Genomic DNA, 41,710 nt, shown 5'->3' on the forward strand with positions numbered 1-41,710 from the left:
CAGTTCAGCAGGAAATTGCTGCAGATGTAGCGGTAGAAGAAGAGATTTCAGCAGGTCGTTACTTAATTTATGATGAATACGATATTACCGTGCTGCAGCAGTCGAAAGAACAAGGATTCAACGCTTATGAAATTACCGTTTCCCTTCGACAGGACTGTCTACTAAAAGCGGCTCGCGTATATATGGTATTCCAAGTATTAGAAAAATGCGGTGAAGTCATAAAATCTTTCCCAACGGTTGAGAATTTGGAAGAAGAACAATTTGATCAAAATTTCCAAGTGGCATTTATTTCGAAAGATTCTGCAGAAGAAATTCAAAAGAAAGTCAGCAAAGTTTCAGAAATTGAAAATGTTGTTGTAGTTCCATTAACAGATGAAATGGTAAGAAAAGCAAGCAAGGAAGAAATTGCAACAAAAGAACGGCAACAGCAAGATTTAGAGAAATCAAACCAAGCTCCAACTAAGCAAAAAGAAGAACCAGCAAAGAAAGAAACAAATGCTTCTAAACAAAGCGCCCACTCTAAAACAATTCGTGTAAGCATTGAACGACTCGACATTCTAATGAACTTATTTGAAGAATTAGTAATTGACCGAGGACGTTTGCAATCCATCGCAAACGATGTAAAACATTCGGAGTTAACAGAAACTGTTGAGCGTATGAGCCGTACAATGGGCGATCTTCAAAACATTGTGCTCACAATGCGCATGATTCCGATTGAAACGGTATTCAATCGATTCCCTAAAATGGTTCGCTCACTTTCCCGTGAATTGAATAAAAAAATCAATTTGGAAATTATCGGTGCCGAAACGGAACTTGACCGTACAGTGATCGATGAAATTGGAGATCCTTTAGTTCACTTAATCCGAAACTCTGTCGATCATGGCATCGAAAGCCCGGATGTGAGAAAATCAAAAGGAAAACCGGAAGAAGGGACAGTCACTTTAAGAGCGTACCACAGCGGAAATTATGTATTTATTGAAATTGAAGACGATGGAGCTGGAATTAATAAAGATAAAGTATTGAAAAAAGCCATTGAACGGGGCATTGTGACAAAAGAATCAGCTCTTTCCCTTACAGATAAACAAATTAATGAATTGATTTTTGAATCAGGTTTCTCAACTGCTGAAAAAATTACGGACGTTTCTGGACGCGGTGTAGGATTAGATGTTGTAAAAACGACAATTCAATCCCTCGGCGGCAGCATTTCCATCGAATCACAAGAAGATGTTGGTTCAAAATTCTCAATTCAATTGCCTTTAACATTATCAATCATTTCTGTCATGTTAGTAGAAATTGAGAAAGAAATTTATGCAATACCGTTATCATCCATCATCGAAACCTCCATTATTAAAAAATCAGAAATCTTAAATGCCCATAATCAAAAAGTGATTGATTTCCGTGGAAAAGTTGTTCCGCTCATTTTCTTGGATGAAGTATTTGAAGTACCGCGCAGCGAAGCCTTTGATGATGAATATCAATCTGTTGTCATCGTGCGCAAAGGCGATAAATTAGCAGGTTTAGTGGTAGATTCATTTATTGGGCAACAGGAAATAGTGTTAAAATCTTTAGGCAACTATTTGAAAAATATTTTTGCCATCTCTGGTGCAACTATCTTAGGAAATGGTCAAGTAGCTTTAATTATTGATATTAATGCGTTAATGAAATAATGAAATGAGGTGCTGAAAATGGTAACTGTAGCGGAGCAAGAAAGTATAAAAGTCATTGTTTTCAAATTAATGGATAAAGAATATGCAATACCTGTCAGCCATGTGCAAGGTATTGAAAAAATGATGCACATCACTCGTGTGCCAAGAACTGAGAAATTTGTAAAAGGTGTCATCAACTTGCGCGGAGTTGTAACGCCGATTATCAACTTAAGAGAACGTTTTGGACTTCCTCCTGCTGAAAATACAGAATCAGTACGTATTATTATTGTTCAATTGGATGATGTTGAAGTAGGATTTGTCGTGGATTCCGCGAATGATGTCATCGATATTCCAGTAAAATCCATCGAACCTCAACCGGAAGTAGTTGGAGTAAAAGAAGAAGCCTTTATTTCAGGAGTGTCAAAAATCGGAAATCGTTTGTTGATTTTGCTACATCTGGATAAAGTCTTGAATTTATCGGAATAGATTATCATATAAAGTAGGGGTTTACTATGAGGCATCCTGACATTAACTCATTGCACTTAGACATTTTGAAGGAAATCGGAAATATCGGCGCCGCTCATGCAGCTACAGCTCTTTCCAATTTGTTAAATAAAAAAATTGAAATGCGTGTTCCAAAAGCAGAAATGATTACATTTAATGAAATGGTAGAAATGATGGGCGGAGCCGAGCGAGTTGTCGTTGGCATTTACTTGCGGATCGAAGGTGATTTAGAGGGCAGCATGTTCTTTATACTGCCTATTGAACAGGCAAACCGTTTTATTCAGCATCTTATTCACGAAGAACATTTTGATTTTCGCACCAATGCTTCCGATTTAGGAATGTCTGCTATGCAAGAGATGGGGAATATTTTATCTGGTTCTTATTTATCAGCTATGTCTGACTTTTTGAATTTAAATATATATCCTACAGTGCCTGGTTTAAGCATCGATATGTTCGGGGCGATTATTAGTATTGGTCTTATTGAGATTTCTCAAGTAAGCGATTATGTAATTATGATTGACACATCCATTTTAGAAGAGGGGCTAGAAAATACGGAAATGAAAGGACATTTTCTGCTATTACCTTCTCCCGAGTCTTTTGATGTAATTTTTAAGGCGTTAGGGGTTGTATAATATGTTTACTCCAAAGTCAGGGAAGATTGTTAAAGTGGGTATTGCCCAAATGGATGTGGCCAAATCTCCCGATACAATACGGACATCAGGTTTAGGTTCATGTGTAGGAGTCGTTTTATATGACGAGACAAAAAAAATTGCAGGACTTGTTCATGTTATGTTGCCGGATTCTTCCTTGAGCCGAACCGAGACAATCAATACCGCAAAATTTGCTGATACTGGCGTCAAGGCGCTTTTGGATAAATTGTTGATAGAAGGTGCCCAAAAATATCGCCTGAAAGCGAAAATTGCGGGTGGGGCGCAGATGTTCCAATTTTCTTCTGCGAAAGAAATGATGAGAATAGGTCCTCGTAATGTTGAGGCTGTGAAAAAAGTATTAAATGAATTAGGGATTCCTCTTATTGCAGAAGATACGGGAGGAAATTCCGGAAGAACCATTGAATTTGATCCGGCAACGAGTAAATTAATGATTCGTACAGTGAATCAAGGGGTGAGCGAAATTTAATGTATGGTTCCATTCTCATAAATTGTTGGGGTAGTTTAATCGCTTTTACAATTACATTTATCTGGATGTACCAAAATTCCATTTTCCCTTCTCGCATTTTAATCGTATCATTTATCGTTGCATTCGCCGCCTTTCTTTTATTTTTTGCTGTGCGATATTTAATCGCTTATATTACATATACTCCAAATGATGAATTATTTGAAAAGTTTATTGAGGAAGCAAAATTAAAAGAAAAAGATGATGAAGAAGAGGAAATAGAAGAAGGCAGAAATCCATCGAAAGTTGACTTACAAGATGACGATCCTGAAGAAATCGCCAAAATTGTAAGGACAATGCTGCACGACTAAGATGCTTAAGTACTATTTTCCTGTTTTTTATACAAGTTGAATCCATTTTTTAGTCTCTTTTCCATAAACGTTAAGAAAAATACTCACCAATAACCGGATGATTTAGTCCTATTGAAACCGATGTTTTTTGTTTCTATCTTTGGTATAATTATCAGTAATAAAAGGCGTTTCGTAAAGAAAGGTGGGTTCGATGGTAAGTAAGCTGGATGAGCAAGAATTATGGAATAGCTGGATAAATGATCGAGATCCGCATGCTGGAAATTTATTAATTAAAAAATATCAACCCCTTGTTTCTTATCATGTGCAAAGAATTGGATCTGGACTTCCTAAAAATGTCTCTCGAGATGACTTGACTAGTTTGGGAATGATGGGACTTTTTGACGCCTTAAATAAATTTGATATTAATCGAGACTTAAAGTTTGATACATATGCATCGTTTCGAGTCCGAGGAGCTATTATTGACGGGCTTCGGAAGGAGGATTGGCTGCCGCGTTCTGCTCGGGAAAAAGCAAAAAAAATGGAAGCTATGATTGAACAATTAGAGCAGAAATTGATGCGCCACGCTACCCCTGAAGAATTGGCTGAACATATGAATATGCCAGTTGAAGAAGTTTACCAGACGGTGCAAGAACATTTCTTTTCAAATGTTTTATCTCTCAATGAAACGCAGCCGGATCAAGACGATGCTGATGGAAAGACATTTGTGATTCGAGACGAAAATATTCGAACACCTGAACAAGAAACGATACATAAAGAACTTGTAGAAGAACTTGCAGAAAACATAAAAAAATTAAGTGAAAAAGAACAACTTGTATTAAGTCTTTTTTATTCTGAAGAAATGACTTTAACAGAAATAGGAGAAGTATTGAATCTATCAACTTCGCGAATTTCACAAATTCATTCAAAAGCGTTGTTGAAATTGAGAAAGCTGCTCTCAAACGAGGTGAACTCTTAAAGTAGGAGCGAGGCGAATGAGTTTAAAAGGTGTTGAATTGCAAATCGCTATTCCGAAAACGGTAGATGCCGGAAAAATGGCTGAACAACATCAACAGAATGTTGTTCAGCAACAATTTCACGCAAACGAAGCATTAAAAAGAGATATTGAAAAAAAGCAACTTACCGTGAACGACACCGAAAAAATTTCTGGCGTATCCGAACGGGATAAGGAAAAAGAAGGCTCTGGAAAAGAATCAAACCACAACCAAAAAGGACGCAAAAAACATCAAGAACAAGTGGAAGCAAAACATCCATATAAAGGGAATTTCATTGATTTTAGCGGATAGGGGATTATATGGCTGCAGTATTTATCATTTTACTCATCATTTCTCAACTAATTTGTTTTTTTCTAATATTTATTTTAAATTCTAAAATTTCAAAGTATAAAGATTTGGAATTACGTCAAGATAAGCTAATGGATGAAATCGAAAATGCCATTAGCGTTTATTTGTTGGAGTTTAAAGAAGAAAATGATCGATTTATTAAGGAGTTATCAAACATTAAACCCTCTCAACAGACCGTTCAACCTTCTAAAGAATCAAAACCTGTATTAGAAGTTATTAATAAAAACAGCTCAGAAAAAAACGGAATGGATATTGAAAAAATTCCCGTTGTCCCTAAAACGGTTGCTAAAAATGCTTACATTAAGCAAAAAAAGAACGCAACTACAGAACAAGAAAAAATGCCTGAAACAGCAGGAAATGAAAATGGACAGAATCCAAAAGGTGAAATGAATCAGAAGGAAATGTCCTTTAAAGAAAAAGTAATCGCTCTTCATCAAGAAGGGAAATCAATCGAAGAAATTGCAAAAATTACGCAAAAAGGAAAAACGGAAATTGAACTATTGTTAAAGTTCCAAGCATAAACTTCTTGCACAGTAAAAGGCTTTGTGTTATATTACCAATTGGTGTGATAATTACACACGCATTTTGATGGGTAAGTGGTGCTTAAAAGTAATCTTTTAAGTTGCTTATTCCATATGAAAAATGCGGAGGAATAAAACCAATAGTAGGAGGAAAATTCATGTCAGTAATTTCAATGAAACAATTATTAGAAGCAGGTGTACATTTCGGTCACCAAACTCGCCGTTGGAATCCAAAAATGAAAAAATACATTTTTGTTGAACGTAACGGCATTTACATTATCGACTTGCAAAAAACTGTAAAAAAATTAGAAGAAGCTTACGAGTTCATGCGTCAAGTTGGTGCAAACGGCGGTAAAGTTCTTTTTGTTGGTACGAAAAAACAAGCACAAGACGCTATTAAAGAAGAAGCTGAACGTTCTGGCAACTTCTACATTAACCAACGCTGGTTAGGTGGAACATTAACAAACTTCGACACAATTAAAAAACGTGTTGCACGTATGAAAGAAATCGAAAAAATGGAAGAAGAAGGAATTTTTGATGTTCTTCCTAAAAAAGAAGTTATGAAATTGAAAAAAGAACATGAACGTTTAGTGAAATTCCTTGGCGGTATCCGCGACATGAACGAATTACCTGATGTACTATTCGTAGTTGACCCACGCAAAGAACGCATCGCTGTAGCTGAAGCTCGTAAATTAAATATTCCGATTGTAGGAATTGTTGATACAAACTGCGATCCAGATGAAATCGACTACGTAATTCCTGCAAACGATGATGCGATTCGTGCTGTGAAATTATTAACAGCTAAAATTGCAGATGCTCTTATCGAGTCTAAACAAGGTGAATCAGAAGCTCCAGCTGAAGAAGTAGTTGCTGAGTAATTCGCTGCTACAAGGGTGATAAGTGACTGTTTCACTTATCACCTTTTTTTAAGAAACAATGGTTTCGGATAAGCAAAATGGCTAAAACTTAATAGTAAACAATCATGATTCAAGGAGGAACTTTCAATGGCAATTACTGCACAATTAGTAAAAGAACTTCGTGAAAAAACGGGCGCAGGTATGATGGATTGTAAAAAAGCCCTTGTAGAAACAAACGGCGACATCGAAGCTGCCATCGATTACCTACGTGAAAAAGGTTTAGCTTCTGCAAGCAAAAAAGCTGACCGCATCGCAGCTGAAGGTACAACTTACATTTTAACAGAAGGAAACGAGGCAGTAATTTTAGAAGTAAACGCTGAAACAGACTTCGTTGCGAAAAACAACCAATTCCAAGAATTAGTAAAAAGCTTAGCGGCACAATTATTAAAAGCAAAACCTGAATCTTTAGAAGCAGCTTTAGAAGTGAAAAATGAAGAGGGAGCAACAATTGCAGAACAAATTTCATCTGCGGTTGCAACTATTGGTGAAAAAATCACTCTTCGTCGTTTCGAAATTAAAACGAAAACAGACGCTGATTCATTCGGTTCTTACCTACACATGGGAGGCCGCATCGGTGTATTAGTAGTTCTTGAAGGTTCAACAGATGCTGATGCAGCAAAAGATATCGCAATGCACATTGCAGCAATCAATCCAAAATACATCTCTCGTGATGAAGTACCTGCGGAAGAAGTTGAACGTGAACGCAAAGTATTAACAGAACAAGCATTAAACGAAGGTAAACCAGAAAACATTGTGGCAAAAATGGTTGAAGGACGTCTTGGAAAATTCTTCGAGCAAGTTTGCTTACTTGAACAAGCATTTGTTAAAGATTCTGATCAAAAAGTTCGCGATTTCGTGAAATCTAAAGGCGGTAACGTAACTGCATTCGTACGCTACGAAGTTGGAGAAGGCATTGAAAAACGCGAAGATAACTTTGCAGAAGAAGTAATGAGCCAAGTGAAAGGCAATAAATAATAAAAGCATAAATACACAAACTTTATGGGGAGCACTCTAAGTGTTCCCTATTTTTCAGAATAAAAATTTGTATAAACGGGTAATGGAGGTTTACTATGAGTGGTGTGCCGCAATATAAACGAGTTGTAATCAAAATTAGTGGTGAAGCATTAGCAGGGGAAGCAGGATTTGGCATTTCGCCAAAAATTATCAAATCTGTTGCTGAAGATATTAAAGAAGTTGTCGATCTTGGTGTAGAAGTTGCAGTTGTAGTTGGCGGAGGAAACATTTGGCGTGGTAAAATAGGTAGTGAAATGGGAATGGATCGTGCTTCTGCCGATTATATGGGCATGCTTGCAACTGTCATGAACTCTCTTGCATTGCAAGATGCATTAGAAAAGTTAGAAGTGGAAACTCGTGTACAATCTTCTATTGTAATGACCCAAGTGGCGGAGCCTTACATACGTCGAAAAGCTGTGCGTCATCTTGAAAAAGGACGTGTCGTGATTTTCGCTGCTGGAACTGGAAATCCATTTTTCTCCACTGATACAACGGCTGCTTTAAGAGCTGCTGAAATTGATGCAGATGCTATTTTAATGGCGAAAAACAATGTGGACGGCGTTTATTCAGCAGATCCGAAAATTCATCGTGATGCGGTTAAATACGATACACTCACTTATTTAGACGTCATTCAACAAGGTTTACAAGTAATGGATTCCACAGCTTCCACATTGTGTATGGACAACGACATCCCATTAATAGTATTCTCTATAATGGAAAAAGGTAACATTAAACGCGCTGTATTAGGCGACAAAATTGGGACAGTTGTTAGGAGGAATGCATAATGAATAGTGTGTATGAACAAGCGAAGGAAAAAATGAACAAATCCATCACTGCTTTTACGCGGGAACTTTCATCAATCCGTGCGGGCCGTGCGAACGCAAAGTTGCTTGATCGGATTACTGTAGAATATTATGGAGTGCCAACACCAGTGAATCAACTTGCGGGTATCACAACCCCAGAAGCACGTCTTCTTGTCATTACACCTTATGATAAATCCATTTTAGGCGAAATTGAAAAGGCGATTTTAAAATCTGACATCGGTATTACACCAACAAACGATGGAAATGTGATTCGTTTGACAATCCCTCCTTTAACGGAAGAACGCCGTAAAGAATTGGTGAAAATCGTAAAAAAAGAGGCGGAAGAAGCTCGGGTTGCAATCCGCAATGTGCGCCGTGACGCTAATGATGAATTGAAAAAAATGGAGAAAAATGGTGAAATTACTGAAGATGAATTGCGCGGTCATGTCAATGATATTCAAAAATTAACGGATGAATACATCGCAAAAGTTGACAGCTTAGCAAAAGAAAAAGAAGATGAAATCCTTTCAATATAAAGGTTTAGTCAACAAGAACTTTCTATAGATTGTGACGTCCTCTTCTCTAGGACGTCTTTTTCATTTCTAATTATGTAGGGGATTGTAGGAATAAATAATAATAAATTTCCCATAAAGTAATATAAGTTCCTAAAAGAAAAAGAAAAATGCAAATAATTATCGCGGAAATAAAAGACACGTATATTGGTTTTTGATATGATTAATAAGAATACGTCCAAAACGTTGTCAGGTGGGGGAATACATGGTATTTTATAATTTTTTTAAGAAAACAAAAAATGATAAAAAAACATCCGATTTGGATGGAAAAATTGAAGTGATCCCTTCCCATATTGCAATCATAATGGACGGCAATGGACGTTGGGCCAAAAAGCGGGCGATGCCACGAATCGCTGGTCATCAAGAAGGGATGAAAACCGTCAGAAAAATTGCTCGCGTGGCAGATGAACTAGGTGTGAAAGTATTGACGCTTTATGCTTTCTCCACAGAAAACTGGAAGCGTCCCAAAACAGAAGTGGATTATTTAATGAGCTTACCTGAAAAATTTCTCAATGATTTTTTACCGGAAATGATGGAACGAAATATTTGTGTTCAAATGATTGGCGAAAAGGATGGTTTGCCGGAGCATACAAAGAGAGCCATAAATAATGCAATGGAAAAAACAAAAAATAATACAGGGCTTATTTTAAATTTTGCGTTAAATTATGGTAGCCGTGCTGAGATTGTCAAAGCGATGAAAAATATAATGGCCGATGTTCAAGAAGGAAAATTGTCCATTGAAGCAATTACGGAAGAAACAGTGAACCAATATTTAATGACGTCTCATTTGCCTGAGCCGGATTTATTGATCCGTACGAGCGGAGAAGTACGTTTGAGCAACTTTATGCTATGGCAATTAGCTTATACTGAATTTTGGTTCACTGATACTCTCTGGCCAGACTTTGATGAAGAAAAATTTCTAGAAGCAATTTACGCTTATCAAAGAAGAAATCGTCGGTATGGTGGATTGAAAGGAGAAGAATTGTATTGAAGCAACGGATTATCACGGGAGTGGTCGCAGCAGCATTTTTTATTCCGTTTGTCGTTTATGGTCAGCTACCATTTACTCTATTAGTTTATGCAATGGCAACAGTCGCAATGTTTGAACTGCTTCGAATGAAGAAAATGTCCATCTTTTCAGTTCCAGGATTCATCGGATTTTTAACTGTATATGTTTTATTAATGCCTGATGATTGGGCAAATAAAGTACACGAAGTCACGTCTTATTCGAAATTGGAATTTCTTGTCATTGCAGCTCTTTTATTATTAATTCATTCGGTGATTGTAAAAAATCATTTTACTTTTGATGAAATTGGATTTGTTCTTCTGTCCGCATTATATGTTGGAATCGGTTTTTATTATTTGATTGAAACAAGATATGCTGGACTCCAGTTTATTATTTTTGCTTTGCTCATTGTTTGGTGCACCGATTCAGGGGCGTATTTCACAGGAAGAAAATTTGGGAAAAACAAATTATGGCCGGAAATTTCCCCTAATAAGACTATTGAAGGTTTCTTTGGAGGGATTTTGACGGCTGTTGTATTTGCTTGCATTATGCAAATAATTTACCCCTTTGAAAAGCCTTGGTTTATACTAGTTCTTGTAACGATTATTAGCTCTATCTTTGGCCAAATGGGCGATTTAGTTGAATCGGCAATCAAAAGACATTATGATGTAAAAGATTCAGGAAAGATCTTACCAGGACATGGAGGAATACTGGATCGATTTGATAGTTTATTATTTGTATTACCATTGCTCAACTTGTTGCATTTTGTCAATTAATGAAGGGAAGGACCCAAATTGAAGAAAATTAGTTTGTTGGGAGCAACAGGTTCGATTGGATGGCAAACTTGCGATATATTAAAAAATCATCCAGAAGAGTTTCAACTTGTTGCTTTTTCTGCGGGAAAAAATATAGAAAAAACTCAAGAAATTATTAGAAACTTACAGCCGGAATTAGTGTCTGTGCAGGAAGAAAAAGATGCACTTGCATTAAAAAATGAGTTTCCTCATATACATTTTACATACGGACAAGAAGGGTTAATTGAAGTGGCTACCCATCCGGAAACAAGCATCGTAGTGAACGCGGTTTTAGGCAGTGTGGGGCTGCCTTCCACATTAGCGGCCATTCGGATGGGAAAAACGATTGCGATTGCAAATAAAGAAACCCTTGTGACGGCCGGACATCTTGTGATGGAAGAAGCGAAAAAACATCGTGTCCCGATTTTGCCGGTTGACAGTGAACATTCCGCCATTTTTCAGTCGCTGAATGGGGAAAATCCGAAACAAATTAAACGGCTCATTTTAACGGCTTCAGGGGGCGCTTTCCGAGATAAGACTCGGGATGAATTGAAACACGTGACGGTTAAAGAGGCGTTAAATCATCCAAATTGGTCAATGGGCGCAAAAATCACTATTGATTCGGCCACAATGATGAATAAAGGCTTGGAAGTCATTGAAGCCCATGTATTATTTGATATTCCTTTTGATCAAATCGATGTGCTTCTTCATAAAGAAAGTATTATTCATTCCATGGTAGAATTTCATGATACAAGCGTCATTGCCCAGTTAGGAACACCGGATATGCGGGTGCCAATTCAATACGCCTTAAGCTACCCGGATCGTTTGCCTTTGATTGGCGGAAAACCGTTAAATTTAGCCGAAATTGGCAGCCTGCATTTCAAAGAAGTAGATTTTGAGCGCTTTAAAGCATTGAAGCTGGCTTATGAAGCAGGAAGAACCGGCGGAACGATATTAACGGCCATGAATGCAGCCAACGAAGCAGCAGTGCAATTGTTTTTACAAGAAAAAATTGCATTTTTGGAAATTGAAGAGATTATCGAGCGGATTATGGACAGCCATAACAATGTATTGCAGCCTGATTTGGAAACTATTTTGCATGTGGACAAGGAAACAAGAAAAAAAGTGCTTCAAATGGTACAATAAAATTCGAGCACGGCTCTAAAGGTGGTATATTATGCAAACAATATTAGCATTTATCCTCGTATTCGGATTAATCGTTTTCTTTCATGAATTCGGGCACTTTATTTTTGCAAAAAGAGCAGGTATTTTAGTGCGGGAATTTGCCATTGGTATGGGGCCTAAAATTTTTGGAATGAAAAAAGGGGAAACCTTATATACCATCCGATTATTGCCATTAGGCGGTTATGTGCGTATGGCTGGCGAAGATTTCGACCAAATCGAGCTTCAGCCAGGGTATCGGGTAGGGCTTATATTAAATGAAGATGAAAAAGTCGAGAAAATTTATTTAAATCAAAATGTTCAACATCCGAACGTATTATTTATGGAAGTTGAACGGGCGGATTTAAATAAAAAAATGTGGATTGAAGGCTACGATGAAGAAGAGCGTTTAGTTCGTTTTGACGTTGCTCGAAATGCCATCATTGTTGAAAACGGAGAAGAAACGTTAATTGCACCATATGAACGGACCTTTGAAGCGAAATCGTTATGGCACCGTACACTTACTATATTTGCAGGACCTTTATTTAATTTTGTTTTAGCCTTTATCCTTTTCCTTTTACTTGGCATCTTGCAAGGCGTACCAACCAATGAACCGATCGTTACGGAAGTTGTGGATGACAGCCCCGCTTCTGAAGCCGGAATGAAAGCAGGGGATTATGTCAAATCCGTCAATGGTCATTCGATTGATAAATGGGATGATTTATCGGAATTTGTAAAAGAAAATCCTGGAAAAGAACTTTCGTTTATTGTTGACCGAGACGGACAGCAAGTGGAGCTTTCCATTGTGCCGGATTCGGTGGAATTAAAAAACGGCGATAAAGTTGGACAAATTGGTGTTATGTATCAAAGCCCGATGGAAAAAAATCCATTGAAAGCAGTAGTTTATGGTGTCCAACAAACTTGGGAATCCACAGTTCTCATACTTCAAGCGCTTGTTTATTTAATTGCTGGTAATTTTACCCTTGATGATTTAGCCGGTCCTGTCGGCATTTATCAATATACTGGAGAAGTGGCAAAACACGGTTTCTTTACCCTCATGTATTGGACAGCAGCCTTGAGCATCAATTTAGGAATTATGAACTTACTTCCACTACCTGCTTTAGATGGCGGCCGATTAATGTTCTTTGGCATTGAAGCATTAAGAGGGAAACCAGTCGACCGCAAAAAAGAAGGCATGGTTCATTTAGTGGGCATTGTGTTATTAATGATTTTAATGATTGCTGTAACGTGGAACGATATTCAACGATTGTTCTTCCAATAAAAAATCGCCATCCGATTGCAGAATCGGAGGCGATTTTTTAATGATTCGTGATTTTTGTCATCTAGTCTTATTCAAAATTTAATTTTAGAATCATCTTTGCAAGAATACATGACAAAGACGATATTCCTTTGCAAAAATATCAAAAAAATGTATATACTCAAGTCTTCAGAGGGTATGCTATTCTATTAAAAAGCAGAAACTAATAAAGGTGGAGCCCTAATGAAACAAAGCCAAACGTTTATCCCAACAATGCGGGAAGTGCCTCAGAATGTTCATACAAATTCTTGCCAAATGTTGCTGCGGTCAGGATTCATTCGGCAATATTCAAATGGAACTTATTCCTATTTGCCTTTAGCGAAACGAGTTTTAAAAAAAATCGAACAAATCGTTCGAGAGGAAATAGAGAAAAGGAATGCCATTGAATTAGAATTGCCATGCATTCAGTCTATTGATTTTTACAAACAATCCGGAAGATTGTTAGAGGATTTAATTCATTTTCAAGATGATTTTGGCAGGGAATTTGTTATTGGTCCGAGCATGGATTTAATGACATCCATTGTCCGGGATGAAATAAAAACTTATAAAAAACTGCCGATTGCACTTTATCAAATGCAAAAAAGGCTTCAGAATATAAAAGAATCGCGGCTTGATTTATTTCATGCAAGAGAGTCTTGCATCTTGAACGCTTACTCTTTCCATGAAAGCGAAGAAAGTTTAAATCAAACCTTTGCAGATATGATTCAAACCTTTGAACGAATTTTTTCCCGATTAGGATTAACTGTGCAAATGGCTGAAACGGATGCGGGACCGTTTGGCAAAGAGTCTTATGAGTTTGTCGTTTTAACAACGATCGGGGATGAAACAATAGCCTTCTCAGATCAATCAAAATATGCGGCAAATGAGGAAATTGCAAAAGTATCCATTGAATATGAACGTTCTAATGAAGAAATGAAACCGCTTAAAAAAATTGAAACGCCAAATGTCCAAACGATACAGGAATTATGCGATGAATTGCATCTTGAACCAACTCAATGCATTAAATCGCTCGTATTAAATATCGATGGGGAAATTGCCGTTGCTTTAGTTCGAGGCGACCACCGATTGAATTTAATAAAAGTGAAAAAAGCTTTAAATGCTTCGGATATTCGATTGGCAAATGAAGGGGAAATCCAAAAACACATTGGCTGCTCCAAAGGTTCCATCGGTCCAATCAAACTGCCTATCGACATTAAAGTCATCGCAGACTATGGCATTCAGTCGATGGTAAATGCTGTTACTGGCGCAAATGAAGATGGCTATCACTATATGAATGTGAATCCAAATCGAGATTTTGCTATTAATTTATATGAGGATATTCGCTATATTGAAGAAGGAGACCCTTCGCCTGATGGCCAAGGAATCCTTTTGTTGAAACAGGGGATTGTTGTTGGGAGGGCGACAAAATTAGCGCCTGAATATGCGGAAAAAATGTCGGCAAATGTTGTGAACAAAGAAGGGACACAAATCCCTCTACAAATCGCAAGTTATGAATTAGAACTCACTCGGCTGTTTGCTATATTAGCAGAGCAATTTCAAGATGATCGTGGATTTACTTGGCCGAAACATCTAGCCCCTTATGATTTGCATTTAATGGCAATCAATGTCAATGATGAAGTTCAATTCAATCTAGTTGAACAGCTTTACAATATTTTAACGGCTTATCGTTATAATGTTTTATATGATAATCGGGATGAGCGTGCCGGCGTAAAATTTGCAGACAGCGATTTGATAGGTTTGCCGATTCGCGTTACAGTCGGCAAAAAAGCAATCGAGGGAATTGTGGAAGTGAAGAATCGCAAAACGGGAGAAACCATTGAATGCATGAAAGAAGAATTGATTGATTATTTAAATGAATTTTATCGAACACATTAAATTCAAACAGTCTCGAAAAAATAGTGTATACTTATATAGTTGATAGTTTGAATAGAATTCGCTCTTCTATAGACAGTCGCAGAAGCGTCTTGCCTGATAGAGTTTCGCGAATTCTTTTCATTTTTTTCCATCAAGGATTTTTATTAAAGGTGGTGAGTTGGATGGAAAACGTCAAAGCTAGAGAGCGGTTGTTCATGCTTTTATCCCAATTAAAATTAACGGAAGATGTCTATATGTCCTTTTTTGAACATGGGGAATTAAACCGTTTAACCGTTCATAAGAAAAAGCGGATTTGGAATTTTTCATTGAAGCTGCGAAATATTTTGCCTTTCCAAGTATATCAACTATTTTCTTCCCGATTGAAGGAAGAATTTAAACATATAGCACAAGTAGAGTTGACAATACAAACAGAAAATCCTGAAGTAACGGAGCATTTGATTTCTGATTATTGGATGAGCGTTGTCGAACGTATTGACGCATCTCCTCCGGTGAAAAAACGGCTTTCTTGCCAATTGCCCGTTTGGACAGGGAGCAAGTTAATACTTTCATGCATTTCCGAAATGGAACATTTGACGTTAAAGTCCAAATACCGTGACATTATTGCAGAAACTTACGCTTGTTTTGGCTTTCCGAACATAGCAGTGGAATTCAAATTAGTGGAAGCATCGGAAGAAGAAAAGGCCGAACAAGAGAGAATGCTTGAACAGCGGAGAATGGAAGAGGAAGAACTGGCAAGACAAGCCATTATCGATTTTCAAAACCGGGAAAAAGAGAAGAAAGAAAAACCTCAAGGGCCAGTTGAAGAAGGACCAATTCAAATTGGCTCCGTTATTCAAGATCCAGAGATTGTGGATATTAAATCGATTGTGGAAGAAGAACGCCGAATCGTCATTGAGGGCCATATCTTCGCCATTGAACTGAAAGAACTAAAAAGCGGACGTTCTCTCTTGGAAATTAAATTAACCGATTATACGGATTCCATCTTAGTAAAAATGTTTTCCCGCAATCATGATGATGTGGAAAAAATGTCCCGTTTGAAAAAAGGCATGTGGGTCAGAGTCCGAGGTTCTGTGCAAAATGATACATTCGTCCGCGAGTTAGTGATGATGGCGAATGATATAAATGAAATTCATAAAGAGACTCGTAAAGATACGGCGCCAGAAGGGGAAAAACGGGTGGAATTGCATTTACATACGCCTATGAGCCAAATGGATGCAGTAACGCCTGTAGAACGCCTTGTGGAACAGGCTGCGAAGTGGGGGCATCCTGCAATCGCCATTACAGACCATGCCGTTGTACAGGCCTATCCGGATGCTTTTGCAGCCGGGAAAAAATATGGCATTAAAATCATTTACGGGCTGGAAGCAAACTTAGTAGACGATGGAGCACCGATTGCTTATGAAGAACAGCATATTAAACTGGAGGATGCCACTTTCGTTGTTTTTGACGTGGAAACAACCGGATTATCTACTGCCTATGATGTCATTATTGAACTGGCGGCAGTCAAAATACGGGATGGCAAAATCATTGATCGATTCGAGCGATTTGCCAATCCGCATCGTGCTCTTTCCGAAAAAATTATTGAATTGACGCATATTACAGATGATATGTTGAAAGATGCACCGGAAGTGGACGATGTTATTCGGGAATACCATGAATTTATCGGAGATGCCATTGTCGTTGCCCACAACGCTTCCTTTGATATGGGCTTTTTATATGCTGCTTATGAAAAAGCGGGCATTACAGGTGTGAAACATCCAGTCATCGATACGTTGGAATTGTCCCGTTTATTAAACCCGTCGCTCAAGAACCACCGTTTAAATACCCTTTGTAAAAAATATGGTATTGAACTTGTGCAGCATCACCGGGCCATTTATGATACGGAAGCAACCGGCCACTTGCTGCTGCATCTTTTAAAACAGGCAAAAGAAGAAAAAGGTATCGAATACCATGATGATTTTAACAAATTCATGGGTGGAGAAGATTCATATAAGCAATCAAGACCTTATCACTGTACGATTTTAGCGGTCGACAATGTGGGATTAAAAAATTTGTTTAAATTAGTATCCATTTCCCATACCCAAACTTTCTATCGGGTTCCGCGCATTCGCCGTTCTGATTTAGTGAAACATCGAGAAGGGCTCATTGTCGGTTCGGGATGTGGAAACGGTGAGCTGTTTGAAACGATGATGAATAAATCCCCAGAAGAAGCGGAAGCAGTGGCGGAATTCTATGATTATATTGAAGTACATCCAAAAGCGGTATACTCTCAACTCATTGACAGCGGCACGATTCATGATGAATGGCATTTGGAAGATATTATCCGCAAGCTTGTGAAGCTGGGCAAAAAAATGGATAAGCCGGTTGTGGCAACAGGGAATGTCCATTATTTGGAGGAACATGATGCTATTTATCGCAAAATATTGATCTCTTCGCAAGGTGGAGCCAATCCGTTGAACCGCTATCCACTTCCAAAAGTGCATTTCCGCACGACTAATGAAATGCTTGAGGAATTTGCCTTTTTAGGAGAGGACGTGGCGAAGGAAATTGTCGTGACCAACTCTCAAAAAATTGCTGACATGATTGGCGATGTAACGCCGATTAAAGATAAATTGTATACGCCAATCATCGAGGGATCCGATGAAGAAATCAAACGCATGACCTATGAAATGGCGCATAAAATCTATGGGGAAAAGCTGCCGGAAATCGTCGAAAAACGTCTTGAAAAAGAGTTGAATTCTATTTTAGGCCATGGGTTTGGAGTGGTTTATTTAATCTCCGCAAAACTTGTGAAAAAGTCTTTAGAGGATGGCTACTTAGTAGGTTCCCGTGGTTCTGTCGGTTCATCCCTTGTTGCAACGATGATGGAAATTACAGAAGTGAACCCATTGCCGCCTCATTATATTTGTCCTAAGTGCCACTATTCCGAATTCTTTACAGATGGTTCCGTTGGTTCGGGATTTGACTTACCGAATAAAGACTGCCCTGAATGCGGCACACCTTTAAACAAAGACGGACAGGATATTCCTTTTGAAACTTTCCTCGGATTTAACGGGGATAAGGTTCCGGATATTGACCTTAACTTCTCGGGGGAATATCAAGCACGCGCCCATAACTATACAAAAGTATTGTTCGGGGAAGATAAAGTGTACCGTGCTGGAACAATCGGTACAGTTGCGGAAAAAACGGCATACGGCTTTGTGAAGGGGTATGCAAACGACAATAATATCAATTTCCGCTCGGCAGAAATTGAACGATTGGTGCAAGGATGCACCGGGGTGAAACGAACAACAGGCCAGCACCCGGGTGGGATTCTTGTTGTTCCGGATTATATGGATATTTACGATTTTACGCCGGTGCAATATCCTGCCGATGCCCAAGATGCTGAATGGCGCACAACCCACTTTGATTTCCATTCCATCCACGATAATATTTTAAAACTGGACATTCTTGGACACGATGATCCGACAATGATTCGGATGCTTCAAGATTTGACAGGTATCGATCCAAAAACAATTCCGCCAGATGATCCAGATGTTATGGCCATCTTTACGGGAACGGAATCTTTGGGCGTGACGCCTGAACAAATTTTATGTAATACGGGAACTTTAGGCATTCCGGAATTCGGAACAAAATTCGTGCGCCAAATGCTTGAAGATACAAAACCAAAAACCTTTTCAGAGCTGTTGAAAATTTCCGGTCTTTCTCACGGTACCGACGTATGGCTTGGAAATGCCAGCGAATTAATTGCCAATAATGTCTGCTCCTTCTCGGAAGTAATCGGTTGCCGTGACGACATTATGGTGTACTTAATTTATAAAGGGCTCGACCCATCCCTTGCTTTCAAAACAATGGAGTCGGTCCGCAAAGGAAAAGGCTTGACGGAAGAAATGGAAATAGCGATGAGGGAACATGATGTGCCTGAATGGTATATTGAATCATGCAAAAAAATTAAATATATGTTCCCGAAAGCCCACGCAGCTGCATATGTATTAATGGCTGTCCGCGTGGCATACTTTAAAGTACATTTCCCGCTCGCCTATTATTGCGCCTATTTCTCTATCCGCGCAGAAGATTTTGATTTGCCGGCAATGATTAAAGGTGCTAAAGCTATTCGTGCAAGAGTCGAAGAAATTAATGCAAAAGGATTGGATGCAACGAAAAAAGAAAAAGATTTATTGACCGTGCTTGAAATTGCCCTTGAAATGTGTGAAAGAGGCATGAGTTTCAAAAATGTGGATTTATACAAATCCAAAGCAACTGAATTCGTTATTGAAGGAAATTCTCTTATCCCACCGTTCAACGCCATTCCAGGATTAGGGGAAAGTGTAGCAAAACAAATTGTGGCGGCAAGGGAAGAAAGGGAATTTTTATCAAAAGAAGATTTGCAGACGCGCGGTCGTGTATCCAAATCGTTGATTGAATACATGGAGCAATTAGGCGTATTGGAAGGGCTGCCTGATGAAAATCAATTATCGCTTTTCTAAATCCTTTTGTAAAAATTCATGGTCGACTTTGTGGAACAGTTTCTCATATTTGCATTTCTTAAGAAATTGTGTTATTGTTAAGTCAATAATTTGTTGATAGTTTTGCAGCAAAAGAGTGGGGTTTCCCGCTCTTTTCTATTGTTTTGTGGCTCTCCACCAGGAGGGTAGCGATTAGATAAGTACACGGAAATGCAAATTTCACCAAAATGGTGGAATTTCTGTTTTTAGCCAAGGAAACGAGACGTTGGGAGGATATTATGAGCAAAATTACTTCAGTCGTTCAACAGCTAGTTACACCGATTTTAGAGGAATTGAATCTTGAATTAGTGGATATTGAGTTTGTTAAAGAGGGACGTGCTTGGTTCCTCCGTGTATACATCGATACTCCTCAAGGTGGAATTGACATAGACCAATGTGCACTTGTAAGCGAGCGATTAAGCGCCCTGCTGGATGAAAAGGATCCGATTGAACAAAACTATTATTTAGAAGTTTCCTCTCCTGGTGCAGAACGTCCATTAAAGAAAGAATCTGATTTTGAGAAAGCTATTGGCAAATATGTTTACATTAAAACATATGAGCCAATTGAAGGCATGAAAGAATTTTACGGATATTTAAAATCCAACAGCGAAGATAGCCTGGAATTGGAAATTCGAATAAAAGCACGTAATGTGTTGATAAAAATTCCAAAAGACAAGATTGCAAGAGCTCGGCTGGCAATCGATTTTTCATAAAATGAATTAGGAGTGAAATGAAAAAATGAGCAGTGAATTACTAGAAGCTTTATATGCTCTAGAACAACAAAAAGGCATTTCAAGGGAAATCTTAGTGGAGGCAATTGAAGCTGCACTAGTTACAGCTTATAAACGCAATTTTAATCAAGCGCAAAATGTACGTGTGGATTTTAATCAAGCCACTGGAGAAATTAAAGTCTTCTCAAGAAAAGAAGTGGTGGAAGAAGTGGAAGATCCGCGCTTGCAAATATCGCTTGAGGATGCAAGAAAAATCAATAGCGTCTATGAACCTGGCGATATTGTGGAACAAGAAGTGACTCCTCGCAACTTTGGCCGCATTGCTGCACAAACTGCCAAACAAGTTGTAACTCAACGCGTACGTGAAGCGGAAAGAAGCATTATTTATGAAGAGTTTGTGGACCGCACAGATGATATTGTCAATGGAATTATTGAACGCAGAGATGCGCGCAATATTTATATCAATCTTGGCAAAGTAGAAGCGGTATTGCCTCTAAATGAACAAATTCCAGGGGAAGAATATAAGCCTCAACAACGCATTCGTGTTTACATTACAAAAGTGGAAAAAACAACGCGTGGACCGCAAATTATTGTTTCCCGCACGCATCCAGGTTTACTTCGCCGACTATTTGAAATGGAAGTGCCTGAAATTTATGACGGCATTGTAGAAATCAAATCTATCGCTCGCGAAGCTGGAGATCGATCAAAAATCTCTGTATATGCCCACGATCCAGAAGTGGATGCAGTTGGTGCTTGTGTAGGGGCAAAAGGAGCCCGCGTACAGGCAATCGTCAACGAATTAAATGGAGAAAAAATTGATGTCGTAGAATGGTCAGAAGATCCCGTTGTCTTCGTTGCCAATGCTTTAAGTCCTTCAAAAGTATTGGATGTTATTGTAAATGAAGAAGAAAAATCAACAACGGTCATCGTTCCAGATTATCAGCTTTCATTAGCGATTGGAAAACGAGGACAAAATGCAAGACTTGCGGCCAAATTAACCGGCTGGAAAATTGATATAAAAAGCGAATCAGATGCCCGTGAACTAGGTATATATCCGAATGAGAATAGCCCTCTTATTGTTGAAAATGACAGTGAAGAAGAGGAATATTCCTTCGACGAGATTGATATTGACTTGTACCAAGATGTAGTTGACGAAGAAGAATAAAAATAAATCACATAAATGGATGCGTTGAGCTGATAGGGAAGGTGATTGACGTGCCAACAAAAAGAAAAGTTCCATTACGCCGCTGCGTCGTGACTGGTGAAATGTTCCCGAAAAAAGAATTGCTTCGCATTGTTCGTTCAAAAGATGGTGAAGTTTCCGTTGATCCGACTGGCAAAAAGTCTGGACGCGGCGCTTACATTTCCAAATCTGAAGAAGCGGTTGAAAAAGCCCGCAGCAAAAAAATATTAGAACGCCATTTAGAAGTAAAAATACCGGATGAGATTTACGATGAGCTAATACGGCTTATCCGCAGGGAGCAGCTTTTCAAAAATGAGTAAAGAAAAGATATTGCAACTCTTAGGTTTGGCGACGAGAGCGAGAAAAGTTATTTCCGGTGAAGAACTGGTGATAAAAGAAATACAAAAAGGCAATGCGAAGTTAGTCATTCTTTCTTCGGATGCAGCCTACAACTCAAGAAAAAAAATTCAAGATAAATGTACGCATTACAATGTTGAGTTTCATACGTTTAGCAATCGTTATGAGCTGGGACATGCGATTGGAAAAGAAGCTCGGGTAGTGATAGCCATTACCGATCAAGGCTTTGCCAATAAGCTGTCCAGTCTGCTCAACGAAATTTAATCGGGGGTGAGCTAATGACCAAAATGAGAGTTCATGAATATGCCAAAAAAGTGAATCGATCAAGCAAAGAAGTCATTGAAGAATTAAAGAAATTAAATATAAATGTAACCAATCATATGTCAACGCTTAACGGAGATGCAGTTGCAAAACTGGATGCAGTTTTTAACCAAAATGTTGATGCGCCTGTGAAAAAGAATGAAGGGCAACATAAACCAAAACAACCGCAAAATCAAAATCATAAAGAAGCAGAAAAACAAGAACACGCGCCAAAACAAAAAGATAGCCAAGAACAAGAAGAAGCGTCCGTTGCTTTTGAAAAAATTAAACGAAACAAAGCTGCAAAAGAAGATATAATCCAACAACCAAAAAATAAAGGAAGCCAAAAGAAAAAGCCTGGCATCCATGGCGGAAAACGCCGTCAGCCAAAACAACAGCAGCCTCAACAGCCTGTACAAAAAGAGCTTCCTGAAAAAATTACTTTCTACGAATCTTTAACAGTAGCGGAACTGGCAAAAAAATTAAACCGCGAACCTTCTGAAATCATTAAAAAGCTCTTTATGCTTGGTGTGATGGCGACAATCAACCAATCCCTAGATAAAGATGCCATCGAATTAGTCTGCGCGGATTATGGTGTGGAAGTAGAAGAAGAAGTACGCATCGATAAAACAGATTTAAATGTTTACTTTGAAGAAGAAGATCCAGAAGAAGCATTAGTAGAACGTCCGCCGGTAGTAACGATCATGGGTCACGTTGACCACGGGAAAACGACAACGCTGGATGCGATCCGTCATACAAGAGTGACTGAAGCAGAAGCAGGCGGTATTACGCAACATATTGGTGCATATCAAGTAGATATTAATGGAAAGAAAATTACGTTCCTTGATACACCTGGACACGAAGCATTCACGACAATGCGCGCAAGAGGAGCTCAAATTACGGATATTGTTGTCATCGTTGTTGCAGCAGATGATGGTGTCATGCCGCAAACGGTGGAAGCCATTAACCATGCCAAAGCAGCCAATGTGCCAATCATTGTAGCAGTTAATAAAATTGATAAACCAACAGCGAATCCAGACCGTGTCATGCAAGAATTAACAGAGTATGGCCTCATTCCGGAAGACTGGGGTGGAGACACAATCTTCGTTCCAATCTCCGCTCTAAAAGGAGAAGGAATTGATCAATTGTTAGAAATGATTTTGCTCGTTGCGGAAGTTTCTGAATTAAAAGCTAATCCAAATCGCCGTGCAATCGGTACTGTGATTGAAGCCCGCCTAGATAAAGGCCGCGGTTCTGTTGCTACATTATTGGTGCAAAACGGTACATTGCGCGTAGGCGACCCAATTGTTGTCGGAAATACATTCGGCCGTGTCCGTGCTATGGTGAACGATTTGGGCCGCCGCGTAAAAGAAGCAACACCAGCAACGCCTGTTGAAATTACAGGATTGCATGAAGTGCCTCAAGCCGGAGATCGCTTCGTCGTATTTGAAGATGAAAAAACAGCCCGTGAAATCGGTGAAGCTCGTGCACAAATGGCATTGCAAGCAAGCCGTGCGCAAAAATCCCGCCTTACTTTGGATAACTTGTTTGAACAAATGTCCCAAGGCGAAATGAAAGAATTGAATTTGATTATTAAAGCAGACGTACAAGGTTCTGTAGAGGCTTTAGCTTCTTCCTTTATGAAAATTGATGTGGAAGGGGTAAAAGTAAAAATTATCCATACTGGTGTAGGAGCAATTACAGAATCTGACATTAGTCTTGCCGCAGCTTCCAACGCCATCGTTATCGGCTTTAACGTGCGTCCAGATGTTAATGCGAAACGCGCTGCAGAACAAGAAGGCGTCGAAATTCGCTTGCACCGCATCATCTATAAAGCCATCGAAGAAATTGAAGCTGCTATGAAAGGTATGCTTGATCCAGAATATGAAGAAAAAATCATCGGTCAAGCAGAAGTGCGTCAAACGATTAAAATTTCCAAAGTGGGTACAATTGCAGGTTCATACGTGACAGATGGTAAAGTGACTCGTGATGCTGGCGTGCGTGTCATCCGAAACGGAATCGTAATTTACGAAGGAGAACTTGCATCATTAAAACGCTTTAAAGATGACGTGAAAGAAGTTGTCAAAGGTTTTGAATGCGGTATGCAAATTAAAAACTTCAACGACATTAAAGAAGGCGACATTATCGAAGCCTTCGTAATGGAAGAAATTGTACGGAAATGATTGTCTATTTAGAAGCGGCATTCATCATTCCGGACGCGCACTCTTTAAAGGAAAAGCGAGCAGTTCTCCAGCGGATGATTACGAGAGCGAAGCAGAAATTTAATGTATCTGTTGCAGAAATTGACCATCAAGATGTGTGGCAGCGAACAAAAATCGCTGTTGTGACAGTTGCTTCTTCCCGTCAAGCAGCTGAGCGGGAAATTGATCAAGTGCTCCATTTTTTACAATCGAATCCATCATGGGAGCTGCTAGAATTTTCTCGAGAGTTTTTGTAATCCTTGAGGATAATTTTTAGGATTCCAACAACAATAACAAGTAAAATGAAAAGAAGTAGGGAGAAGCGCAATTTGTGCTTTTGCTCTACTTTTTATAAAGAGGTGACGATTATGTCTCTACGTGCAAATCGTGTTGCTGAACAAATGAAGAAGGAATTAGGTGACATCATTGGCCGTAAGCTGAAAGATCCGAGAGTTGGTTTTGTTACAGTAACGGCTGTTGAATTGACAGGTGATCTTCAACAAGCGACGATTTATTTTACGACTTTGGGAACGGAAGAAGAAAGAAACGAAACATTGAAAGCTTTGGAAAAGGCGAAAGGATTTATCCGTTCTGAAATTGGGCATCGTATTCGCTTAAGAAGAACGCCTGAAATCACCTTTAAATTTGATACATCGATAGAATACGGCAACAAAATCGAACAATTATTGCGCTCGATTAAAGAAAACGAAGAAGCGTAAAACAAATATTGAAAAAAGCCTGCGACTGCATAAAAAGACCCATGCAGGTAGGCTTTTTTTATTGAACATTTTTGGGGGGATTCTAGTGGATGGTATTTTGCCATTGTGGAAAGAACGAGGTTTAACGAGCCACGACTGTGTTTTTCAACTTCGAAAAATATTGAAAACCAAAAAAATCGGACATACAGGAACTTTAGATCCGGAAGTGGAAGGCGTTTTGCCGATTTGCATTGGACAAGCAACCAAACTCTCTGATTATTTAATGGAGTCGGGCAAAACGTACGAAGCGGAAGTGTTGATTGGCCGTTCCACTACAACGGAAGATGCAGAAGGCGATACGCTAGAAAAAGATGAATCATATAAACAATTCACCCGGGAACAATTGCTTCAAGTTTTGTCTCAACTAACAGGAGAAATTGAACAAATTCCCCCAATGTATTCAGCGGTAAAGGTAAACGGCGTTAAACTTTATGAATATGCAAGGAAAGGCATTGAAGTGGAGCGCCCAAGAAGAAAAGTAACCATTTACGAATTAACATTGCTTGATGAGCGGGACTTGTATGAAGGAAAGGAAATCGCCTTTAAGATTCGAGTGAAGTGCAGCAAAGGCACATATATCCGCACCCTTGCAGTACAAATTGGAGAGTTATTAGGCTATCCTAGCCATATGTCTTCTCTTGTAAGAACTGCTTCTGGGAATTTTTCGAAAGAAGATTGTGTGCCAATCCATGAAGTCAAAAAAGCCGTAGAGGAAGGGACGGTTCACGAGCTTATTTTGCCCATTGAAAAAGCCTTATCTTCTTACCCGTTTATTGAAGTGGATGCAACCAATGAGAAGCAAATTTGTAATGGACAAATTTTAAAAGTCCATTCATTATTAAAACAGAGTGAAAAAATTGTGTTTAGCCGAAATGGGAAGGCAATTGCTGTCTACATCAAGCATCCAACAAAAACTGGGCTGATGAAACCAGACAAGATGTTTCCAAATAATTTCTAGGAGGCCATACAATGAAGGTAATTCATTTAAAATATCCGTACCAATTAGATAAAGTCGATCCTTCCACTTCCTATTCCCTGGCAGTCGGCTTTTTTGATGGCGTACATAGAGGGCATCAAGCGGTGATTCGTGCTGCAATGGAAAAAGCAAAGGAATTAAATATTCATAGTGCTGTGATGACCTTTGATCCCCATCCTTCCATCGTCTTAGGAAACAGCAATGAAAAAATATTTTATATTACTCCCCTTCCTCAAAAATTAGAGATTTTGGAGGAAATGGGAGTTGATACGACATTTGTTGTACAATTTACATCGGATTTTGCAAAGCTTTTGCCGGAAGAGTTCGTGCAATATTTTATCCGCGATTTAAATATAAAGCATGTCACAGCAGGATTCGATTTTTCCTTCGGCGCTTTTGGCAAAGGCAATATGGATTTAATGAAGGATATTTCCAATGGGGATTTCGGTGTAACGGTCGTTGAAAAACAAGAGGAAAATGGGGAAAAGATTTCATCAACCCGCATCCGCAAATGCTTGCAGGAAGGGGATATGGAAACGGTTCATTATTTGCTGGGTCGCCCTTATCAAATTCAAGGGATTGTTGTTCAAGGGGATAAACGGGGCCGTACCATCGGCTTTCCTACAGCCAACATCCAATCGAAGGAAGGCTGCTTTATTCCTAAAAAAGGTGTTTATGCTGTAAAAATACTGGTGCAAAATCAACTATATGACGGAGTATGCAATGTAGGGTATAAACCGACATTTAAAAATCCAGAAGAAAAGCATTTAACTATTGAAGTTCATATTTTAGATTTTCAAAAAAATATTTATGGAGAAGAAGTGAAAGTTTATTGGTATAAACGGCTTCGAGATGAACAAAAATTTGATGGCATTGAAGCATTAAAAGAACAGATCACTCGGGATAAAGAGCAGGCAATCGAATATTTTTCAAATCAATCATTTGCTTAAATTTTTGAACTATGGTATTATACATCAGGTATACAAATTGTATATTCCTTAGCTCGGCGTACCGATGCTCCAACGGTTGGCTGTGCTAGAGGAGTAAATCAAAAATAGGAGGAAAACAAAATGGCAATTTCTAAAGAACGCAAAAACGAAATCATTAAAGAATTCCAACTTCATGAAGGAGATACTGGTTCTCCAGAAGTGCAAATCGCAATCTTAACAGAAGAAATCAACGTATTAAACGATCACTTATCAGTTCATAAAAAAGACTTCCATTCTCAACGTGGACTTCTTAAAAAAGTAGGTCATCGTCGTCACTTATTAAAATATTTGCGTGAAAAAGACGTCCAACGCTACCGTACTTTAATTGAAAAATTAGGTCTTCGTCGTTAATCAGAAAGCGGGATTTTCCCGCTTTTTATTTATTCAAAAAATCCCTTCCAAAGAGTAACAATTACAGTAAAATTTCCATATTTTAAACGAAAATGTTTAGCATAGAAAATGCTTTTTTGATACACTTACTAATGGTATAAAAATAATGGTGGCATACGCCTCATAAAGAAAGGAGATACCATACATGACCGAGAAGAAAGTTTATCGTTACGATTGGGCCGGACGTCCATTAATCATCGAAGTCGGACAATTGGCTAAGCAGGCGAACGGTGCTGTACTTGTGCGCTATGGAGACTCGGCTGTTCTTTGTACCGCAACGATGTCAAAAGAAGCTAAAGCGTTAGACTTCTTCCCTCTGACTGTCAACTACGAAGAGCGTTTATACGCAGCTGGAAAAATTCCTGGAGGGTTCATTAAACGGGAAGGCCGTCCATCAGAACATGCCATTTTAGTTTCCCGCTTGATTGACCGTCCGATTCGTCCAATGTTCCCGGATGGTTTCCGCAATGAAGTACAAGTTGTATCCATGGTTATGTCTTCTGATCCAGATTGCCCGACAGAAATGGCAGCATTAGTTGGATCATCCTTGGCGCTTTCCATTTCGGATATTCCATTCAATGGTCCTATTGCCGGCGTGAATGTTGGCTACGTAGATGGAAAATTTGTCATCAACCCGGATGTGACGCAATCTGAAAAAAGTACAATCCATCTATCCGTAGCAGGAAATAAAGATGCCATCAACATGGTGGAAGCCGGAGCATTGGAAGTGCCGGAAGAAGTGATGCTAGAAGCCATCATGTTTGGACATGAAGAAATTAAAAAATTAATTGAATTCCAAGAACAAATTGTGGCAGAAGTCGGCAAAGAAAAAATTGAAGTTGAATTGTTTGAAGTGGATCAAGAAATTGAAAGAGCGGTAAGAGAAATGTGCGAACAAGATATGATTGCCGCAATTCAAACAGTGGAGAAACTCGCCCGTGATGAGGCAATTGAAGCTGTAAAACAGCGTGTAGTTGCCCATTATGAAGAACAAGAAGCCGATGAAGAAACATTAAAACATGTGCATATAGTGCTTGATAAAATTGTAAAAGAAGAAGTTCGCCGCTTAATTACAGAAGAAAAAGTACGCCCAGATGGACGGAAAGTAGACGAAATCCGCCCGCTTTCATCAGAAGTAGGCTTATTGCAACGGGCTCATGGTTCGGGGTTATTTACCCGCGGTCAAACACAAGTGCTTTCCATCTGTACTTTAGGACCATTAGGCGATGTGCAAATTATTGATGGATTAGGTTTGGAAGAATCAAAACGCTTCATGCACCATTATAACTTCCCTCCTTTCTCAGTAGGGGAAACAGGTCCGATGCGTGGTCCAGGACGTCGCGAAATTGGTCACGGTGCACTAGGTGAAAGAGCATTGCTTGCAGTCATCCCAGATGAAAAAGAATTCCCTTACGCGATTCGCTGCGTATCTGAAGTATTAGAATCAAACGGTTCCACTTCCCAAGCTTCTATTTGCGCATCAACCCTTGCCATGATGGACGCCGGTGTGCCAATTAAAGCACCTGTGGCAGGTATTGCGATGGGACTTGTAAAACAAGGCGACTATTATACGATTTTAACGGATATCCAAGGCATTGAAGACCATCTTGGGGATATGGACTTTAAAGTAGCTGGAACGGAAAAAGGTGTTACGGCGCTGCAAATGGACATTAAAATTGATGGATTATCCCGCGAGATTTTGGAAGAAGCGCTTAAACAAGCAAGAGAAGGACGCATGATTATTTTGGAGCATATGAAACAAACTCTTGCCGAGCCGCGCAAACAACTTTCAAAATATGCGCCTAAAATCATTTCCATCAAAATCAATCCTGAAAAAATTCGTGATGTCATCGGTTCTGGCGGAAAAACAATTAATCGAATCATCGATGAAACAGGTGTTAAAATCGATACAGAACAAGATGGTACAATTTACATTTGTTCCGCTAATGAAGAAATGAACCAACGGGCGAAAGAAATGATTGAAGACATCGTTCGCGAAGCAAAAGTGGGAGAATATTATTTAGCCACTGTAAAACGCATTGAAAAATTCGGCGCATTCTGTGAAATTTTACCAGGAAAAGATGGGTTATTGCACATCTCTGAAATTCAAGAAGAGCGCACACATAAAGTGGAAGATGTGTTAAAAGTCGGCGATAAAATTCTTGTAAAAGTCATCGATATCGATGATCAAGGACGCATCAATCTGTCCAGAAAAGTTGTGTTAAAAGAGGACAGAGAACGGGAAAAACAAAATTCAAATAATTAATAAGAGGAGAGGTTGTAGAAAAGGAGAACAACCTCTTTTTATATTGTCTAAATCAATCAAAAAACTTTTCAACTTATTGATAATTTTGTAAAGTAAAGAGTAGCTTCGATGGAAAAGATTGAATGATGAAATAGAAAGAGGTTGAACATTGGTTAACGTTTATACTTGCCAAAATGGCGTAAGGATCGTATATGAACAAGTTCCATATGTTCGTTCCATTGCAGTTGGAATTTGGGTGGGAGCTGGCTCCCGATTTGAAATGCCTGAAGAAAACGGCATTACCCACTTCATTGAACATATGCTCTTTAAAGGAACAATGACCCGTACAGCGCGACAAATTGCAGAAGAGTTTGACCGCATCGGCGGAGAGCTGAATGCGTTCACAACGAAAGAAAATACTTGTTATTATGCGAAAGTGCTCGATCATCATGGGAAATTAGCCATTAATATTTTAGCGGATATGTTCTTCCATTCGACTTTTGAAAAGAATGAATTGGAAAAAGAACGGCAAGTCGTTTTAGAGGAAATTTTGATGAGCGAAGATGCACCCGATGATGATATCCACGAACGTTTATGGAGGGTCATGTATCCAAAAGACCCATTGGGACTGCCCATTTTAGGAACGAAAGAAACCCTTCAAACTTTTAATCGAGATTTAATCTTAAATTATATGGAAAAATATTATTATCCGAAAAATGTGGTTATTTCCTTAGCGGGGAATATATCGAAGGAATTGCTACTACATATTGAATCGTTGTTCGGAAAATACGAGCCTTCTAAAAAAGCTGTTCCAATCAGTTTATCATATCCGGCTTTCCATTCAGGCCGATTTATTAAGGAAAGGGATGTAGAGCAGTCCCATCTGGCAATGAGTTACCCTGGAATCAACGTAAAAAATGCTAATTATTATAGTTTTATTACCCTTAATAACATTATTGGAGGCAATATGTCTTCACGCTTATTCCAGGAAGTCAGGGAAGAAAAAGGGCTTGCTTATACTATATATTCCTATCCTTCCTGCTATATGGATGTCGGTGCCATGACCATTTATGGAAGCACCAACAATCAACAATTGGCTTTATTGCATGAAACGGTTATAGAAACCATTGAAAAAATAAAAAGGGAAGGCGTTACACCTCAAGAACTTGAGAATGGAAAAGAGCAGCTGAAAGCAAGTTTCCTTCTAAATATGGAAAGTATGACGAACCGCATGAGCCGAAATGGAAAAAATGAGCTGATTTTTGGCAATCATCTAACGGTGGATGAAATTCTTCAAAAAATTGATGCGATTTCTCTAGAATCCATTCAAAAACTTATTGATCAAATTTTTGCTGTTGAACCGGCAGTGGCCATCATCGGGCAGGATATCCAAAATTATCAACGAAAAATGGTAAATGCATGAAGAAAAAACGAGCAAGGGAAAGCGTCCTCTGCTCGTTTTTTTATGTTAAAATTCCTTTTTCTCCAAAATGTAGGTGGAAAGTTTATAAGATAAATAGAAAAGAATGGCAGAAACCGGCAAGGAAAGAAGACTCAATATATCCAAAATTTCAAAAAACCGTACACTCCAATTCCCATTGGATACAATATTTGTAGCGATAATTGGGATGAATATAGCAGCTAGTATCAAAATGCGCCCCTTTTGGATTCCGTATTTAATGGTTGCTGGAATCGTTAGACCCAACATAATCAGCAAGCTGGAGGCGACAATAGATAAAACCTTCAAAAATTCATTCATCTCAATAGCTGCTCCGGACATCTCGTTCGTAATCAGAAATACTGGAAAGATAATCAAGAGCATCAATAAGAGCAAAATTAAGCTCAATATATATTTGCTTTTTACAATATCGGCTTTTTTCACCGGCATCGTATAGACATAACGATACCAATTGCTTGTTTCGTCATAGGCAAGGAGGGTGTTGATTTGTGTAATGCATAAAACGGTTAGAAAAATCATCAACATTCCAGGGTCTCCAAAAAAGAAAGAGGCGAAGAAAAATAACAATGTTAAAGTGACGATTAAGTTCTTTTGATTGAACATCAAATACAAATCTTTCAAAATAAGCGCTTTCATGGACGAACCCCTTTCACAAAAAATAACATAATCTCTTCAATGGACGGCTTATCAAGGGAAAAGGCGCTGCTCACTTCATTGCGTTTCACTAAAATTTCAACGCCAAACGCATTTTTCCGCATGCGCACTTTCGCATGTTCCGAAAGTTCCATCGATTGTTCCATACTGCCTTTCCAAATGCCATAGTCATACAATAGTTCGTCTTTATTTTTGCTGAAGATAATTTCCCCATCATGAATGAACGTAATGTAGTCTGCAATTTTTTCTAAATCTGATGTGATATGGGTGGAGAATAAGATGCTGTTTTCTTCTTCCTGCATAAACTCCATGAAAAGATCTAGGATTTCATCCCGCACAATCGGATCAAGCCCGCTTGTCGGTTCATCTAAAATTAGTAATTTCGGATGATGACTAAGAGCAATCGCAATAGATAGTTTCATCTTCATTCCACGGGACAGCTGCTTAACCGGCTTTTTGAAAGGAATTTTAAATCGTTTTAATAGTTCAACATAGTAAGATTCATCCCAACGGTCGTAGATTTTCTCCAAAATGTTGTTAATATGAGTTGCATGCAATGTGTCCGGAATATAAAGGTCATCAAACACAACGCCAATGTTTTGCTTTATGGATGTTTCGTGTTTTGTGTGGTCAAGGCCAAAAATCTTGATTTCTCCGTTCTCTTTTTTTAATAAATTTAATAGGCATTTAATCGTTGTTGTTTTTCCAGCTCCATTTTCTCCGACAAATCCCATAATGGTGCCAGTTGGCAATTGAAAAGAAACATCTTTTAATTGGAACTGGTGAAATGATTTTTTCAGATTCTCTACTTCAATAGCATTCGTCATTCCAATTCCTCCTCCACTAACAATGACAAAATATCAAGTAATTCTTTTCCCTCGATACCTGCGAGCTTTGCCGTTTGAACTGCTTTCGTTAAATGCTCCTCCACTTGGCGCAGCAATTCTTCCCGCAAAAATTCCTGATTTCGTTCCGCTACAAAACTTCCTTTTCCAGCAAAGGTGACGATAAATCCGTCCCGTTCCAAATCCGCATAAGCTCTCTTTGTTGTCATCACGCTGATTTTCAATTCTTTTGCAAGATTTCTGATGGAGGGAAGGGGGTCTCCAGGCTTTAATTTCCCTGTAATGATTGCTTGTTTCATTTGCTCTGTAATTTGTTCATAGATCGGTTTATCGCTTGCGTTGCTGAGTTTTATTTCCACAAAGTCACCACCATTCTTCAATACAACCGTATATATACAGTATATACAGTTATAACAGAGTGTCAATAGAAAGTTTTACAACTCTGATGGGCACCTAACCGATTTTTCATGCATATAGTACTAATAAGCTCACGGAGGAGGGAATGGATGCTATTATCAGAGCTCGCTGAAAAAGAATTGATTGAGATGGAAAATGGCGTTCGTTATGGCTATTTATCGGAGACGGAATGCATTTTTGATCCGAAAACAGGAAAAATAATAGGTTTTGAATTGATTGAACCATCCCGTCTGCCTTTTCAAAAGAAGAAAACGAATTCTTCATTGTTTATCCCTTGGGAAGAAATTCATTTAATTGGAGAAGATCGGATTTTATTCCGCAAAACAACGAGTGCAAGAAGGTATTATGACAAATGAGAAACGAAAGATGGATGGTAATTGGAACGGATGAACGATTAAAAATTCTTGCCAAAAAGTTAAGCAACCCTGAGCGTACGGTTTACTATAAAAATAAAACGAATTGGGATCATGAATGCAACCAGTTGGCCATTGAACTTGAGCCGGACTACATCGTTTTGCCAATCCAGCCTTTGAAAGTGGAAGTGCCTGCTTTAATGGGAATTGAAAATGCCGTCATTTTTTGCGGCAAGACCAATGAGAAATGGAAAGAGATTTTAAAAGAAAATACGGTTTACTACTATCTAGAGGACGAAGAGTTTATTTGGCAAAATGCGCTGCTTACGGCAGAAGCCTTTGTTGCGAGATTTTATCAAACGAAGGAAGCCATTTCCGGAAAAAGATTTATTGTGACCGGTTTTGGCCGCGTTGCGAAGACCCTTGGACATTTGCTTCGCAGCATCGGCGCGGAAGTGATTGTCGCAGTCCGATCTGAAGTGCAGTTTAACGAAGCGAAAGCCTTTCGATATAAAGCATCTTATTTAGCAGATGTAGGAGATATTGAAGCGGATTATTTCGTCAACACCATTCCGGCAAAATGGCTGGATGCAAAATTAAACGAGAAAATACTCATTCCAATTTATGATTTGGCATCTGCTCCAGGTTGTTTGCAGGATGGGGTGGAGCGAGAATTTTACGAATTATTGCCGGCATTGCCTGGGAAATATTTCCCTAAAGATGCAGCAAATATTTTATACAATTCGATTGTTGGTCAGTTGAGGAGGGGTAAATCTTGCTAAAGGGCAAAAAAGTTGGACTTGGCATTACGGCTTCCCATTGCACATATGAGGATGTTGTGCCAAAAATTACGGATCTCCGCAATGCAGGAGCAACGGTGATCCCGATTGTATCCCATTCAGTATTAAATGCAGTTACTCGTTTTGGTTCTGGAGAAGAATGGGTGAAAAAAATAGAGGAATTATCTGGAAATAAAGTTGTTTCTACAATCGTCGAAGCTGAACCTTTCGGGCCTAGAAATCCGCTTGATTGCATGGTCATTGCACCGATGACAGGCAACTCCATCAGCAAATTTGCCAATGCGGCGACAGACAGCCCAGTGCTAATGGCTGCAAAAGCAACCCTTCGAAACGGCAATCCGGTAGTCATTGGAATTTCCACAAATGATGCTCTTGGTTTAAACGGCGTCAACATTATGAGATTATTAAATTCGAAAAATATTTATTTTATTCCTTTTGGGCAAGATGATCCATTCAACAAACCAACTTCCATGATTGCCGATTTTACAAAAATGGTGGATACGGTCGTGCACGCAATTCACTACAAAAAGCAGCTTCAGCCGTTAATTATTCAATACCATAAAGAAAATTAATTTTTATCACACAATTCAGTCAAATTGTGATAAAATTTTCATCATTATATGAAGATTATTTGTTTACTATTTTAGGAGGAGATTTGTGCAATGACGAAGCAATTAACAGTAGCGATTGTAGGTGCAACAGGTGCAGTCGGTACAAAAATGAAAGAACAATTACTAAAAAGAAATTTTCCAATTAAAGATATAAAATTTTTAGCTTCTGCAAAGTCTGCAGGAAAAGAAATCGAATTCGGAGGCAAAACATACAAAATTGAGGAAGCAACTCCAGAAGCCTTTGAAGGCGTTGATGTGGCGCTATTTTCTGCTGGCGGTTCCGTATCCGCAAAACTTGCTCCGGAAGCGGTTAAACGCGGTGCTGTCGTGATTGATAATACGAGCCATTTCCGAATGGATCCAGATGTGCCATTAGTGGTGCCTGAAGTGAATCGTGAGGACTTAAAGAAACATAATGGAATCATTGCCAATCCAAACTGTTCTACAATCCAAATGGTTGTTGCATTGCAGCCAATTCGCGAAAAATTCGGTTTAAAACGAGTGATTGTTTCCACTTACCAAGCCGTTTCCGGTTCAGGAATCTCTGCCATTGAAGAACTTCGCGTACAAAGCGGCGAGTGGGAAAAAGGCAAAGATGTGGAAGCAAAAGTGCTGCCGGTAAAATCTGAACCAAAACATTATCCAATAGCCCGAAACGTGATTCCTCAAATTGATGTATTCACAGAAAATGGATTTACAAAAGAAGAAATGAAAATGATTAATGAAACGAAAAAAATCATGCATTTGCCTGATTTGGAAGTTGCGGCAACATGTGTGAGAGTTCCGGTTGTTGCTGGACATTCTGAATCTGTTTATATCGAAGTAGAAAAAGAGGCAAGTGTACAAGAACTCTTTGATGTTTTAAAAGACGCTCCTGGAGTAGTACTGCAAGATGATATCAACAACCAAGTTTATCCGATGCCCATTTTTGTAGAAGATGAAGACCCAGTGTATGTAGGAAGAATTCGCAAAGACTTGAATCATCCAAAGGGCTTCCATCTATGGATTGTTGCAGATAACTTATTGAAAGGTGCTGCATTGAACTCCATCCAAATCGCCGAAGCAATGCTAGAGGATAACTTACTGTAAGGGGTGTTAGATTTGGATTTAGGTAGGGTCGCTACTGCCATGGTTACACCGTTTCAAGAAGATGGCGACATTGATTTTGAAGCGGTGGAGAAATTAATTGAACATTTGATTTCGAATGGAACCGATTCGATTGTCGTATGCGGTACAACGGGCGAAACCCCAACTTTGACAAAAGAAGAGAAGCTCAAGCTCATTCAGTTTACTGTAGAAAAGGTGAATAAACGGGTTCCTGTCATTGCAGGCACGGGCTCTAATGATACAAAAGGAACGATTGAGATGACAAAAAAAGTAGAGAGCCTTGGCGTTGATGGGGTTATGCTGGTGGCTCCCTACTACAATAAACCAAATCAGCGAGGTCTTTATGCACATTTTGAGGCAGTAGCAAAAGAAACGGCTTTACCAATTGTCCTTTACAATGTACCAGGACGTACTAGTTCCAATATCGAAGCCGCTACAACAATTGCATTAAGCAAAATACCTAATATCCAAGTCGTGAAAGAAGCAAGTGGCAATTTAGATCAAATGGCGGAAATATTAGCAACAACTGATGACAATTTCTTCGTCTACAGCGGCGACGATGCATTGACGCTGCCCCTTTTAGCCATCGGTGGCAAAGGAGTCATTTCCGTTGCCTCCCATGTGGTGGGAAATGAAATGCAGGCGATGATTCGAGCCTTTGAAGAAGGGCGCTTAGAAGCTGCAGCGAAAATGCATCAAGCCTTATTGCCGCTTTTTAAACAATTGTTTAAATGCCCGAATCCGGTTCCAGTAAAATATGCTTTGGGCAAAGTAGGCTTTTCAGTCGAACGTGTTCGTTTGCCGCTAGTTGAGATGACAGAAGAAGAGAAACGGCAATTTGATGAAGTTTGGGAACAAGTGAAACAAAGCATTTAAATCCTGCTGTCCAAACAATTCTATTTTGGATTGTTTGGGCTGCAGGTTTTTTTAATTTCCACTATCGAAATCCCATTTTTTATTTGTACTTCCTCCCAACTCACCGTATAATGATAAATAAGTGGTTGCGCGTTCGGGATAATATTAGGAGGAAAGATTGTGATCAAAACAAAAAATGAAGTAATTCGAATTATCCCACTTGGAGGGGTGGGAGAAATTGGTAAATCTATGTACGTGGTCGAAATCGATGACGAAGTGTTCATTGTCGATAGCGGACTTATGTTCCCAGAAGATGAAATGCTTGGAATTGATATTGTGATTCCAGATTTTACTTACTTGGAAGAAAATAAAGATCGGATTAAAGGTATATTTTTAACCCATGGCCACGAAGATGCCATTGGTTCCATCGCCTATGTATTGCAAAAAATTAATGCACCTGTGTACGGATCGAAGTTGACAATTGCTCTTGCAAAGGAACATTTAAAAGAGCTGCCGGCGCCATATCAAGTGAAATTTTTTGAAGTGACAAACAAAAGCCGCATGAATTTCCAATCAACATACGTAACTTTTTTCCATACAACACATAGTATTCCGGACTCTTTAGGAATCGTGTTCCATACTTCTGAAGGAGCAATTGTGTTTACAGGGGAATTTAAATTTGACCAATCGGCAAAAGGAAAATTTAAGCCGGATCTTGCGAAAATGGCTCAATTAGGTGATGAAGGAGTATTTATTTTGCTTTCTGAATCAACGGAAGCAGAACGTCCAGGATATACGACAAGTGAAACCGTGATTGAAGAAAAATTAGCGAAATACTTCTATTCTGCCCCTGCACGCATTATTGTTGCAGTATATGCATCGAATTTTATCCGCATTCAACAAGTATTCAACCAAGCGCAAAAATCGAATCGAAAAGTCGCTATCGTAGGAAAGAGCCTTGAAAAAGTCGTCGATATCGGTGTGAAGCTTGGATATTTAACCATTGATGAAAACACGTTAATTCCAATCACAGAAATCAGCAAATATGAAGATGATGAATTAATCATTATTGTGACAAGCAATCAAGGAGAACCTCTTGATGCCCTTGATAAAATCGTCAGAAAACAACATCGCGACATTCGCATCAAAGAAACGGATACGGTGCTAATCACTTTTACACCGTCTCCTGGAATGGAAGTGCAAATGTCGAATGCGATGAACAATCTTGCCAAAGCTGGTGCAACGGTATTAACTGCTGATAAAAAAGTCCATGTTTCTGGACACGGCAGCCAAGAAGATTTAAAACTCATGCTAAACTTAATGAAACCAAAATATTTTATCCCGATCCAAGGCGAATACCGTATGCTCATCGCACATTCCAAATTAGCACAGCAAGTAGGAATCGATAAATCAAGAATTTTCATTGCAGATAAAGGCGATATTGTGGAATATCGCAATGGAAAAATGCGCATAAGCGGAAAAGTCCAGGCAGGAAATGTATTGATTGACGGAAGCGGCGTTGGCGATGTAGGGAACATTGTGTTAAGAGACCGGAAATTATTGTCTCAAGACGGCATTTTCATTGTAGTCGTGACGCTGAACCGTTCTCAAAAGAGAATCGCTTCCGGTCCTGAAATTATTTCCCGCGGCTTCGTCTACGTCCGCGAATCGGAGGAACTGATTTCAGAAGCGATCAAAATTGCCCGAGAATGTATTGAAAAATACGTGAACAAAGATACATTTGAATGGACAAATATTAAGCAAGAAATTCGTGAAACCCTTAGCGCATATTTATTCCAAAAAACGAAACGTCGACCAATGATTATCCCAATCATCATGGAATATTAATCGAACTTAAAAAGACAGGATTTTCTTTACCGTATCGGCGGTTAAGGAAATCCTGTTTCTCATACTTTTGATTGTTGATTGCAAAGTAGGTGAACAATTTGGCGAAAAGGAAAGCGAAAACGAAAGCAAAATCCGGCATTTCCCTCCTTTATTATGAAATCATCGGTTTGTTATTGATCGGATTTGCCATTATTATCTTTTTCGAATATGGTTTCGTCGGCAAAACGGTGCAAAATCTATCGATGTTTTTATTGGGAAACCTGCATTTTGCCCTCCCCTCCTTCCTGGTAATATTTGCCGTTTTATTGATGGTAAAGAGGGAAAAAATCCCTATGACAGATCGCATTATAATTGGCGTGTTCATGATGATTTTGAGTCTGTCTATTTTTAGCCATAGCGTCCTCATTGAAGAGTTACATAAACAAAATGCATTACAATCGAATTCGGTGTTGAAAGAAACTTGGCGAATTTTGATTACTGACGAGGGAATTGTCAATAAAAGCGATGCGCTTGGCGGAGGATTTATAGGGGCGCTTCTTTTCAGCATGTTTCATATTTTATTTGGTTCCACTGGGGCTCGGGTTGTTGCGGTTTTAATGGTGTTAAACGGAATTGTGCTAGTGACGGGAAAGGCTTTAGTGCCCGTGATTGCCGAGAAAATTCCCAACATAAAAATAAAATTCCCAAAAAAGAAAAAGCGGAAGCGCCGTTCATTAAATAAAGATGTGAATGTCAGAAAACGGACAAAATCGGAAGAACCGTCTGCTGTAGAGGAAATGGTTGCATCGGATGAAGAAGTAGCTAAGTTTTCTATTTTGGAAGAAGATGATGAAGAACATGAACCTATTATTTCAGCTTTTACACAACATATAAAAAAACAAGAAGAGCCGGAAGAAGAAAAGGATGAATCGATAGAACAGACGATTCAGCAATCCGTTGAGCAAAATGTGGAAAATCAAGATTATCGCTTGCCGCCAATGAATTTATTGAACGTTCCGCCCGAGCACGATCAAAGCAGCGAATATTCCATTATCCAAGCCAATGCGAAAAAGCTGGAACAAACGCTGTTAAGCTTTGGGGTAAAAGCAAAAGTCGTGCAAGTTCATTTAGGTCCGGCTGTAACAAAGTATGAAGTGATGCCGGATGTGGGAGTAAAGGTTAGTAGAATTGTCAATTTACAAGATGACTTGGCCCTTGCACTGGCTGCAAAAGACATTCGAATGGAGGCGCCGATTCCAGGAAAATCCGCCATTGGTATTGAAGTGCCAAACAGCGAAGTGGCGGTTGTGACATTAAGGGAAGTGCTTGAGTCGAAAGAAAATAATAAACCGGACGCCAAACTGTTGATTGGATTTGGACGTGATATTGCTGGACAGGCGATTTTAGCGGAATTAGACAAAATGCCTCACTTGCTTGTTGCTGGTTCTACTGGAAGCGGTAAAAGTGTGTGCATTAACGGAATCATTCTTTCCATTTTAATGCGGGCAAAACCCCACGAAGTCAAAATGATGTTAATTGACCCGAAAATGGTGGAACTCAATGTCTATAACGGGATTCCCCACTTGCTCGCTCCGGTTGTAACGGATCCGAAAAAAGCATCTCAAGCATTGCAAAAAGTGGTCAGCGAAATGGAAAGACGCTATGACTTGTTCTCCCATACAGGAACTCGAAACATTAAGGGCTACAACAGATATGTGGAACGCTATAACGAGGAGCATGAAGACAAATTGCCAAAATTGCCTTACATCGTTGTAGTAATCGATGAGCTGGCAGATTTAATGATGGTTGCATCCCACGATGTGGAAGATGCCATTACAAGGTTGGCGCAAATGGCTCGGGCGGCGGGTATTCACTTAATCATAGCTACCCAAAGACCATCTGTGGATGTCATCACGGGTGTCATTAAAGCAAATATCCCGTCCCGTATAGCCTTTGCTGTATCTAGTGCTGTCGATTCCCGCACAATCCTTGATATGGGCGGAGCAGAACGCCTCTTAGGTCGGGGAGATATGCTCTTTATGCCAGCTGGAACGTCAAAGCCAATCCGCGTGCAAGGGGCCTTTGTTTCTGATGAAGAAGTGCAGGCGGTTGTTGATTTTGTTGTTTCCCAACAAAAAGCCCAATATGATGAGTCGATGATTCCGACAGATGAACCGGAAAAAACTTTTGAAGAAGATACCGATGAATTATATGATGAAGCGGTCAAATTAGTTGTGGAGATGCAATCGGCTTCCATTTCGATGCTCCAGCGCCGCTTCCGTATCGGCTATTCCCGTGCTGCAAGAATTATCGATCAAATGGAAGCCCGCGGTGTGGTTGGTCCTCCTGATGGCAGTCGTCCAAGACAAGTGTTGATTTCCGATATCAATGACTAAGAAACGTGAACTACCCCCACTTAATTTTCTAGCGAAAATTTGAAGTGGGGGCTTCCAAAGAAGTTTGACTGCTTTAAGCAATCCTTATTCTTTGAGGCGTGTCCACTTCGCCGCTAGAGCATAAGACACTCAGGTCTACAGCTTTACTTTTCTTTAAGGTGTTTAATGCACCATTTACATCAGCATTGATTAGTTTGCCGGACTTTGTTCGATACAAACCTCGCTTAATACGTTTACCACTGAACTTATATTCTTTTGGATTGTCAGCATTATATTCAGGAATCTCATCGCCGTCAAAAAAGCTGGCTTTAGACGTATATGACTCTTCCTGTTTGAAGAATTTAATGCCGTAAAATTTACAAAGATACTCTAGTTTTTCTTTTATATTACCGAGAGGAATATTGACAAAGTTTTGATTTGTCTTTTTTCCTAGATTCATATTGCGCTGTAATGTTTCAGCATAGCCAATGACAAGTTTGCCAATTTGATTTTCAATACAGTAGTTTATGATGTAACGGCAAGTCTTGTTGATATAATCATTAACTTTATTATTGCGATTCATAGCAAGCAAAGCTTGTTTACGAGTTGTACCTTTGATTTTTTGCTTATCTTTAATGCTTTGAAGTCTGGCATTTTCTTTGTTAAACCATTGATTAATACTTTTTAATCTCCGCCCATCAATGATGAACGATCTGCCGTCTGATGTGACACAAGTGGCAAGATTATTTAATCCTAAATCAATCGCCAGTGCTTTTTGGTCATTTAATTCTCTTTGATCTTCAGGCATTTCATATTT

41 protein-coding genes (1 of these 41 cut by a window edge) are annotated in these 41,710 nt (G+C 39.1%); 37 read left to right on the forward strand and 4 right to left on the reverse strand.

Translation table 11 applies throughout. From position 1 onward, the window contains the following. The 30 genes from DKZ56_RS07150 to DKZ56_RS07295 all read left to right on the forward strand — a co-directional run. Positions 1-1,667, forward strand: the 3' portion of a protein-coding gene (locus DKZ56_RS07150; protein WP_208652037.1) for a chemotaxis protein CheA. It extends 403 nt beyond the left edge of the window; the window shows 1,667 of its 2,070 coding nt (coding positions 404-2,070); its start codon lies off the left edge, out of view; its stop codon occupies positions 1,665-1,667. Between the two features lie 18 nt (positions 1,668-1,685). Beyond that, positions 1,686-2,132: a chemotaxis protein CheW gene (locus DKZ56_RS07155; protein ID WP_208652038.1), complete on the forward strand. Its 447-nt coding sequence runs from the start codon at positions 1,686-1,688 to the stop codon at positions 2,130-2,132. 26 nt (positions 2,133-2,158) lie between these two features. Then, positions 2,159-2,782: a chemotaxis protein CheC gene (locus DKZ56_RS07160; protein ID WP_208652039.1), complete on the forward strand. Its 624-nt coding sequence runs from the start codon at positions 2,159-2,161 to the stop codon at positions 2,780-2,782. 1 nt (position 2,783) lies between these two features. Next, positions 2,784-3,287, forward strand: coding sequence for a chemotaxis protein CheD (locus tag DKZ56_RS07165; protein WP_208652040.1), 504 nt, complete (start codon positions 2,784-2,786; stop codon positions 3,285-3,287). Further along, positions 3,287-3,634: a hypothetical protein gene (locus DKZ56_RS07170; protein WP_208652041.1), complete on the forward strand. Its 348-nt coding sequence runs from the start codon at positions 3,287-3,289 to the stop codon at positions 3,632-3,634. The genes DKZ56_RS07165 and DKZ56_RS07170 overlap by 1 nt, the downstream gene beginning before the upstream one ends. Positions 3,635-3,824: 190 nt before the next feature. Next, complete coding sequence (locus tag DKZ56_RS07175) at positions 3,825-4,589, forward strand: FliA/WhiG family RNA polymerase sigma factor (protein WP_208652042.1); 765 nt, start codon at positions 3,825-3,827, stop codon at positions 4,587-4,589. Positions 4,590-4,605: 16 nt separating this feature from the next. After that, the gene (locus tag DKZ56_RS07180; protein ID WP_208652043.1) at positions 4,606-4,917 is read left to right on the forward strand and encodes an RNA polymerase subunit sigma; all 312 of its coding nucleotides are present in this window, start codon (positions 4,606-4,608) and stop codon (positions 4,915-4,917) included. 8 nt (positions 4,918-4,925) lie between these two features. Beyond that, positions 4,926-5,495 carry a hypothetical protein gene (locus DKZ56_RS07185; protein WP_208652298.1) on the forward strand — a complete coding sequence of 190 codons (570 nt, stop codon included), beginning with the start codon at positions 4,926-4,928 and terminating at the stop codon, positions 5,493-5,495. A gap of 158 nt (positions 5,496-5,653) precedes the next feature. Beyond that, positions 5,654-6,373 (forward strand): 30S ribosomal protein S2, encoded by a 720-nt coding sequence (gene rpsB, locus DKZ56_RS07190; protein ID WP_208652044.1) that lies wholly within the window; start codon positions 5,654-5,656, stop codon positions 6,371-6,373. Between the two features lie 126 nt (positions 6,374-6,499). Continuing rightward, the gene (tsf, locus tag DKZ56_RS07195; protein WP_208652045.1) at positions 6,500-7,387 is read left to right on the forward strand and encodes a translation elongation factor Ts; all 888 of its coding nucleotides are present in this window, start codon (positions 6,500-6,502) and stop codon (positions 7,385-7,387) included. Between the two features lie 95 nt (positions 7,388-7,482). After that, entirely contained in the window at positions 7,483-8,211 is a 729-nt protein-coding gene (pyrH, locus tag DKZ56_RS07200; protein WP_208652046.1) for a UMP kinase, read from the forward strand. Continuing rightward, positions 8,211-8,765 carry a ribosome recycling factor gene (frr, locus tag DKZ56_RS07205; RefSeq protein WP_208652047.1) on the forward strand — a complete coding sequence of 185 codons (555 nt, stop codon included), beginning with the start codon at positions 8,211-8,213 and terminating at the stop codon, positions 8,763-8,765. The genes pyrH and frr overlap by 1 nt, the downstream gene beginning before the upstream one ends. Positions 8,766-9,006: 241 nt before the next feature. Next, a complete protein-coding gene (locus tag DKZ56_RS07210) occupies positions 9,007-9,792 on the forward strand; it encodes an undecaprenyl pyrophosphate synthase (protein WP_208652048.1) in 786 nt (261 codons plus the stop codon). Continuing rightward, entirely contained in the window at positions 9,789-10,583 is a 795-nt protein-coding gene (locus DKZ56_RS07215; protein WP_208652049.1) for a phosphatidate cytidylyltransferase, read from the forward strand. The genes DKZ56_RS07210 and DKZ56_RS07215 overlap by 4 nt, the downstream gene beginning before the upstream one ends. 18 nt (positions 10,584-10,601) lie before the next feature. Beyond that, positions 10,602-11,747: a 1-deoxy-D-xylulose-5-phosphate reductoisomerase gene (gene dxr, locus DKZ56_RS07220; RefSeq protein WP_208652050.1), complete on the forward strand. Its 1,146-nt coding sequence runs from the start codon at positions 10,602-10,604 to the stop codon at positions 11,745-11,747. A gap of 31 nt (positions 11,748-11,778) precedes the next feature. Continuing rightward, entirely contained in the window at positions 11,779-13,044 is a 1,266-nt protein-coding gene (rseP, locus tag DKZ56_RS07225) for an RIP metalloprotease RseP (RefSeq protein ID WP_208652051.1), read from the forward strand. Positions 13,045-13,263: 219 nt separating this feature from the next. After that, on the forward strand, positions 13,264-14,955 hold the full coding sequence (locus DKZ56_RS07230) for a proline--tRNA ligase (RefSeq protein WP_208652052.1): 1,692 nt from the start codon (positions 13,264-13,266) through the stop codon (positions 14,953-14,955). Positions 14,956-15,116: 161 nt separating this feature from the next. Next, positions 15,117-19,442, forward strand: coding sequence for a PolC-type DNA polymerase III (locus DKZ56_RS07235; protein WP_208652053.1), 4,326 nt, complete (start codon positions 15,117-15,119; stop codon positions 19,440-19,442). Positions 19,443-19,699: 257 nt separating this feature from the next. Next, positions 19,700-20,173 carry a ribosome maturation factor RimP gene (rimP, locus tag DKZ56_RS07240; protein ID WP_208652054.1) on the forward strand — a complete coding sequence of 158 codons (474 nt, stop codon included), beginning with the start codon at positions 19,700-19,702 and terminating at the stop codon, positions 20,171-20,173. 25 nt (positions 20,174-20,198) lie between these two features. After that, positions 20,199-21,356, forward strand: coding sequence for a transcription termination factor NusA (gene nusA / locus DKZ56_RS07245; protein WP_208652055.1), 1,158 nt, complete (start codon positions 20,199-20,201; stop codon positions 21,354-21,356). 50 nt (positions 21,357-21,406) lie between these two features. Beyond that, positions 21,407-21,694 (forward strand): RNase P modulator RnpM, encoded by a 288-nt coding sequence (gene rnpM / locus DKZ56_RS07250; RefSeq protein WP_208652056.1) that lies wholly within the window; start codon positions 21,407-21,409, stop codon positions 21,692-21,694. Then, entirely contained in the window at positions 21,687-21,995 is a 309-nt protein-coding gene (locus DKZ56_RS07255) for a YlxQ family RNA-binding protein (RefSeq protein WP_208652057.1), read from the forward strand. The genes rnpM and DKZ56_RS07255 overlap by 8 nt, the downstream gene beginning before the upstream one ends. A gap of 14 nt (positions 21,996-22,009) precedes the next feature. Beyond that, positions 22,010-24,214: a translation initiation factor IF-2 gene (gene infB / locus DKZ56_RS07260; RefSeq protein ID WP_208652058.1), complete on the forward strand. Its 2,205-nt coding sequence runs from the start codon at positions 22,010-22,012 to the stop codon at positions 24,212-24,214. After that, positions 24,211-24,489, forward strand: coding sequence for a DUF503 domain-containing protein (locus tag DKZ56_RS07265; RefSeq protein ID WP_208652059.1), 279 nt, complete (start codon positions 24,211-24,213; stop codon positions 24,487-24,489). Before infB ends, DKZ56_RS07265 begins: the two co-directional genes overlap by 4 nt. Positions 24,490-24,600: 111 nt before the next feature. Next, a complete protein-coding gene (gene rbfA, locus DKZ56_RS07270) occupies positions 24,601-24,951 on the forward strand; it encodes a 30S ribosome-binding factor RbfA (RefSeq protein ID WP_208652060.1) in 351 nt (116 codons plus the stop codon). A gap of 85 nt (positions 24,952-25,036) precedes the next feature. Beyond that, positions 25,037-25,948 (forward strand): tRNA pseudouridine(55) synthase TruB, encoded by a 912-nt coding sequence (gene truB, locus DKZ56_RS07275; RefSeq protein WP_208652061.1) that lies wholly within the window; start codon positions 25,037-25,039, stop codon positions 25,946-25,948. 11 nt (positions 25,949-25,959) lie between these two features. After that, entirely contained in the window at positions 25,960-26,916 is a 957-nt protein-coding gene (ribF, locus tag DKZ56_RS07280) for a riboflavin biosynthesis protein RibF (protein ID WP_208652062.1), read from the forward strand. A 120-nt stretch (positions 26,917-27,036) separates the two neighbouring features. Next, positions 27,037-27,306 carry a 30S ribosomal protein S15 gene (gene rpsO / locus DKZ56_RS07285; RefSeq protein ID WP_208652063.1) on the forward strand — a complete coding sequence of 90 codons (270 nt, stop codon included), beginning with the start codon at positions 27,037-27,039 and terminating at the stop codon, positions 27,304-27,306. 184 nt (positions 27,307-27,490) lie between these two features. Next, on the forward strand, positions 27,491-29,611 hold the full coding sequence (pnp, locus tag DKZ56_RS07290; protein ID WP_208652064.1) for a polyribonucleotide nucleotidyltransferase: 2,121 nt from the start codon (positions 27,491-27,493) through the stop codon (positions 29,609-29,611). 148 nt (positions 29,612-29,759) lie between these two features. Further along, the gene (locus tag DKZ56_RS07295) at positions 29,760-31,013 is read left to right on the forward strand and encodes a M16 family metallopeptidase (protein WP_208652065.1); all 1,254 of its coding nucleotides are present in this window, start codon (positions 29,760-29,762) and stop codon (positions 31,011-31,013) included. A gap of 45 nt (positions 31,014-31,058) precedes the next feature. Here the strand turns inward: DKZ56_RS07295 and DKZ56_RS07300 are convergent, their stop codons facing one another. Genes DKZ56_RS07300 through DKZ56_RS07310 form a run of 3 tightly spaced genes read right to left on the reverse strand, consistent with a single transcriptional unit; the run spans position 31,059 to position 32,907 of the window. Next, positions 31,059-31,685: an ABC-2 transporter permease gene (locus DKZ56_RS07300; protein WP_208652066.1), complete on the reverse strand. Its 627-nt coding sequence runs from the start codon at positions 31,683-31,685 to the stop codon at positions 31,059-31,061. Continuing rightward, positions 31,682-32,530, reverse strand: coding sequence for an ABC transporter ATP-binding protein (locus tag DKZ56_RS07305; RefSeq protein ID WP_208652067.1), 849 nt, complete (start codon positions 32,528-32,530; stop codon positions 31,682-31,684). Before DKZ56_RS07305 ends, DKZ56_RS07300 begins: the two co-directional genes overlap by 4 nt. After that, on the reverse strand, positions 32,527-32,907 hold the full coding sequence (locus DKZ56_RS07310) for a GntR family transcriptional regulator (RefSeq protein ID WP_208652068.1): 381 nt from the start codon (positions 32,905-32,907) through the stop codon (positions 32,527-32,529). Before DKZ56_RS07310 ends, DKZ56_RS07305 begins: the two co-directional genes overlap by 4 nt. A gap of 147 nt (positions 32,908-33,054) precedes the next feature. Here DKZ56_RS07310 and DKZ56_RS07315 point away from each other — a divergent pair, with 147 nt between their 5' ends. The 7 genes from DKZ56_RS07315 to DKZ56_RS07345 all read left to right on the forward strand — a co-directional run bounded on the left by DKZ56_RS07315 (position 33,055) and on the right by DKZ56_RS07345 (position 40,914). Further along, positions 33,055-33,321, forward strand: coding sequence for a YlmC/YmxH family sporulation protein (locus DKZ56_RS07315; protein ID WP_208652069.1), 267 nt, complete (start codon positions 33,055-33,057; stop codon positions 33,319-33,321). Then, the gene (locus tag DKZ56_RS07320) at positions 33,318-34,100 is read left to right on the forward strand and encodes a dipicolinate synthase subunit A (RefSeq protein WP_208652070.1); all 783 of its coding nucleotides are present in this window, start codon (positions 33,318-33,320) and stop codon (positions 34,098-34,100) included. Before DKZ56_RS07315 ends, DKZ56_RS07320 begins: the two co-directional genes overlap by 4 nt. Beyond that, positions 34,094-34,690, forward strand: coding sequence for a dipicolinate synthase subunit B (locus DKZ56_RS07325; protein WP_208652071.1), 597 nt, complete (start codon positions 34,094-34,096; stop codon positions 34,688-34,690). The genes DKZ56_RS07320 and DKZ56_RS07325 overlap by 7 nt, the downstream gene beginning before the upstream one ends. Before the next feature lie 90 nt (positions 34,691-34,780). After that, positions 34,781-35,818, forward strand: coding sequence for an aspartate-semialdehyde dehydrogenase (locus DKZ56_RS07330; RefSeq protein WP_208652072.1), 1,038 nt, complete (start codon positions 34,781-34,783; stop codon positions 35,816-35,818). Between the two features lie 12 nt (positions 35,819-35,830). Next, a complete protein-coding gene (gene dapA, locus DKZ56_RS07335; protein WP_208652073.1) occupies positions 35,831-36,712 on the forward strand; it encodes a 4-hydroxy-tetrahydrodipicolinate synthase in 882 nt (293 codons plus the stop codon). Positions 36,713-36,871: 159 nt separating this feature from the next. Further along, complete coding sequence (locus tag DKZ56_RS07340) at positions 36,872-38,539, forward strand: ribonuclease J (RefSeq protein ID WP_208652074.1); 1,668 nt, start codon at positions 36,872-36,874, stop codon at positions 38,537-38,539. An 89-nt stretch (positions 38,540-38,628) separates the two neighbouring features. After that, positions 38,629-40,914, forward strand: coding sequence for an FtsK/SpoIIIE family DNA translocase (locus tag DKZ56_RS07345; protein ID WP_425471043.1), 2,286 nt, complete (start codon positions 38,629-38,631; stop codon positions 40,912-40,914). A gap of 73 nt (positions 40,915-40,987) precedes the next feature. Here DKZ56_RS07345 and DKZ56_RS07350 read toward each other — a convergent pair. Next, the coding region (locus tag DKZ56_RS07350) for an RNA-guided endonuclease TnpB family protein (RefSeq protein ID WP_208652076.1) at positions 40,988-41,710 on the reverse strand (723 nt) is incomplete at its 5' end.

This window comes from Ureibacillus thermophilus (assembly GCF_004331915.1).
GTDB classification, from domain to species: domain Bacteria; phylum Bacillota; class Bacilli; order Bacillales_A; family Planococcaceae; genus Ureibacillus; species Ureibacillus thermophilus.

What these genes read in the sequence shown, in the direction of transcription:
- DKZ56_RS07155 (WP_208652038.1), top strand. Translation starts at nt 1,686, where the DNA reads ATGGTAACTGTAGCGGAGCAAGAAAGTATAAAAGTCATTGTTTTCAAA.
- DKZ56_RS07160 (WP_208652039.1), top strand. Translation starts at nt 2,159, where the DNA reads ATGAGGCATCCTGACATTAACTCATTGCACTTAGACATTTTGAAGGAA.
- DKZ56_RS07165 (WP_208652040.1), top strand. Translation starts at nt 2,784, where the DNA reads ATGTTTACTCCAAAGTCAGGGAAGATTGTTAAAGTGGGTATTGCCCAA.
- DKZ56_RS07170 (WP_208652041.1), top strand. Translation starts at nt 3,287, where the DNA reads ATGTATGGTTCCATTCTCATAAATTGTTGGGGTAGTTTAATCGCTTTT.
- DKZ56_RS07175 (WP_208652042.1), top strand. Translation starts at nt 3,825, where the DNA reads ATGGTAAGTAAGCTGGATGAGCAAGAATTATGGAATAGCTGGATAAAT.
- DKZ56_RS07180 (WP_208652043.1), top strand. Translation starts at nt 4,606, where the DNA reads ATGAGTTTAAAAGGTGTTGAATTGCAAATCGCTATTCCGAAAACGGTA.
- DKZ56_RS07185 (WP_208652298.1), top strand. Translation starts at nt 4,926, where the DNA reads ATGGCTGCAGTATTTATCATTTTACTCATCATTTCTCAACTAATTTGT.
- rpsB (WP_208652044.1), top strand. Translation starts at nt 5,654, where the DNA reads ATGTCAGTAATTTCAATGAAACAATTATTAGAAGCAGGTGTACATTTC.
- tsf (WP_208652045.1), top strand. Translation starts at nt 6,500, where the DNA reads ATGGCAATTACTGCACAATTAGTAAAAGAACTTCGTGAAAAAACGGGC.
- pyrH (WP_208652046.1), top strand. Translation starts at nt 7,483, where the DNA reads ATGAGTGGTGTGCCGCAATATAAACGAGTTGTAATCAAAATTAGTGGT.
- frr (WP_208652047.1), top strand. Translation starts at nt 8,211, where the DNA reads ATGAATAGTGTGTATGAACAAGCGAAGGAAAAAATGAACAAATCCATC.
- DKZ56_RS07210 (WP_208652048.1), top strand. Translation starts at nt 9,007, where the DNA reads ATGGTATTTTATAATTTTTTTAAGAAAACAAAAAATGATAAAAAAACA.
- rseP (WP_208652051.1), top strand. Translation starts at nt 11,779, where the DNA reads ATGCAAACAATATTAGCATTTATCCTCGTATTCGGATTAATCGTTTTC.
- DKZ56_RS07230 (WP_208652052.1), top strand. Translation starts at nt 13,264, where the DNA reads ATGAAACAAAGCCAAACGTTTATCCCAACAATGCGGGAAGTGCCTCAG.
- DKZ56_RS07235 (WP_208652053.1), top strand. Translation starts at nt 15,117, where the DNA reads ATGGAAAACGTCAAAGCTAGAGAGCGGTTGTTCATGCTTTTATCCCAA.
- rimP (WP_208652054.1), top strand. Translation starts at nt 19,700, where the DNA reads ATGAGCAAAATTACTTCAGTCGTTCAACAGCTAGTTACACCGATTTTA.
- nusA (WP_208652055.1), top strand. Translation starts at nt 20,199, where the DNA reads ATGAGCAGTGAATTACTAGAAGCTTTATATGCTCTAGAACAACAAAAA.
- DKZ56_RS07255 (WP_208652057.1), top strand. Translation starts at nt 21,687, where the DNA reads ATGAGTAAAGAAAAGATATTGCAACTCTTAGGTTTGGCGACGAGAGCG.
- infB (WP_208652058.1), top strand. Translation starts at nt 22,010, where the DNA reads ATGACCAAAATGAGAGTTCATGAATATGCCAAAAAAGTGAATCGATCA.
- DKZ56_RS07265 (WP_208652059.1), top strand. Translation starts at nt 24,211, where the DNA reads ATGATTGTCTATTTAGAAGCGGCATTCATCATTCCGGACGCGCACTCT.
- rbfA (WP_208652060.1), top strand. Translation starts at nt 24,601, where the DNA reads ATGTCTCTACGTGCAAATCGTGTTGCTGAACAAATGAAGAAGGAATTA.
- ribF (WP_208652062.1), top strand. Translation starts at nt 25,960, where the DNA reads ATGAAGGTAATTCATTTAAAATATCCGTACCAATTAGATAAAGTCGAT.
- rpsO (WP_208652063.1), top strand. Translation starts at nt 27,037, where the DNA reads ATGGCAATTTCTAAAGAACGCAAAAACGAAATCATTAAAGAATTCCAA.
- pnp (WP_208652064.1), top strand. Translation starts at nt 27,491, where the DNA reads ATGACCGAGAAGAAAGTTTATCGTTACGATTGGGCCGGACGTCCATTA.
- DKZ56_RS07300 (WP_208652066.1), bottom strand. Translation starts at nt 31,685, where the DNA reads ATGAAAGCGCTTATTTTGAAAGATTTGTATTTGATGTTCAATCAAAAG.
- DKZ56_RS07305 (WP_208652067.1), bottom strand. Translation starts at nt 32,530, where the DNA reads ATGACGAATGCTATTGAAGTAGAGAATCTGAAAAAATCATTTCACCAG.
- DKZ56_RS07315 (WP_208652069.1), top strand. Translation starts at nt 33,055, where the DNA reads ATGCTATTATCAGAGCTCGCTGAAAAAGAATTGATTGAGATGGAAAAT.
- DKZ56_RS07320 (WP_208652070.1), top strand. Translation starts at nt 33,318, where the DNA reads ATGAGAAACGAAAGATGGATGGTAATTGGAACGGATGAACGATTAAAA.
- DKZ56_RS07330 (WP_208652072.1), top strand. Translation starts at nt 34,781, where the DNA reads ATGACGAAGCAATTAACAGTAGCGATTGTAGGTGCAACAGGTGCAGTC.